52 protein-coding genes (2 of these 52 only partly in view) are annotated in these 57,671 nt (G+C 55.8%); 25 read left to right on the forward strand and 27 right to left on the reverse strand.

What is annotated here, in order from left to right:
• The 5 genes from serS to lrp form a co-directional block, all read right to left on the reverse strand.
• On the reverse strand, nucleotides 1–157 hold the beginning of the coding sequence (gene serS / locus ACMYSN_RS06645; RefSeq protein ID WP_123756159.1) for a serine--tRNA ligase. 1,136 nt of this gene lie to the left of the window's left edge; only the first 157 of its 1,293 coding nucleotides appear in the window; its start codon is at nucleotides 155–157; the stop codon falls past the left edge of the window.
• A 92-nt stretch (nucleotides 158–249) separates the two neighbouring features.
• On the reverse strand, nucleotides 250–1,593 hold the full coding sequence (locus ACMYSN_RS06650; RefSeq protein ID WP_123756158.1) for a replication-associated recombination protein A: 1,344 nt from the start codon (nucleotides 1,591–1,593) through the stop codon (nucleotides 250–252).
• A gap of 8 nt (nucleotides 1,594–1,601) precedes the next feature.
• Nucleotides 1,602–2,213 (reverse strand): LolA-like protein, encoded by a 612-nt coding sequence (gene lolA, locus ACMYSN_RS06655; RefSeq protein WP_462497463.1) that lies wholly within the window; start codon nucleotides 2,211–2,213, stop codon nucleotides 1,602–1,604.
• 122 nt (nucleotides 2,214–2,335) lie between these two features.
• Nucleotides 2,336–6,394: a DNA translocase FtsK gene (gene ftsK, locus ACMYSN_RS06660; protein WP_462497464.1), complete on the reverse strand. Its 4,059-nt coding sequence runs from the start codon at nucleotides 6,392–6,394 to the stop codon at nucleotides 2,336–2,338.
• Between the two features lie 135 nt (nucleotides 6,395–6,529).
• Nucleotides 6,530–7,024 carry a leucine-responsive transcriptional regulator Lrp gene (lrp, locus tag ACMYSN_RS06665; RefSeq protein ID WP_002439523.1) on the reverse strand — a complete coding sequence of 165 codons (495 nt, stop codon included), beginning with the start codon at nucleotides 7,022–7,024 and terminating at the stop codon, nucleotides 6,530–6,532.
• Between the two features lie 531 nt (nucleotides 7,025–7,555).
• Here lrp and trxB point away from each other — a divergent pair.
• The 5 genes from trxB to infA all read left to right on the forward strand — a co-directional run bounded on the left by trxB (nucleotide 7,556) and on the right by infA (nucleotide 13,721).
• Entirely contained in the window at nucleotides 7,556–8,524 is a 969-nt protein-coding gene (trxB, locus tag ACMYSN_RS06670; protein ID WP_123756155.1) for a thioredoxin-disulfide reductase, read from the forward strand.
• Nucleotides 8,525–8,638: 114 nt separating this feature from the next.
• Nucleotides 8,639–10,405: an ABC transporter ATP-binding protein/permease gene (gene cydD / locus ACMYSN_RS06675; protein WP_462497465.1), complete on the forward strand. Its 1,767-nt coding sequence runs from the start codon at nucleotides 8,639–8,641 to the stop codon at nucleotides 10,403–10,405.
• On the forward strand, nucleotides 10,406–12,127 hold the full coding sequence (cydC, locus tag ACMYSN_RS06680; protein ID WP_462497466.1) for a cysteine/glutathione ABC transporter ATP-binding protein/permease CydC: 1,722 nt from the start codon (nucleotides 10,406–10,408) through the stop codon (nucleotides 12,125–12,127).
• 158 nt (nucleotides 12,128–12,285) lie between these two features.
• Complete coding sequence (gene aat, locus ACMYSN_RS06685; RefSeq protein ID WP_462497467.1) at nucleotides 12,286–12,990, forward strand: leucyl/phenylalanyl-tRNA--protein transferase; 705 nt, start codon at nucleotides 12,286–12,288, stop codon at nucleotides 12,988–12,990.
• A 512-nt stretch (nucleotides 12,991–13,502) separates the two neighbouring features.
• Nucleotides 13,503–13,721: a translation initiation factor IF-1 gene (infA, locus tag ACMYSN_RS06690; protein WP_002211347.1), complete on the forward strand. Its 219-nt coding sequence runs from the start codon at nucleotides 13,503–13,505 to the stop codon at nucleotides 13,719–13,721.
• Nucleotides 13,722–13,858: 137 nt separating this feature from the next.
• On the opposite strand, the gene clpA is transcribed toward infA, so the two are convergent.
• Both clpA and clpS read right to left on the reverse strand, forming a co-directional pair.
• Complete coding sequence (clpA, locus tag ACMYSN_RS06695) at nucleotides 13,859–16,138, reverse strand: ATP-dependent Clp protease ATP-binding subunit ClpA (RefSeq protein WP_434585740.1); 2,280 nt, start codon at nucleotides 16,136–16,138, stop codon at nucleotides 13,859–13,861.
• 30 nt (nucleotides 16,139–16,168) lie between these two features.
• Entirely contained in the window at nucleotides 16,169–16,486 is a 318-nt protein-coding gene (gene clpS, locus ACMYSN_RS06700; RefSeq protein ID WP_004860017.1) for an ATP-dependent Clp protease adapter ClpS, read from the reverse strand.
• A gap of 325 nt (nucleotides 16,487–16,811) precedes the next feature.
• Here clpS and cspD point away from each other — a divergent pair, with 325 nt between their 5' ends.
• Nucleotides 16,812–17,033, forward strand: coding sequence for a cold shock-like protein CspD (gene cspD / locus ACMYSN_RS06705; RefSeq protein ID WP_123756144.1), 222 nt, complete (start codon nucleotides 16,812–16,814; stop codon nucleotides 17,031–17,033).
• A gap of 68 nt (nucleotides 17,034–17,101) precedes the next feature.
• Here the strand turns inward: cspD and macB are convergent, their stop codons facing one another.
• From macB to ACMYSN_RS06720, 3 genes are all read right to left on the reverse strand, one after another.
• The gene (macB, locus tag ACMYSN_RS06710) at nucleotides 17,102–19,045 is read right to left on the reverse strand and encodes a macrolide ABC transporter ATP-binding protein/permease (RefSeq protein ID WP_462497468.1); all 1,944 of its coding nucleotides are present in this window, start codon (nucleotides 19,043–19,045) and stop codon (nucleotides 17,102–17,104) included.
• On the reverse strand, nucleotides 19,042–20,157 hold the full coding sequence (gene macA, locus ACMYSN_RS06715; protein WP_462497469.1) for a macrolide transporter subunit MacA: 1,116 nt from the start codon (nucleotides 20,155–20,157) through the stop codon (nucleotides 19,042–19,044). Before macA ends, macB begins: the two co-directional genes overlap by 4 nt.
• A 129-nt stretch (nucleotides 20,158–20,286) precedes the next feature.
• On the reverse strand, nucleotides 20,287–21,945 hold the full coding sequence (locus ACMYSN_RS06720; protein WP_462497470.1) for an ATP-dependent endonuclease: 1,659 nt from the start codon (nucleotides 21,943–21,945) through the stop codon (nucleotides 20,287–20,289).
• Nucleotides 21,946–22,340: 395 nt separating this feature from the next.
• On the opposite strand from ACMYSN_RS06720, the gene aqpZ reads away from it, so the two are divergent.
• From aqpZ to hcr, 4 genes are all read left to right on the forward strand, one after another.
• Nucleotides 22,341–23,036, forward strand: coding sequence for an aquaporin Z (gene aqpZ / locus ACMYSN_RS06725; protein WP_462497471.1), 696 nt, complete (start codon nucleotides 22,341–22,343; stop codon nucleotides 23,034–23,036).
• 129 nt (nucleotides 23,037–23,165) lie between these two features.
• On the forward strand, nucleotides 23,166–24,065 hold the full coding sequence (locus tag ACMYSN_RS06730; RefSeq protein WP_462497472.1) for a LysO family transporter: 900 nt from the start codon (nucleotides 23,166–23,168) through the stop codon (nucleotides 24,063–24,065).
• Nucleotides 24,066–24,274: 209 nt separating this feature from the next.
• Nucleotides 24,275–25,927: a hydroxylamine reductase gene (hcp, locus tag ACMYSN_RS06735; RefSeq protein ID WP_462497473.1), complete on the forward strand. Its 1,653-nt coding sequence runs from the start codon at nucleotides 24,275–24,277 to the stop codon at nucleotides 25,925–25,927.
• 11 nt (nucleotides 25,928–25,938) lie between these two features.
• Entirely contained in the window at nucleotides 25,939–26,907 is a 969-nt protein-coding gene (gene hcr / locus ACMYSN_RS06740; protein WP_462497474.1) for a hybrid-cluster NAD(P)-dependent oxidoreductase, read from the forward strand.
• Between the two features lie 72 nt (nucleotides 26,908–26,979).
• Here the strand turns inward: hcr and ACMYSN_RS06745 are convergent, their stop codons facing one another.
• Complete coding sequence (locus tag ACMYSN_RS06745; protein WP_462497475.1) at nucleotides 26,980–27,414, reverse strand: DoxX family protein; 435 nt, start codon at nucleotides 27,412–27,414, stop codon at nucleotides 26,980–26,982.
• A gap of 152 nt (nucleotides 27,415–27,566) precedes the next feature.
• On the opposite strand from ACMYSN_RS06745, the gene poxB reads away from it, so the two are divergent.
• The 4 genes from poxB to ACMYSN_RS06765 all read left to right on the forward strand — a co-directional run bounded on the left by poxB (nucleotide 27,567) and on the right by ACMYSN_RS06765 (nucleotide 32,987).
• Nucleotides 27,567–29,285, forward strand: coding sequence for a pyruvate oxidase (gene poxB / locus ACMYSN_RS06750; RefSeq protein WP_462497476.1), 1,719 nt, complete (start codon nucleotides 27,567–27,569; stop codon nucleotides 29,283–29,285).
• A 147-nt stretch (nucleotides 29,286–29,432) separates the two neighbouring features.
• On the forward strand, nucleotides 29,433–30,434 hold the full coding sequence (ltaE, locus tag ACMYSN_RS06755) for a low specificity L-threonine aldolase (RefSeq protein ID WP_462497477.1): 1,002 nt from the start codon (nucleotides 29,433–29,435) through the stop codon (nucleotides 30,432–30,434).
• Between the two features lie 9 nt (nucleotides 30,435–30,443).
• Nucleotides 30,444–31,877: an SDR family oxidoreductase gene (locus tag ACMYSN_RS06760; protein WP_462497478.1), complete on the forward strand. Its 1,434-nt coding sequence runs from the start codon at nucleotides 30,444–30,446 to the stop codon at nucleotides 31,875–31,877.
• Between the two features lie 96 nt (nucleotides 31,878–31,973).
• Nucleotides 31,974–32,987, forward strand: a complete 1,014-nt coding sequence (locus ACMYSN_RS06765; protein WP_462497479.1) for an NAD-dependent epimerase/dehydratase family protein — start codon at nucleotides 31,974–31,976, stop codon at nucleotides 32,985–32,987.
• A 7-nt stretch (nucleotides 32,988–32,994) separates the two neighbouring features.
• On the opposite strand, the gene ACMYSN_RS06770 is transcribed toward ACMYSN_RS06765, so the two are convergent.
• A complete protein-coding gene (locus ACMYSN_RS06770) occupies nucleotides 32,995–33,825 on the reverse strand; it encodes an N-acetylmuramoyl-L-alanine amidase (RefSeq protein ID WP_462498214.1) in 831 nt (276 codons plus the stop codon).
• Between the two features lie 415 nt (nucleotides 33,826–34,240).
• Between ACMYSN_RS06770 and yahO the strand changes: the two genes are divergently transcribed.
• Together yahO and ACMYSN_RS06780 are read left to right on the forward strand one after the other, a co-directional pair.
• On the forward strand, nucleotides 34,241–34,513 hold the full coding sequence (gene yahO, locus ACMYSN_RS06775) for a DUF1471 family periplasmic protein YahO (RefSeq protein ID WP_004859987.1): 273 nt from the start codon (nucleotides 34,241–34,243) through the stop codon (nucleotides 34,511–34,513).
• Between the two features lie 304 nt (nucleotides 34,514–34,817).
• Nucleotides 34,818–36,005 (forward strand): OmpP1/FadL family transporter, encoded by a 1,188-nt coding sequence (locus ACMYSN_RS06780; RefSeq protein ID WP_462497480.1) that lies wholly within the window; start codon nucleotides 34,818–34,820, stop codon nucleotides 36,003–36,005.
• Nucleotides 36,006–36,056: 51 nt separating this feature from the next.
• Here ACMYSN_RS06780 and ACMYSN_RS06785 read toward each other — a convergent pair whose 3' ends face one another.
• A complete protein-coding gene (locus tag ACMYSN_RS06785; RefSeq protein WP_462497481.1) occupies nucleotides 36,057–37,091 on the reverse strand; it encodes a hypothetical protein in 1,035 nt (344 codons plus the stop codon).
• A 135-nt stretch (nucleotides 37,092–37,226) separates the two neighbouring features.
• On the opposite strand from ACMYSN_RS06785, the gene ACMYSN_RS06790 reads away from it, so the two are divergent.
• The 6 genes from ACMYSN_RS06790 to artJ all read left to right on the forward strand — a co-directional run bounded on the left by ACMYSN_RS06790 (nucleotide 37,227) and on the right by artJ (nucleotide 41,790).
• Nucleotides 37,227–37,745: a lipoprotein gene (locus ACMYSN_RS06790; RefSeq protein WP_123756130.1), complete on the forward strand. Its 519-nt coding sequence runs from the start codon at nucleotides 37,227–37,229 to the stop codon at nucleotides 37,743–37,745.
• Nucleotides 37,746–37,968: 223 nt separating this feature from the next.
• Nucleotides 37,969–38,697, forward strand: a complete 729-nt coding sequence (gene artP / locus ACMYSN_RS06795; RefSeq protein ID WP_462497482.1) for an arginine ABC transporter ATP-binding protein ArtP — start codon at nucleotides 37,969–37,971, stop codon at nucleotides 38,695–38,697.
• A 20-nt stretch (nucleotides 38,698–38,717) separates the two neighbouring features.
• Nucleotides 38,718–39,449 (forward strand): arginine ABC transporter substrate-binding protein ArtI, encoded by a 732-nt coding sequence (gene artI, locus ACMYSN_RS06800; protein ID WP_462497483.1) that lies wholly within the window; start codon nucleotides 38,718–38,720, stop codon nucleotides 39,447–39,449.
• 6 nt (nucleotides 39,450–39,455) lie between these two features.
• Entirely contained in the window at nucleotides 39,456–40,172 is a 717-nt protein-coding gene (gene artQ, locus ACMYSN_RS06805) for an arginine ABC transporter permease ArtQ (RefSeq protein WP_032688654.1), read from the forward strand.
• The gene (artM, locus tag ACMYSN_RS06810) at nucleotides 40,172–40,840 is read left to right on the forward strand and encodes an arginine ABC transporter permease ArtM (protein ID WP_123756128.1); all 669 of its coding nucleotides are present in this window, start codon (nucleotides 40,172–40,174) and stop codon (nucleotides 40,838–40,840) included. Before artQ ends, artM begins: the two co-directional genes overlap by 1 nt.
• Nucleotides 40,841–41,058: 218 nt before the next feature.
• Nucleotides 41,059–41,790 (forward strand): arginine ABC transporter substrate-binding protein ArtJ, encoded by a 732-nt coding sequence (gene artJ, locus ACMYSN_RS06815; RefSeq protein WP_123756127.1) that lies wholly within the window; start codon nucleotides 41,059–41,061, stop codon nucleotides 41,788–41,790.
• A gap of 60 nt (nucleotides 41,791–41,850) precedes the next feature.
• Here the strand turns inward: artJ and ACMYSN_RS06820 are convergent, their stop codons facing one another.
• The 12 genes from ACMYSN_RS06820 to ACMYSN_RS06875 all read right to left on the reverse strand — a co-directional run bounded on the left by ACMYSN_RS06820 (nucleotide 41,851) and on the right by ACMYSN_RS06875 (nucleotide 53,009).
• Nucleotides 41,851–43,329, reverse strand: a complete 1,479-nt coding sequence (locus ACMYSN_RS06820) for a sensor histidine kinase (RefSeq protein ID WP_462497484.1) — start codon at nucleotides 43,327–43,329, stop codon at nucleotides 41,851–41,853.
• Nucleotides 43,326–44,042, reverse strand: a complete 717-nt coding sequence (locus ACMYSN_RS06825; RefSeq protein WP_462497485.1) for a response regulator transcription factor — start codon at nucleotides 44,040–44,042, stop codon at nucleotides 43,326–43,328. Before ACMYSN_RS06825 ends, ACMYSN_RS06820 begins: the two co-directional genes overlap by 4 nt.
• A gap of 76 nt (nucleotides 44,043–44,118) precedes the next feature.
• A complete protein-coding gene (gene rlmC, locus ACMYSN_RS06830) occupies nucleotides 44,119–45,249 on the reverse strand; it encodes a class I SAM-dependent methyltransferase (protein WP_462497486.1) in 1,131 nt (376 codons plus the stop codon).
• Nucleotides 45,250–45,291: 42 nt separating this feature from the next.
• Nucleotides 45,292–45,765 carry a YbjO family protein gene (locus tag ACMYSN_RS06835; protein WP_123756123.1) on the reverse strand — a complete coding sequence of 158 codons (474 nt, stop codon included), beginning with the start codon at nucleotides 45,763–45,765 and terminating at the stop codon, nucleotides 45,292–45,294.
• Between the two features lie 75 nt (nucleotides 45,766–45,840).
• Nucleotides 45,841–46,686, reverse strand: coding sequence for a putrescine ABC transporter permease PotI (gene potI / locus ACMYSN_RS06840; protein ID WP_123756122.1), 846 nt, complete (start codon nucleotides 46,684–46,686; stop codon nucleotides 45,841–45,843).
• Nucleotides 46,683–47,636 carry a putrescine ABC transporter permease PotH gene (gene potH / locus ACMYSN_RS06845; protein ID WP_462497487.1) on the reverse strand — a complete coding sequence of 318 codons (954 nt, stop codon included), beginning with the start codon at nucleotides 47,634–47,636 and terminating at the stop codon, nucleotides 46,683–46,685. Before potH ends, potI begins: the two co-directional genes overlap by 4 nt.
• A 10-nt stretch (nucleotides 47,637–47,646) precedes the next feature.
• On the reverse strand, nucleotides 47,647–48,780 hold the full coding sequence (gene potG, locus ACMYSN_RS06850; protein WP_462497488.1) for an ABC transporter ATP-binding protein: 1,134 nt from the start codon (nucleotides 48,778–48,780) through the stop codon (nucleotides 47,647–47,649).
• Nucleotides 48,781–48,970: 190 nt separating this feature from the next.
• Complete coding sequence (potF, locus tag ACMYSN_RS06855) at nucleotides 48,971–50,083, reverse strand: spermidine/putrescine ABC transporter substrate-binding protein PotF (protein WP_123756119.1); 1,113 nt, start codon at nucleotides 50,081–50,083, stop codon at nucleotides 48,971–48,973.
• Between the two features lie 349 nt (nucleotides 50,084–50,432).
• The gene (locus tag ACMYSN_RS06860; RefSeq protein ID WP_462497489.1) at nucleotides 50,433–50,912 is read right to left on the reverse strand and encodes a type III secretion system chaperone family protein; all 480 of its coding nucleotides are present in this window, start codon (nucleotides 50,910–50,912) and stop codon (nucleotides 50,433–50,435) included.
• 88 nt (nucleotides 50,913–51,000) lie between these two features.
• Nucleotides 51,001–51,903 (reverse strand): 30S ribosomal protein S6--L-glutamate ligase, encoded by a 903-nt coding sequence (gene rimK, locus ACMYSN_RS06865; RefSeq protein WP_123756118.1) that lies wholly within the window; start codon nucleotides 51,901–51,903, stop codon nucleotides 51,001–51,003.
• A 112-nt stretch (nucleotides 51,904–52,015) separates the two neighbouring features.
• Nucleotides 52,016–52,738, reverse strand: coding sequence for an NADPH-dependent oxidoreductase (nfsA, locus tag ACMYSN_RS06870; protein ID WP_462497490.1), 723 nt, complete (start codon nucleotides 52,736–52,738; stop codon nucleotides 52,016–52,018).
• Nucleotides 52,722–53,009, reverse strand: a complete 288-nt coding sequence (locus tag ACMYSN_RS06875; protein WP_123756116.1) for a YbjC family protein — start codon at nucleotides 53,007–53,009, stop codon at nucleotides 52,722–52,724. The genes nfsA and ACMYSN_RS06875 overlap by 17 nt, the downstream gene beginning before the upstream one ends.
• Nucleotides 53,010–53,208: 199 nt before the next feature.
• Here ACMYSN_RS06875 and ACMYSN_RS06880 point away from each other — a divergent pair, with 199 nt between their 5' ends.
• Complete coding sequence (locus ACMYSN_RS06880) at nucleotides 53,209–53,472, forward strand: GrxA family glutaredoxin (RefSeq protein WP_004859945.1); 264 nt, start codon at nucleotides 53,209–53,211, stop codon at nucleotides 53,470–53,472.
• A 6-nt stretch (nucleotides 53,473–53,478) separates the two neighbouring features.
• On the opposite strand, the gene ACMYSN_RS06885 is transcribed toward ACMYSN_RS06880, so the two are convergent.
• On the reverse strand, nucleotides 53,479–53,862 hold the full coding sequence (locus ACMYSN_RS06885) for an inner membrane protein YbjM (RefSeq protein ID WP_462497491.1): 384 nt from the start codon (nucleotides 53,860–53,862) through the stop codon (nucleotides 53,479–53,481).
• Nucleotides 53,863–54,127: 265 nt separating this feature from the next.
• On the opposite strand from ACMYSN_RS06885, the gene ACMYSN_RS06890 reads away from it, so the two are divergent.
• Nucleotides 54,128–55,813, forward strand: coding sequence for an aspartate:alanine antiporter (locus tag ACMYSN_RS06890; protein WP_123756244.1), 1,686 nt, complete (start codon nucleotides 54,128–54,130; stop codon nucleotides 55,811–55,813).
• Between the two features lie 260 nt (nucleotides 55,814–56,073).
• Here the strand turns inward: ACMYSN_RS06890 and ACMYSN_RS06895 are convergent, their stop codons facing one another.
• Entirely contained in the window at nucleotides 56,074–56,619 is a 546-nt protein-coding gene (locus tag ACMYSN_RS06895; RefSeq protein ID WP_462497492.1) for a TetR/AcrR family transcriptional regulator, read from the reverse strand.
• Between the two features lie 152 nt (nucleotides 56,620–56,771).
• On the opposite strand from ACMYSN_RS06895, the gene ACMYSN_RS06900 reads away from it, so the two are divergent.
• Nucleotides 56,772–57,671 carry the 5' portion of an MFS transporter gene (locus ACMYSN_RS06900; RefSeq protein ID WP_462497493.1) on the forward strand. Its footprint extends 303 nt past the window's final position, so only the first 900 of its 1,203 coding nucleotides appear in the window; it begins with the start codon at nucleotides 56,772–56,774; its stop codon lies beyond the right edge, outside the window.

Consider the following 57,671-nt stretch of genomic DNA (forward strand, 5'->3'; position numbering starts at 1 on the left):
AGTTACGCTCCGCCTGCAGGTTTTCAGTTTCAACCTGCAGAACTTTACGACGCTCTTCCAGAGCGCGCAGTTTATCTACATCCAGCTTAAAGCCCCGGCGTGCCAGTTTTTCAGCGACTGCGTCTGGCTCGGTACGCAGCAGATTGGGATCGAGCATGCTTATCCTGTGCTTATCGAATTAATAAAAGAAAAAGTGGCCGCAGACTACGACCACCGGAATATCTTGATAACCTTACCGCAACGTCTCAGTTAGCGGTAGCGTTTTATGGGGCTATTTTGATCCTGTTCGGTAAGCCAGGCGAGCTTTTCGCCAATTTTACCCTCCAGCCCCCGATTTGTAGGCTGATAATAACGGGTTTGGGCCATTTCCTGCGGGAAATAGGCCTCTCCGGCGGCATAAGCGTTCGGCTCATCATGGGCATAACGATACTCTTGCCCATATCCCATGTCCTTCATCAGGCGGGTTGGCGCGTTGCGCAGATGCACCGGTACATCGTAGTCAGGACGCTCGCGGGCATCGGCCATAGCGGCTTTAAAGGCGGTATAAACTGCGTTGCTTTTCGGGGCACAAGCCAGATAAACAATCGCCTGGGCAATGGCGCGCTCACCTTCTGCCGGCCCCACGCGAGTAAAGCAATCCCAGGCAGCAATCGCCACCTGCATGCCGCGCGGATCGGCATTGCCAACGTCTTCCGATGCAATCGCTAACAGACGACGAGCAACATACAGCGGATCGCCACCGGCGGTGATAATTCGCGCGTACCAGTACAACGCGGCATCCGGTGAACTGCCGCGTACAGACTTATGCAGCGCGGAGATCAAATCGTAGAAACGGTCGCCTTTATTATCAAAGCGAGCGCTGCGCTCACCGGCAATTTCGGTCAGGAGTGCCGCTTGTAGCACCCGGTTACCGGAAGCGTCGGTCTCAGCCATATCGGCCATCATCTCAAGCGTGTTGAGCGCCCGGCGCGCATCACCGTTCACCAGCCCGGCTATCGCCTGGCGGGTCTCGTCCGGCAGAACGATGTTTTGCCCACCGTAACCGCGCTCTTTATCGTTCATCGCCTGGGTTAATACCTGCTCAATATCATCGCTGGTTAGCGATTTCAGCAGATAGACACGCGCCCGGGATAACAGTGCGGAATTGAGTTCAAAAGAGGGGTTTTCCGTCGTCGCACCGATAAAGGTGATGGTGCCGTCTTCAATATGCGGCAGAAACGCATCCTGCTGGCTTTTATTGAAACGATGGACTTCGTCGACAAACAGAATGGTGCGGCGCCCGGCATTGCGGTTTTGCCTGGCACGCTCGATCGCTTCGCGGATCTCTTTCACCCCGGAGGTCACCGCCGACAGACGTTCGACGTCGGCGCTGGCATAGCGAGCAATCACTTCAGCCAGGGTAGTTTTCCCGGTGCCTGGCGGCCCCCACAGAATCATCGAATGCAGATGCCCGGCTTCAATCGCTCGCGGCAAGGGTTTCCCCGGTGCCAGCAGATGCTGCTGGCCGATGTACTGCGCTAAATTTTCTGGCCGCATACGGGCGGCCAGAGGTTGAAACGCATTGTCGGAAAAATCGAGCGACAGATTGCTCACATTCGCCTCTATTTACGTTGATCGTCCACTGTCACCCCGTTCGGCGGTGTAAACGTGAACTTAGATGCATCGATCGCACCATTTTGCTGTGCTTTCAGCTGGTAACTGCTGCGCTGGTCATCCTGCTCTACCGCGCTGAACTGGTGAATGGTACCGTCACGGCCCACATTGATTGTGAACTGCTTCAGGTTGCCGCTACCGCTTTTCGGGGTCAGAACAAAATCATCGCCATTTTGCTTGATATTGTACTGCTGCCAGTCGTTCGCCTGGTTACGGGCAATCAGCATAAACGGCGTGTTGCTGGTGGCGTCTTTCAGCCAGGTCACCGTCGCCTGCTCAACGAACGGGTTATAGAACCACAGCGTTTTGCCGTCGGAAACCAGGATGCTTTCATCTGGCTGAGTCATGTGCCAGTTAAAGAGATTAGGGCGTTTCACCCACAGGTCGCCCTGCCCGTCCTGAACCGCATTACCGCTACCATCCGTCACTTTTTGCGTGAAGCTGGCGTGGAAACTACTCACCTTATCGAGGCGGCCTTTCAAATCGCTGGCGGCATCCGCCCAAACCTGGCTGACCACAAAGCCAGACAGTAATGCACAGGTGATTGCGAGTTTTTTCATTGTTATTCCTTAATGTGCGTCACTCCCGACGCGGGAGCCTCTTCTGTCCCTAATTTAGGACCGCCTGAGGCGGTGGGACAGAAGACAATGCTGATTTTGCGCTTATTTACCCAACTTTGCACTTACTCGAAGGGAGGCGGCGCCAGCACTTCACGGTTGCCGTTATGGCCCTGTTCGCTGACGATACCCTGCGCTTCCATTTGCTCGATGATACGGGCCGCGCGGTTGTAACCGATACGGAACTGACGCTGCACGCCGGAAATCGACGCTTTACGTTTTTCAGTCACGAAGTTCACCGCCTGATCGAACAACGGATCCAGCTCTTCCGATCCGTCAAAGCCACCGCCGCCGCCTTCGCTTTCGCTATCCGACGTGATGCCATCCACATACTGCGGACGTCCACGTGCTTTCCAGTCCTGGACTACCGCGTGAACTTCCTGGTCGCGTACAAACGCGCCATGCACACGAACCGGCATGGTGGAGTTCGGCCCGGAGTAGAGCATATCCCCCATGCCCAGCAGCGATTCGGCCCCACCCTGATCGAGGATGGTACGCGAGTCAATTTTGCTCGACACGGTGAAGGCAATACGCGTCGGGATGTTCGCTTTGATCAGGCCCGTGATCACATCGACGGACGGACGCTGCGTTGCCAGTACCAGGTGAATACCCGCGGCACGCGCTTTCTGCGCCAGACGAGCGATCAGCTCTTCTACCTTCTTGCCTACGGTCATCATCAGGTCGGCGAATTCATCCACCAGAACCACGATATACGGCAGCTTTTCAAGCACCGGATGCACGGCATCCATGCTGTCACCCGGTTTCCAGTACGGATCCGGGATCGGACGGCCCATCCGCGCCGCTTCGGCGATTTTCTCGTTGTAACCCGCGAGGTTACGCACGCCAAGTGCCGACATTAGCTTGTAGCGACGTTCCATCTCGTTCACGCTCCAGCGCAAGGCGTTGGCAGCGTCTTTCATGTCCGTGACCACTTCGGTCAACAAATGCGGGATCCCTTCATAGACCGACAGTTCAAGCATTTTCGGGTCGATCATGATGAAACGCACATCTTCCGGTTGCGCTTTATAGAGCATGCTGAGGATCATGGCGTTCACGCCGACCGATTTACCGGAACCGGTGGTACCGGCAACCAGCAGGTGCGGCATTTTCGCCAGATCGGCCACCACCGGATCGCCGGCGATATCTTTCCCCAATACCACGGTCAGCGGCGATGGGTTATCGCGGAATTTCGTGCAGTCCAGCACTTCACGCAGGTAGACGGTCTGACGCTTTTTATTCGGCAGCTCCAGGCCAACGTACGGTTTGCCCGGAATCACTTCCACGACACGAACCGCGATGGTAGAGAGCGATCGCGCCAGATCCCGCGACAGGTTTGAAATACGCGCGGCCTTCACGCCCGGCGCCAGGTTCAGCTCGAAGCGCGTGATCACCGGGCCCGGAGAGTAGTTCACAACATCGGCCTTGATGCGGAAATCGGCAAGACGGGCTTCCACCAGACGCGCCATTTGCTCAAGCGCAAACGTATCAACTGGTTCGATCTCGGCTGGCGGCGGCGTCAGCAGATCCAGAGAAGGCAGCGGCGTCGTCGGACGCGGCACCGGATGGCTGTTGCCATTACGCATCAGCAACGGGTGAATCAGGCTCTCCTGCGGCGGCTGAGCGGTACTCTGCGAAGGCGCCTGCTGCTGTGGCTGATAGCTTTGGGCTGCAGGATGGGCCTGCGGCGCCATATGCGGATGCTGCACCGGCTGGTGTACCGGCTGTTGATGCATCGGCTGTTGATGAACCGGTTGAGAAACCTGAGGCTGCATCGCTGGCGGCGGCGTCACCGGCTGCTGGTAGTGCTGCTGATTGTGCTGCTGTACCGGCGGCTGCGCTTCTGGCGTCGGGGTAAACAGCGGCGCTTTCGGCGTGTCGTCAACCAGCGCTTTCATCGGTGAAAAATCATAATCTGCCGGGGTGAACGGCGTCGCCCCCTGCGGCTGTTCGCTGCTATAGCGCTGCTGCTGAGAAGCCGCAAACTGGCGGGCCAGCTCGGCTTCGGCAGCACCGTCATCGTCGTCTTCATCCGATGCGTAGACTTCCCCGTAGCGCTGCTGCTGGGTGGCGGCAAACTGGCGAGCCAGCTCGCCCTGCGCCAGCGCATCGACTTCTTCGTCCGTTAACGGTTCATCGTCATAATTCTGGTCGAGCTCGGCTTTACGGGCCTGTTCTTCAGCCATGCGTTGCGACGGGAGCTTAATGCCGTAGGATGCCAGCTCACGGCGTGTCGGAACGCGGACATGGTTAGGACGTGGCAGTTTTGGACCAATCCCTTCTTTCACCTGCACGCGCGGCCCACCGGATGCCGGACTGAACAGCGGTGCGCCAGAAGATGCCACAGAAGCAGCGGCTGCCATTGCCGCCGTAGCTGCTGGGCCGGTAGCCTGATGCACGCCGGCAGCAAGTGCGCTGACAGCTGCAGCCTCAGTTGCCGGGGCAGGCGCTGGCGTTATCGGCCGAGTGGCGACCGGGCTGGCCGGTTCAGGAATCGGCTGATACCAGGCAGCCAGCTGTTCGCGCTCACGCGCACGCTTCTCTTCGACTTCTTCGAAATAGTACATCGGCGGACGCTGCGGCTTCACATCCTCCTGCGGCGCTTCAGGCTCAACCACAGGTGCAGAAGAAACCGGCGGCTCCGGTTGATATACCTGCTGCTGTACCGGCGCCTGCTCAGGCTGGTAGGCCTGATGCTGCGGGTAAGTCGGCTCTGGCTGATACGCCGGCTGTTGCACCGGTGCCTGTTCAGGCTGATAGGCCTGATGTGGCGGATAAGTAGGCTCCGGTTGATATACCTGCTGCTGTACCGGCGCCTGCTCAGGCTGATAGGCCTGATGCTGCGGATAAGTAGGCTCTGGCTGATACACCGGCTGTTGCACCGGAGCCTGTTCAGGCTGATAGGCCTGATGTTGCGGATAAGTCGGCTCTGGCTGATACACCGGCTGCTGCACAGGTGTCTGTTCAGGCTGATAGGCCTGATGAGGCGGATAAGTCGGCTCCGGCGGATAAACCGGCTGCTGTACCGCTTCCGGTTGATACGCCGTTTGTGGCGCAAGACCGGCCTCTGACTCGGCCCACGCCTGCGGTGCCGCGGTCGCGGCGGCTGCAGAGGTCAGCGGGTCGGCAATATTGTGGCCATTCAGCAACGGGTCGTATGGGTCAAAATCACCCGGGCGCATTGCGCTGGCGCCAGAGAACAGGACATCGTCAGCATCTGCCGGACGTGCTGCGCTGGAACCGGAGAAGAGTACATCATCAGCCGCAACGGGAGCGCCCTTCGCGCTGAACTGCACCTCTTCTTCGGCATCGTCCATGCGCTTGCCGGAGAACAGCGCAGCATCGGTCTTGCGCCCCATCGGGTTAGAGAATTTTTCTGCCAGACGCTGCCGGCGCGCTAAGGCGCTGCGTAAAATACGTGCGCGGCGCGACCCTTGCGGTCTCGCGTCGTCATCGACGTCATCTTCATCATCTTCGTATTCGTCCTCATCCACCCAGGTGTCGTCCCGACGGGTACGGTTGCTGGCGAAGGTGAGAACAGAAAGGATAGCGCCGCCAAGTTTTTCCGCGATGCTCACCCATGACCAGCCGGTAAACAGCGTTAAACCCGCCGCCCAGATACACAGCAGAGCGATCGTACCGCCGCTGCTGTGCAGCAACGGTTGTAGGGTGGTGCTCAGTAAGCTGCCGATAACGCCACCGGACGCGAAATACCAGATATCATCGGCATTGATTGACGCCAGACCGCAGGAGGTGAGGATCAGCGCCAGCGCGCCAATCAGCCGTAGCGAGACGGCGAAATAGTCGATGTACTCGTCGTTCGTCTGGTTACGCCAGGCAAACCAGCATCCGCCGATGATGATCACCGGAATGGTGTAAGCCATCACGCCAAAGATGAAAAATAGCGTATCGGCAAGCCAGGCGCCGGGTATACCGCCTATGTTGTGAATAGGTTCGTGCCAGGCCGTTTGTGACCAGCTAGGATCCGAGGGATTAAAGCTCAGTAATGCTGCCATCAGCCAGATGGCAAACAGAGAGCAAAGGATGAGTAACGCCTCAAGGAGTCGGCGCCCGCTGCTTAACTTTGTCAGTTTGACTTCTTTGTCTTCGGTGTATTCCTGGCTCAAAAAAGGCTCTCCAGGTATCAGGCTGTTTCCTGCCTGCTGCTAAAACGGACAACAGTGCCGGGTCTCCCCGGCACTGTTGCTGTATGGATTAACAGGAGTGTAATCAAACTGCGACGAGTTTGCACCTGTTCCGTGTTAGCGCGTCTTAATAACCAGACGATTGCTTTGCTTGACTTCTTCCATTACCACATAGGTACGGGTGTCGTTTACACCCGGCAGGCGCAGCAGGGTTTCGCCCAGTAATTTGCGATACGCTGACATATCCGGTACACGGGTTTTCAACAGATAGTCGAAATCACCGGAAACCAGATGACACTCTTGAATTTCTTCAAGTTTTTGCACAGCGGAGTTAAATTGCTCAAACACATCCGGCGCGCCACGATTCAGAGTAATCTCAACAAATACCAGAAGTGATGCATCCAGATAATGCGGGTTGAGCAGCGCCGTATAGCCCTGAATAAAACCCTGTCTTTCCAGTCGACGCACGCGCTCAAGGCAAGGCGTCGGTGAAAGTCCCACCCGTTTAGAAAGCTCGACGTTTGAAATACGCCCGTCTTTTTGCAGCTCATTCAAAATATTACGATCGATGCGGTCGAGATCTTTGCCAGGGCGCTTCTTGCTATCTACCATTATTATTGTCTCTCTGTATTCCTTCCCTACTCCTGTTCCGACTCAGAGCCTTCACTGCCCGAGTCCATCCTGTTATTACCCTTTACGACATTGAGTAACCCAGGGGTACGTGAGAAGCCCGTTGCCTGACGGCAGTCACCAACATCACGCATGGCGTCTGTCCACACCATGCGTAGATTTCGCTAACCCGGATAAAAATGGCATTTGCGTGCATGAAAATTCGCCACACGCGAAACACTTTTTTTTCTTCCATGAATGTTTTCGCAAAAGCACAGGGGATTGTCAAAGCAAAACATCGATTTTTAGTACAAGATGCCAGATATTCATTATACCCCCCCGCTGATTCTCATGTTTTCATCTTATAATTGTCCCGCTGACAGTAGAATTAGTTATATTCCTCGTTCGTAAAATCACCAATTCATCGGCTACTTCTATTGCACACATCGTTAACAAAATCGCTGTGCTCTTTTTTTACGACAACAAATTCCCTACAATCCAGCCCAATGTATGCCAATAAATTATGGGGATCTCATGGGCACGACCAAACACAGTAAACTGCTTATTCTTGGTTCTGGACCTGCGGGATATACCGCTGCCGTCTACGCAGCGCGCGCAAACCTGCAGCCAGTGCTGATTACCGGCATGGAAAAAGGCGGTCAGTTGACCACCACGACGGAAGTGGAAAACTGGCCAGGCGATCCGAACGATCTGACCGGTCCGCTGCTGATGGAACGCATGCATGAGCATGCAACAAAGTTTGATACCGAAATTATTTTCGACCATATCAACAGCGTCGATCTGCAGAACCGTCCTTTCCGTCTGGTGGGTGACAGCGGTGAATACACCTGTGACGCCTTAATTATCGCCACCGGCGCGTCTGCACGTTATCTGGGGCTGCCATCGGAAGAAGCCTTCAAAGGCCGTGGCGTATCCGCCTGTGCAACCTGTGACGGTTTCTTCTACCGTAACCAGAAAGTTGCCGTGATCGGCGGCGGCAACACCGCGGTTGAAGAAGCGCTGTATCTATCTAACATCGCCTCCGAAGTCCATCTGATTCACCGTCGCGATTCATTCCGCGCCGAAAAAATCCTCATCAACCGCCTGATGGATAAAGTGGCAAACGGCAACATCGTGCTGCACACCCACCGCACCCTGGAAGAGGTTACCGGCGATCAGATGGGCGTGAGCGGTCTGCGCCTGCGCGACACGCAAAATAGCGACAATATCGAGTCTCTGGACGTTGCCGGTCTGTTTGTTGCTATCGGCCACAGCCCTAACACCGCCATCTTTGAAGGCCAGTTGGCGCTGGAAAACGGCTATATCAAAGTACAGTCTGGGATCCACGGCAACGCCACCCAGACCAGCGTTCCGGGCGTCTTCGCCGCAGGCGATGTGATGGACCACATCTATCGTCAGGCGATCACCTCTGCCGGTACCGGCTGCATGGCGGCACTGGATGCCGAGCGTTATCTTGATGGTTTAGCCGACGCTTGCAAATAATCTTTACAAGTCAGTAACAAAGGTAAAGAAGGCGACGAAAAGTCGCCTTTATTTTTTCCTCGTTGTAACATTGCCCAGCCTAAAAACCTCATAACTACACCTGCAAAGTGCGCAATGAATAAAACCCGTCAGCAAGAGTTAACACGTTGGTTAAAAAATCAAAGCATTCTCTCCCGTCGCTGGTTGATGATTTCCCGCGCCCTGGGGGTCATTAGCGGTCTGCTGATCGTCGGCCAGGCCTGGCTGCTGGCGCGGATCCTTCATCGCATGATCATGGAGAATATTCCGGCAACGGCGCTGGTGCTGCCGTTTATTGTGCTGGCATTAATTTTTATTCTCCGTGCCTGGGTGGTCTGGTTCCGTGAACGAGTGGGGTTCATGGCCGGACAGCATATTCGTTGCGAAATCCGCCGCCAGGTGCTCGATCGCTTACAGCAGGCGGGCCCGGCATGGATTCAGGGCAAACCAGCAGGAAGCTGGGCGACGCTCATTCTTGAGCAAATTGATGATATGCACGACTACTACGCGCGCTATTTGCCGCAGATGACGCTAGCGGCCTGCGTACCGCTGCTGATTGTCCTGACTATTTTCCCGATTAACTGGGCAGCCGCACTGATTCTGCTCGGTACCGCACCGCTGATCCCGCTGTTTATGGCGATGGTCGGCATGGGCGCGGCTGATGCCAACCGGCGTAACTTTCTGGCGCTGGCCCGGTTAAGCGGCCATTTCCTCGACCGCCTGCGCGGCATGGAGACGCTGCGGCTGTTTCATCGCGGTGAAGCAGAAACCGACAATATTCGTGAAGCATCCCAGGATTTCCGCCAGCGGACGATGGAAGTGTTACGCCTCGCCTTTCTCTCGTCGGGCGTGCTGGAGTTTTTCACCTCCCTCTCTATTGCGCTGGTGGCGGTCTATTTCGGCTTCTCCTATCTCGGCGAGCTGAATTTCGGCCATTATGGCGTCGGGGTGACCTTGATGTCGGGTTTCCTGACCCTGATCCTGGCGCCGGAGTTTTTCCAGCCGCTGCGTGATTTGGGCACCTTCTACCACGCCAAAGCGCAGGCCATTGGCGCCGCAGACAGCCTGAAGACGTTTATGGAAACACCGCTGGCACAGGATAAAAAAGGTGAAAAAGTGCTCAGTGACAATGAGCTGATTCGCCTTGAAGCGCATGATTTGTTGATTAAGTCCCCGGAAGGAAAAACGTTGGCGGGTCCGCTCAACTTTACGCTTCCAGCCGGCAAGCGCGTGGTACTGGTGGGCCAAAGTGGTTCGGGGAAAAGCTCACTCCTCAGCACATTAACCGGTTTTCTTCCTTACGAAGGTTCGCTGCTGGTCAACGGTATTGAACTGCGCGACCTCGACGCCAACCGCTGGCATCGCCTGCTCAGTTGGGTGGGACAGAACCCTCAACTCCCGGCGGCAACCTTGCGTGAAAACGTGCTGTTGGCCTGGCCGGAAGCCACCGACGCACAGCTCCAGCTGGCGCTGGATAAAGCCTGGGTGAGCGAATTTGTCTCTCAGCTGCCGCAAGGCATTCACACGCCGGTCGGCGATCAGGCCGGTCGCCTGTCCGTCGGCCAGGCACAGCGCATTGCCGTGGCACGCGCGCTGCTGGTGCCCTGCCGTCTGCTGTTATTAGATGAACCTGCGGCCAGCCTCGATGCCCACAGCGAGCAGCGGGTGATGCAGGCGTTGTTTAACGCCTCGTCGCAACAAACCACGCTGATGGTCACCCACCAGTTGGAAGGTATCGCCGATTGGGATGCGATCTGGGTGATGCGGGACGGTCAGATTGTCGAACAGGGTCCCTATGCTCAGTTGGCCGCTGCCGAGGGTCATTTTGCGACCCTGTTAGCCCACCGTCAGGAGGAGATTTAAATGCGCGCATTATTGCCTTATCTGGCGTTGTACAAGCGGCATATCTGGCTGCTGACGATCGGCGTAGTCCTGGCGATTATCACTCTGCTGGCCAGCATTGGCCTGCTGACGCTTTCGGGCTGGTTCTTATCCGCCAGTGCCGTAGTGGGTGTCGCCGGGATCTACAGCTTCAACTATATGCTCCCGGCCGCGGGCGTGCGTGGTGCGGCAATTCTGCGTACTGCTGGTCGCTATTTTGAGCGTCTCGTCAGCCATGACGCCACCTTCCGCGTGCTGCAACATCTGCGGGTATTCACCTTCAGCAAACTGCTGCCGCTCTCCCCTGCCGGGCTGGCGCGTTTTCGTCAGGGTGAGCTCCTTAACCGGGTGGTTGCCGACGTCGATACGCTGGACCACCTCTATCTGCGGGTGATCTCCCCGCTGGTTGGCGCGCTGGTTGTCATTCTGGTGGTTACCGCTGGCCTGAGCATTCTCGACGTTACGCTGGCGCTGACTCTGGGCGGGATCATGCTGTTAACGCTGGTTATTTTGCCGCCGCTGTTTTATCGCGCCGGAAAACCGACGGGTGAACATATCACCCGGCAGCGCGGACAATATCGCCAGCAGTTGACCTCCTGGTTACAAGGGCAGGCAGAGCTGATGCTGTTCAGCGCCAGTGACCGCTACCGGGCGCAGATGGAAAAGACCGAACAGCGCTGGCAGGAAGCACAACGTCGCCAGGCAGATCTCACTGCCCTGTCGCAGGCGCTGATGCTGCTGATTGGCGGTATCGCGGTGATTGCCATGCTGTGGCTGGCTTCTGCCGGGGTGGGCGGAAACAGCCAGCCTGGTGCGCTGATCGCCCTGTTTGTTTTTTGCGCCCTGGCCGCATTTGAAGCGCTGGCCCCGGTCACCGGTGCGTTTCAGCATCTTGGTCAGGTGATTGCTTCCGCTCGTCGGATTACGCAAATTACCGAACAACAGCCAGAAGTCACTTTCGTGTCTGGTGCGGAACAAGCGCCTGAGCGCGTTGCACTGACCCTGGATAAGGTCACCTTTAGCTATCCGCAGCAGCCGGCTCCGGCGCTGGATACCGTCTCGTTGCAGGTCAAGGCAGGCGAGCATATCGCGATTCTGGGGCGTACCGGATGCGGCAAATCGACACTGTTGCAGCTTCTGACTCGCGCCTGGGATCCGGCGCAGGGTGAGATCCTGCTTAACGGTCAACCGTTGACGCACATCAATGAAGCTTCCCTGCGTCGGACAATGAGCGTTGTTCCTCAGCGGGTGCATCTGTTCAGCGCCACGCTGCGCGACAACCTGCTGCTGGCCGCCCCAGGCGCCAGTGATGCTCAGCTCACCAGCACCCTGGAACGCGTGGGTCTGGAGAAACTGCTGGAAGACAGCGGCCTCAATGCCTGGTTGGGCGAAGGCGGTCGTCAACTTTCCGGCGGCGAGCTACGCCGACTGGCCATCGCCCGTGCCCTGCTGCATGATGCGCCGCTGATGCTGCTTGATGAGCCCACCGAAGGGCTTGATGCGACAACAGAAAGCCAAATCCTTGATTTACTGAGTGATGTGATGCGTGAAAAAACCGTCCTGATGGTTACCCACCGTCTGCGCGGACTGGCACGTTTTAATCAGATAATTATCATGGACAACGGGAAGATTATTGAGCAAGGTAATCACGCAGAACTGCTGGCGAAACAAGGGCGTTATTACCAGTTTAAACAGCGTCTGTAGACGGGATATTTCCCCTCGTTTTGCGTATATACTTTAGGCGTTTCAGGGCACCAACATGGTGCCCTTGTGCCAGCCGTTAGCCTGAAACGACAACGGTAGTGGCCAGTTGAAACGCCGCGAGTCTATTGGACAATTGCCTGGTGCGTATTGAGGTTAAAATGCGTCTGGTTCAGCTCTCCCGTCAGTCCATTGCCTTCCCTTCCCCGGAAGGCGCCCTGCGCGAACCGAACGGCCTGCTGGCGCTCGGCGGCGATCTCAGCCCGTCACGCCTGTTGATGGCCTATCAGCACGGCATTTTCCCCTGGTTTTCTCCGGGCGATCCTATTTTATGGTGGTCTCCCGACCCCCGCGCGGTCCTGTGGCCAGAACAGTTTCACCTCAGCCGCAGCATGAAGCGTTTTCACCAACGCTCGCCCTATCGCGTCACGCTCAACCATGCGTTTGGTCAGGTCATTGAAGGTTGCGCCGAGAACCGTGACGAAGGCACGTGGATCACCCCCGGCATCGTTAAGGCCTATCACCAGCTCCATGAGCTGGGCCATGCGCACTCGATTGAAGTCTGGCAAGACGACACCCTGGTGGGCGGCATGTATGGCGTGGCTCAGGGGGCATTGTTTTGTGGTGAGTCGATGTTCAGCCATGCAGAAAATGCCTCAAAAACGGCATTACTGATTTTCAGCCAGGTATTTGCCCACGATGGCGGTAAATTGATTGACTGCCAGGTGCTGAATAATCATACGGCATCGCTTGGCGCCGTCGAAATCCCTCGCCGTGATTATCTTGACCATCTGGCTGAATTACGTACCTGCCATCTTCCTGCACGGTTTTGGGTACCGAGGGTGCTATTTGCCGGTCATGCGTAAATGTTTTCAGCACATTTTTCACCATGATGGTATAATTGCGCAGTAGAGTAGCTTCTGCCTGTTGCCCCGCCGCCGTTTGGGAATAATAAGAGTCAGATAACGCCCATCGTTCTGTCACTCCCCCTTTACGTTTGCGCCTGTCATACGGCTTTTCCGTGTGGATTACGGGCAATGCGCCAAAACTACTTCAGAAATTTATATCCTGAATAATTTAGGATGCGTCGGGTTGGCAACGATAAGCCCCTGGCACATCAATAACTATGTGACCGCGTAAGCGAAGACAGCCAGAAAGATAAAAGCGCCTATACCCTAAATAATTCGAGTGGCAGGCAGGCGGCGACGCAGTGAATCCCCAGGAGCTTACTGAAGTAAGCGACTGAGGTGAACGATGACAGCCAACGCCCACGCAATTTGAAGTATGCCGGGGATAACGTAAAGACTTTACTTACTCGCTGAACTTCGGCATTATCTTGCCGGTTCAAAACTACGGTAGTGATACCCCAGAGGACTAGATGGCCAAAGAAGACAATATTGAAATGCAGGGCACCGTACTTGACACGTTGCCTAACACAATGTTCCGCGTAGAACTGGAAAACGGTCACGTGGTAACTGCGCATATTTCCGGTAAAATGCGTAAGAACTACATCCGCATTCTGACGGGCGACAAAGTGACTGTTGAGCTGACCCCGTACGACCTGAGCAAAGGCCGCATTGTCTTCCGTAGTCGCTGATAGTTTTCCGCCCTCGTGGCGTCAGATGCTGAAGGCCGGGATAATTTCCGGCCTTTTCATTTCTGCAGCCGGCTAAAATAGCGGCATAAAAAAACCGGCCAACAGGCCGGTTTTTTGCGATAACCGCACGGTAGAACTTAGTGCGCCGTTTCCGGTTTATGTTTCTGTGCACTCTGGAAGTTATAGGTCAACGCACCTTTCTCTTTATCCAGTGCGACGGTCACCTGCCCACCATCAACCAGCGAACCAAACAGCAGCTCGTTAGCCAGCGGTTTTTTCAGGTTATCCTGAATAACACGCGCCATTGGACGTGCGCCCATTGCCCGGTCGTAGCCTTTTTCTGCCAGCCAGTCTCGTGCTTCCTGACTCACTTCCAGCGAGACGCCTTTCTGATCCAGCTGAACCTGCAGCTCGACGATAAACTTATCCACCACCTGATGGATCACCGTTGTAGAGAGATGATCGAACCAGATAATGTTGTCGAGACGGTTACGGAATTCCGGCGTAAAGATCTTTTTGATCTCATCCATCGCATCCGGGCTGTTATCCTGCTGGATAAGGCCGATTGATTTACGCTCGGTCTCACGCACCCCGGCGTTGGTGGTCATCACCAGCACCACGTTACGGAAGTCCGCCTTGCGGCCGTTATTGTCGGTCAGCGTGCCGTTATCCATCACCTGCAGCAGCAGGTTAAAGACGTCCGGGTGCGCTTTTTCGATCTCATCCAGCAGCAGCACCGCATGCGGATGCTTAATCACCGCATCGGTCAGCAACCCGCCCTGATCGAAACCGACGTAACCCGGAGGCGCGCCAATCAGACGGCTGACGGTATGACGTTCCATATATTCGGACATATCAAAACGCAGCAGCTCAATACCCAGCGCTTTCGCCAGCTGCACGGTCACCTCGGTTTTCCCGACCCCGGTCGGCCCGGCGAAGAGGAATGAACCAACAGGTTTGTGCTCGTGGCCCAGGCCCGCACGCGCCATCTTGATGGCCTCAGTCAAAGCTTCAATCGCTTTACCCTGACCAAAGACCAGCATTTTCAGACGGTCGCCGAGATTTTTCAGCGTATCGCGATCGCTCTGCGAGACGCTCTTCTCAGGAATACGGGCAATCCGCGCCACCACCGACTCGATATCCGCCACGTTGACGGTTTTCTTACGCTTGCTGGCTGGCATTAAACGCGCCCGTGCCCCGGCCTCGTCGATCACGTCGATAGCCTTGTCCGGCAGATGGCGGTCGTTAATGTATTTCACCGCCAGCTCGACCGCCGCACGTACCGCTTTCGCGGTGTAACGCACATCGTGGTGCGCTTCGTACTTCGGTTTCAGGCCGTTGATGATCTGCACCGTCTCTTCCACAGAAGGTTCGGTAATATCAATCTTCTGGAAGCGACGCGCCAGAGCACGGTCTTTTTCGAAGATGTTGCTGAACTCCTGGTAAGTGGTTGAGCCCATCACCCGAATTTTGCCGCTGGAGAGCAGCGGTTTAATCAGGTTGGCCGCATCGACCTGGCCACCAGAAGCCGCACCTGCACCGATAATGGTGTGGATTTCGTCAATAAACAGAATGCTGTTGGTATCCTGTTCAAGCTGCTTAAGCAGCGCTTTGAAACGTTTTTCAAAATCACCGCGGTATTTTGTCCCCGCCAGCAGAGAGCCAATATCCAGCGAGTAGATGGTGCAATCGGCCATAATCTCTGGCACGTCGCCTTGCACAATACGCCAGGCAAGCCCTTCGGCAATGGCGGTTTTACCGACCCCAGATTCGCCCACCAGCAGCGGGTTATTTTTCCGGCGACGGCACAGAACCTGAATCGCACGCTCCAGCTCTTTTTCGCGGCCGATCAACGGATCGATTCCGCCGACGCGAGCAAGCTGATTGAGATTGGTGGTGAAGTTTTCCATACGATCCTCCCCGCCTGCTTGCTCTTCATTGCTGGGCTGGCTTCCGCTGTTATCGGAAGGCTGGCTCGGCTCGTCTTTGCGTGTACCGTGAGAAATGAAGTTAACGATGTCGAGACGGCTGACTTCGTGTTTACGCAGCAGATAGGCCGCCTGCGATTCCTGTTCGCTGAAAATCGCGACCAGAACGTTGGCGCCGGTGACTTCACTGCGGCCAGAGGATTGGACGTGGAAGACCGCGCGTTGCAGCACACGCTGGAAACTCAGCGTCGGCTGAGTGTCGCGCTCTTCTTCCGTGGCGGGCAGTACGGGTGTGGTCTGTTCGATGAAGGCTTCGAGTTCCTGACGCAGCGCCACCAGGTCCACGGAGCAGGCTTCTAACGCCTCGCGGGCCGAAGGGTTGCTGAGCAGCGCCAGCAACAAGTGCTCGACGGTCATGAACTCATGACGGTGCTCGCGCGCTCTGGCGAAAGCCATATTTAAACTGAGTTCCAGTTCTTGATTGAGCATAGGCACCTCCCCCAATTTTCATGCCTGTCTTCAGGCTTTCTCTAGCGTACACAGCAATGGATGCTCGTTCTCCTTCGCGTATTCGTTCACCATCGCGACTTTGGTTTCCGCAACTTCTGCAGTAAATACACCACAAATCGCTTTACCTTGATAGTGAACCGTCAGCATCAGTTGCGTTGCACGTTCTACATCATAAGAAAAGAATTTTTGTAACACGTCAATAACAAACTCCATTGGAGTGTAGTCATCATTGAGCAATATCACTTTATACATAGATGGTGGTTTAAGTTCATTACGAACTTCGTCTTCTACCAGCTGATCGAAATCCAGCCAATCTCTCTTACTCATCGTCAATGTTCATCAATGGTTGCTGTTGCCAACAGGCGGCGGCCTGTTGATGACCAGTGGCTATGCACATCACAAATCTACAATAGATCATAGATAACTATCATCTATTACTTCCATCCGCGATGTCTGTCACATTCCCCGGCAATAGCGTTAACTGCTTCAAATTTTGACGCATTTTTCGCCTTCCATTACCGTCAATCGCTTGACGCATTTCCGTATTTCTCTAAATTGTACTGGCGAGAGTTGGCGAGCATTTGAACAACTCGTCACTCCACTGCCGGTTCATTCCATCTTACTTATAAAGAATTACGAAGGATGTCGAAGTATGGAAATGGGTACTGTTAAGTGGTTCAACAATGCCAAAGGGTTCGGTTTTATCTGCCCTGAGGGCGGCGGCGAAGACATTTTCGCCCATTACTCCACCATCCAGATGGATGGTTACAGAACGCTAAAAGCCGGACAAGCCGTTCGGTTTGATGTTCACCAGGGGCCGAAAGGCAATCACGCCAGCGTGATTGTTCCTGTGGAAGCCGAAGTGGCTGCATAACGCTTTCGCTTCATTGTGTACATCCCGCCAGTAAAATGCCAGTCCTTCTGACTGGCATTTTTTTGTTTCTACTCGCGGGCCAGCGCGTCCACCGGATCAAGTCGCGCGGCATTGCGAGCCGGAAGCCAGCCAAACAGCACGCCGGTCAACGTCGAACATAAAAAGGCGGTGACCAGCGCCAGCGGCGAAAAACCGATCTCCCAGCCGGGCAAAAACAGCTGCAGAACGAAGGCGATCATCAACGATAACGTCACACCCAGCGCGCCGCCGACCAGGCAGACTAACACCGCTTCGATCAAAAACTGCTGCAGCACATCGCTGGCCCGCGCCCCGACAGCCATCCGAATACCAATTTCACGGGTCCGCTCGGTCACCGATACCAACATGATATTCATCACTCCGATACCGCCCACCACCAGTGCAATCACCGCCACCAGGGTCAGAAACAGCTGTAATGTATGTGTGGTCCGTTCCGCCGTTTTCAAGATGCTGTCCATATTCCAGGTAAAAACATCTTTTTTGCCGTGACGGAGCTCCAGCAGACGCAGCAGCTGCTGTTCAGCGGTCGCACTGTCATAACCTTCACGTACGCGCACGGTAATGGAGTTCAACCACGATTGTCCCATCACTCTGCCGGCCATGGTGGAGTACGGCAGCCACACCCGCAGAATTTTACTGCTGCCAAACATCGACTGCTTCTCATCCGCCACGCCAACGATGGTGGCTGGCATATTGCCCACCAGAATGATTTCACCGACGACACGCGTTTTATGCGGGAACAGCTGACGACGGGTGTTGCTATCCAGCACCACCACCTGCGCCCGGCTGTTAAGCTGCAGCTCGTTGAAGGTGTTGCCTTCGCTGAAGGTCATCCCGTAAACGTTAAAATATTGCGCCCCTACCCCTTCCGCGCTGGCGGCAACGTCAACGTTGTCTGCACGCAGGCGCAGGCTTTTTGACACCGCAGGCGTCGCAGAGCTCACCCAGGGCTGCTTTTGAATTGCCAGCAGGTCGTCATACTTCAGCGCCTGCTGGTAGCGAGGGTCGTCATCGCCGAAATCTTTGCCGGGATAGACATCAATGGTGTTGGTACCAATAGCGCGAATATCCGCCAGCACCATCTGTTTCGCCGCATCCCCGACCACCACAATCGACACCACTGACGCGATACCGATGATAATGCCGAGCATAGTCAGCAACGTGCGCATTTTGTTCGCCGCCATCGCCCGCCAGGCCATCACCAGCGCCTCACGAAATCCGCTGGTGAACTGGCGCCACGGAGAAGGCTCCGCCCGCTTCGCCTGACGCGGCACGCCGCCGGTTGTTTCCTTCGCAGGCGGGTTACGCACAATTTCGCCATCGTGGATCTCGATGATCCGTTCAGCCTGCGCCGCTACTAACGGATCGTGGGTGACGATGATCACCGTATGTCCCTGGGATTTCAGCTGATGGAGGATCGCCATCACCTCTTCCCCCGAGCGGCTATCCAGCGCGCCGGTGGGTTCATCGGCCAGAATCACCTCGCCGCCGTTCATGAGCGCCCGGGCAATACTGACGCGCTGCTGCTGGCCGCCGGAGAGCTGCGAAGGCTGATACTCCGCCCGATCGCCAAGGCCCAGCCGCACCAGCAGCTCGCGTGCCCGCTCCAGACGCGCCCGCCGTTCCGTACCGGCGTAAACCGCCGGAACTTCAACGTTCTGTGCCGCCGTCAGGTGCGACAGCAGATGGTAACGCTGGAAGATAAAACCAAAATGCTCCCGACGCAGCCGGGCCAGTTCGTCACCGCTCAGCTGCGCAACGTCCGTCCCGGCCACGCGATAGGTGCCGCTGGTCGGTTTATCGAGGCAACCGAGGATATTCATTAAGGTCGATTTACCCGAGCCGGAGGCCCCGACGATGGCAACCATTTCACCGGCAGCAATGTTCAGCGTGACCCCTTTCAACACATCCACGCTGCCGTCACCGGAGAGGTAGCTGCGGCGGATATCACACAGTTCCAGCAATGCGGTCATTTTGCGGTCCCGGCATGGCTTTCGCCGGTGATCACTTCATCACCCTCATCCAGCCCTTTCACCACCGCAACATCGGTATCGTTGCGTGCGCCAATCGTCACTTCACGCTCTTTGACCTCGCCGGTACGCAGCAGACGCACGTTGTACCGGTTATCGCCGACAGCATCGCCCAGCGCGCTAAGCGGGATGGTGATGACATTTTTCACTTCCGCCATCTGGATATGCACCTGAGCCGTCATCTCCAGGCGCAGAATGCCCTGCGGGTTCGGCACTTCAAAGCGGGCATAGTAGAAAATGGCGTCATTGACCTTTTCCGGGGTCGGCAGGATATCTTTCAGGCGTCCTTCATAACGGGTCAGCGGATCGCCGAGCACCGTAAACCACGCTTTCTGCCCGGGACGAAGGTGAATCACATCGGCTTCAGAGACCTGGGCTTTCACCAGCATGGTACTGAGGTCAGCCAGCGTCAGGATGTTCGGCGCCTGCTGCGCAGCGATCACCGTTTGCCCTTGCAGGGTGGTAATTTGCGTCACTTCACCGGACATCGGCGCCAGGATGCGCGTGTAGTCGAGGTTGGTTTTTGCGGTATCTAAGGTTGCCTGATTACGCTTAATCTGCGCCTCAATGGTGCCGATTTGCGCCTCTTTCACTGCCAAATCCGTGGCTGCGGTATCGAGCTCCTGGCGTGATACCAGCTGACGCTGGGCCAGCTGCTGCTGACGCGCTAAGGTGACCGCCGCCAGCTTGCGCTCTGCACGCGCCTGATTGAGCTGGGCGCGAAGCTCCATCAGCGTGGCGTCGACTTCTTTAATTTGGTTTTCTGCCTGCTCGGGGTCGATCACCCCCAGCAGCTGATCTTTCTGGACTTTGTCGCCGATATTCACCCGCAGCGTTTTCAACTGCCCGCTTACCTGTGCCCCGACATCGACCTTACGCAGGGCATCCAGCTTACCGGTCGCCAGCACACTCTGCTGTAAATCCCCCTGGCGCACCACCAGCGTCTGATACTGCGGTAACGGCGCATTCAATATCCGCCATCCCCAAACGGCCATGGCCAGTACGATGACGGCCAGCAGCCACCAGAATTTCCTGCGCTTTCCATTAAGCTTCATAACTATTCCTGATGTATTCACCCGCAGAGCAAGATGCCAATTCTATCCGCAGCGCGCGCAAACATAACGCGGAATTTGGCTAAAGCCGATAATTCCGTGCGTTAGCGCCAGCCTTAATGGGCCAGGCGCTTAATCGGCGCGACCCCGCGCCAGCCACAGCACACGGGAAAACATTTTTTTCAACAGCGTTGGCACCGACTCGATGCCGCGACGCCCGGCTTCCATTGCCACTTCGATCGCCAGATCCGGTTTCGACGAACGATGAATCGCTTTGGTGATCACCCGGCGCATGTTCATCGGCACGTTCGGCGGCAGCTGCGCCACCCGATGATAAACATCGTTAAAGCCCTGGCGGTACATAAAGTGTTCCATATCCAGCGCCGGCAGCACGGTCAGATGGTCGCGCTCCAGATCGCGATCGTCGTTGAGCAGGCTGCGCACCGTGGCGGCATATTTTTTCCCGGCTTCGTCGCCATCGACCAGCACGTGCCACTGAATGCCCATCCGGCGGGCAAACTTAATCAGCGGCTTGAGGCCCGACTGGGCAAACTCAATGACCTTGACCCCTTCGGCGTCGAAATGGTGCCCGCACTGCCGGGCCAGTTCGTTGATCACCCAGGTCTCGGTCTCCCCTTCCACCAGCAGCCAGCAGCGGGCAAACAGCGATGAGGCGCGATTAAAGCGGATATGAAACGCAATACGTCGGCTGTCTTCGGCGTTCATGCCACCCGGTCCAAGCCGCCAGGCCGAGACGCGCGAGGACTCGCGCACCAGTCGACAAACGTGCTCCACCGGCGTCAGCGACAGCAGTTCACCAGAGTTGGTGGTGGTGACCTGCTGCAACGGCAGCAAATTCAGGAGATGCCACGCCACCGACAGCATGATCGGGTGCAGCCGGGTTTCCGGGTCTTCGATCAGCAATAAAGGGCGCGCATCGCGGTCAAGCCGTACCGTCCCTTTGGCCTGTAACAAGGTTGAAAACAGCCCCAACAGAATCACCCGATGGCTGCGGCCGCCGGGTTTATCAATCATCCGGTTGATAATGTCCAGATAACGCCAGCTGCGTTGTTCATCATGGGAGTGCCGGCGCATCAGCCGGTGGCGGGACTGGGCGCTGCTCTGCTCGGCAAAGTAGTGTTCCAGCAACTGCACCATGGCCGACAACCCCTGGCGAATCTGGCTGTCGGTTAAGTTTTGTGGGTGATTCACCAGCTCACGGGAGAGAAAGTCCAGCTGCCGGGCGGTGATCTCAACTTGCGGCGAATGCGGCACGGTGTCGTTATGAATGCGGCGCATAAAACGCGCATCGCGCAGGCGCAACACCGGCATCAGCCGCACCAGATGCCGCACCATCTCATCGATATCGTCCAGCTCCAGCGCTTCGCCTTTGCCGTTGATAAAGCTGCGCAGCGTCATCACGCTACCATCTTCCGTCAGCTCACCTTCCAGGCGATAAAAAATACGCTGGTAGCCATCTTCGCAGGGCACCCAGCAGTCGTTAAGCGGGCGGAAACGGCGCACCCGGTGGTGGCCCGGTTCGTTCTCACGGAAGGTTAAAATAATATGCAGATGGTGCTCGCGTCCCTGTACATCACCCGGCGGGAACCAAAAATCATCGCGCACAAAATGGTACAGCTCGAATTCTGGCGACAACAGTAGCGTCAGCGCATCCAGCAGGCTGGATTTACCCCAGGCATTTTCGCCGATCAGAACGTTATTTTGCTCCAGCATCAACGATAAACGATTGATACCGCGAAAACCGACGATCTCTACCCGCTCAAGATGCATATCCCCTCCGCTCAGTAACCACTTTCTCCTTCAGTTATCAGCAGTATAGCGACACATGCCTGAACATGACACTGTTCGCCAGCATCGCGGTGCGACGTAAAGTCCATAATAGGACCGGGATATGATTATTCACCATGCTATTCGCTTTAAAAATAATTCATGCTGTAAAGTGGTTATCTTTATTATTTTTGTTCTACACTTTTCTTGAATGACCACTGGCAAAAGGATTACGATCACATTGCCCTAAATCAAATTATATTTAGTTATTTGGCTAGCCGCAGGATGATGATTGTTCATAGAATAGCGTCGTTTTATTTTTATCTTCATCCTTTGCGTCGATAAATAAAGATAGGCACGAAAATTCGTGCTCGTTTACATTATTTTTTGAGGTGGTTATGTTTAGAAAATTAGCAGCGGAATGCTTTGGGACATTCTGGCTTGTGTTTGGCGGTTGCGGTAGCGCCGTTCTCGCAGCAGCCTTCCCGGAACTGGGAATTGGTTTTGCCGGTGTCGCACTGGCCTTCGGTTTAACTGTATTAACCATGGCGTATGCTGTTGGTCATATTTCCGGCGGCCACTTCAACCCGGCGGTCACCTTAGGTCTGTGGGCCGGCGGTCGTTTCCCGGCGAAAGACGTGATTGGTTATATTATCGCTCAGGTGGTTGGCGGTATCATTGCAGCAGCCATCCTGTATGTCGTTGCCAGCGGTAAAGCCGGCTTTGATGTTGCTGCCAGCGGTTTCGCTTCGAACGGGTTCGGCGAGCACTCACCGGGCGGTTACTCCATGCTTTCCGCGATTGTTATCGAAATCGTCCTGACCTGTGGCTTCCTGCTGGTGATTCATGGCGCAACGGATAAAAACGCACCGGCCGGCTTCGCACCTATCGCGATTGGTCTGGCACTGACCTTAATCCACCTGATCAGCATCCCGGTCACCAACACCTCCGTTAACCCGGCACGTAGCACCGCGGTCGCTATTTTCCAGGGCGGTTGGGCGCTGCAGCAGCTGTGGCTGTTCTGGGTGATGCCAATCATCGGCGGTATTCTGGGTGGCGTACTGTATCGTACTCTGCTGGAAAAACGCGATTAATCACCAGTTTGATTTCGTGAAAGGCCCGGCAATGCCGGGCTTTTCTTTTTTTTGACGCATCTTTACTCGGTTCGGTGATTTGGGTAGTGTCAGGGGCGCTATTCTCACTCTGCAAGGACCAGACCGTTCATGTTTTCGGGATTATTAATCATTCTTCTGCCGCTGGTTATCGGCTACCTTATTCCTCTGCGTCACCCCTCGGCACTGAAACTGATTACACGGTTGTTGAGCTGGATTGTTTACGTCATCCTCTTTTTCATGGGGATTAGCCTCGCCTTCCTCGACAATTTATCCAGCAACCTGCTGTCGATACTCCATTATGCTGCGGTCAGCGTCGTGGTGATCCTGCTGTGCAATATTGCGGCACTGCTGTGGCTGGAACAGAAAATGCCGTGGCGCCACCCGCACCGCCAGGAGAAATTACCGTCCCGGGTCGCAATGGCAATGGAATCCCTGCAACTGTGCGGCGTGGTGTTTATTGGTTTCCTCATTGGTCTGAGCGGTTTGTCATTTTTACAGCACGCTATCGAGGCCAGCGAATATACGCTGATCTTCCTGCTGTTCCTGATTGGTATTCAGCTGCGAAATAATGGAATGACCCTGCGCCAGATAGTGCTTAACCGGCGCGGAATGATTGTGGCGGTGGTGGTGGCGGCCAGTTCAATGATCGCAGGGGTTATTAATGCCTTTATTCTCGACCTGCCGCTGAAGACCGGCCTGGCAATGGCCTCCGGCTTCGGCTGGTATTCGCTCTCCGGGATCCTGTTAACCGAATCCTACGGCCCGGTGATCGGCAGCGCGGCTTTCTTTAACGACCTCGCCCGCGAACTGCTGGCTATTATGCTGATCCCGGGCCTGGTGCGTCGCAGTCGCTCAACGGCATTAGGGCTGTGCGGTGCCACCTCAATGGACTTCACCCTGCCGGTACTGCAACGTTCCGCGGGCGTCGATATCGTCCCTGCCGCCATCGTTCACGGGTTTGTATTAAGCCTGCTGGTGCCGGTGCTGATCGCCCTTTTCTCCGCCTGATCTCGTTTTGCTCGCGGCTGACCACGCCTGTTATCCCCTGGATACACGGCGTGGTTTTCAGACCACCGCGGTGACTTTCCGCCGCCGGACCCCGGCAAATTTGCGTTAAATCAATCTCCCTTTAAATTGTATTAGAAATACCTTTTATCCCTTCGGTGACAGGCATAACCTTAAACATGTATCTAAAATATAACTTTAAAGGTGTGACCATGTTTTGTGTGCAATGTGAACAAACCATCCGTACTCCGGCAGGGAACGGCTGCTCTTACGCGCAGGGTATGTGCGGTAAAACAGCAGAAACCTCCGATCTCCAGGATCTGCTGATTGCCTCTTTACAAGGCCTGTCCGCATGGGCGTTGAAGGCGCGTGAATATGGCATCATCGATCATGATATTGATAACTTTGCCCCACGGGCATTTTTCTCCACCCTGACCAACGTCAACTTCGATTCCCCGCGAATCATTGGCTATGCGCGCGAAGCTATCGCCATGCGTGAAGCGCTCAAGGCACAGTGCCAGCAGATTGAGCACGGTGCCAGCGTCGACAACCCGATGGCCGATCTGCAGTTGGTCAGCGACGACCTCGGCGACCTGCAGCGTCAGGCGGCGGAATTTACCCCGAACAAAGACAAAGCGGCGATTGGCGAGAACATTCTCGGCCTGCGCCTGCTGTGCCTGTACGGTCTGAAAGGCGCGGCAGCCTATATGGAACACGCCCACGTGCTCGGCCAGTACGACAACGACATCTACGCCCAGTACCACAAAATCATGGCATGGCTCGGCACCTGGCCTGCCGATCTGGAAGCGCTGCTGGCCTGTTCGATGGAAATCGGCCAGATGAACTTCAAAGTGATGAGCATTCTGGACGCCGGTGAAACCACCAAATATGGCCACCCGACGCCTACTCAGGTCAACGTGAAAGCGACGGAAGGTAAGTGCATCCTGATCTCCGGCCATGACCTGAAAGATCTGTACAACTTACTGGAGCAAACCGAAGGCACCGGCGTTAACGTCTACACCCACGGCGAAATGCTGCCGGCTCACGGTTACCCGGAACTGCGCAAATTCAAACATCTGATCGGTAACTACGGCAGCGGCTGGCAGAACCAGCAGGTGGAGTTCGCCCGCTTCCCTGGACCTATCGTGATGACCTCTAACTGCATCATCGACCCTACCGTAGGGGCATACGATGACCGTATCTGGACCCGCAGCATCGTCGGCTGGCCGGGCGTGAGCCACCTTGAAGGTGACAACTTCACACCGGTTATCACCCAGGCACAGCAGATGGCAGGCTTCCCGTACAGCGAAATTCCGCACCTGATTACCGTCGGCTTTGGCCGTCAGACGCTGCTCGGTGCGGCAGACACGCTGATTGACCTGGTGAGCCGCGAAAAACTGCGCCACATCTTCCTGGTCGGCGGATGCGACGGCGCGCGCGGCGAACGTAACTACTTTACCGATTTCGCCACCAGCGTCCCGGACGACTGCCTGATCCTGACCCTGGCCTGCGGTAAATACCGCTTCAATAAACTGGATTTCGGCGATATCGAAGGGCTGCCGCGTCTGGTGGATGCCGGTCAGTGCAACGACGCCTATTCGGCGATTATTCTGGCGGTCACTCTGGCCGATAAACTGGGCTGCGGCGTCAACGATCTGCCGCTGTCGCTGGTGCTCTCCTGGTTTGAGCAGAAAGCCATTGTCATCCTGCTGACTCTGCTGTCGCTGGGCGTGAAGAATATCGTCACCGGGCCTACCGCGCCGGGCTTCTTCACCCCTGACCTGCTGGCCATTCTCAATGAGAAATTCGGTCTGCGTTCGGTCACCACCGTCGAACAAGATATGCAGCAGTTGCTGAGCGCGTAAGGAGTTAAGCCATGACCATGCCAACCCATCAGTGCCCGTGGCGGATGCAGATTCATCACATCCAGCAGGAGACGCCGGATGTGTGGACCATCTCGCTACTGTGCCACGACTACTATCCGTATCGTGCCGGGCAGTACGCCCTGGTCAGCGTGCGCCAGTCGGCGGATACCCTGCGCGCCTACACCCTCTCTTCAACGCCGGGGGTGAGCGAATACATTACGCTGACCGTTCGCCGAATTGACGATGGTACCGGCTCACAGTGGCTGACCCGCGACCTGAAACGCGGCGACTACCTCTGGCTGTCCGATGCGATGGGTGATTTTACCTGTGACGATAAAGCGGATGACAAGTTCCTGATGCTGGCTGCCGGCTGTGGCGTAACGCCGATCATGTCAATGCGTCGCTGGCTGGCAACCTATCGCCCGCAGGCCGATGTACAGGTGATTTACAATGTCCGCTCGCCGCAGGATGTGATTTTTGCCGACGAATGGCGTCAGTATCCGCTGACGCTGGTGGCGGAAAACAACGCCCCCCACGGTTTTGTCGCCGGTCGCCTGACGACAGAGTTACTGCAAAGCGTGCCGGACCTCGCTTCACGCACCGTAATGACCTGCGGACCGGCGCCTTACATGGAGTGGGTTGAGCGGGAAGTGAAAGCGCTGGGCGTAACGCGGTTTTATAAAGAGAAGTTCTTTACGCCGGTGGCGGAAGCTGCCAGCGAAGGGCTGACGTTTACGAAGCTCCAGCCGGCGATGTCGTTTTATGCGCCGGTTGGCACCACATTGCTGGAAGCAATGGAAAGCAACCGCGTCCCGGTTGTCGCCGCCTGCCGCGCGGGCGTTTGCGGCTGCTGCAAAACCAAAGTGGTCTCCGGGGATTACACGGTCAACAGCACCATGACGCTGAGCGACGCGGAAATCGCCGAGGGCTACGTGCTGGCGTGCTCCTGCCACCCGCAGGGTGACCTGGTCCTGGCGTAATTCTGTGTTCTTATCCGGCCTGTGCCAACCGCGGCAGGCCGGATATTTTGTTTACAACACATCCGGTGATTTCTAGCGCCAGACCGAATTTCCCGCCAGCGAATAGCGCCCCGCCCCAAGACAGGCAATCGCCAGTGCACCAATAAAGAAATAGACCAGGCTCTCAATCGCCCAGGCCCCTACCGCATCCAGCATAAAGGTTTTGCCGGTTCCCACCATCAGCCATGCCACCACCATGGTAAACGCCAGCACCAGCGCCGCCGGACGCGTCAGGATCCCGAGGATCAGCAGGCACGGCACCACCACTTCTCCCACCAGCACGCCATACGCAATAAATCCCGGTAATCCTTTGGCGACCAGCATCGCGCTGATCCCGCCCACGCCATCAAACAGCTTATGCAACCCGTGAAAAAGCATCAGTCCGCCGACGGCAAGTCGTAACAAGAGTTTGCCGGCATCCTCATGTGATAGCATTTTATTAACAGCACTTAACAATGATTTAACCATTTGAAATGATTCCTGTTTACCCTTTTGCGTGTTCACAGAGTATGTGGAATTTGTGCGAAATAACACCAGCGGAAAATGAGGGGGATCAGGGCGCAGAACGGTCAGTTTCATCTAAGCTTGTAAGCGTTATCACAAAAAGGAGATGGAGAACCATGAAACAGACCGTGGCGGCATACATAGCAAAAACGCTGGAACAGGCAGGCGTCAAACGTATTTGGGGCGTCACCGGCGACTCCCTCAACGGGCTGAGCGACAGTCTCAACCGAATGGGCACCATCGCCTGGATGCCTACCCGTCATGAAGAAGTTGCCGCTTTTGCCGCGGGTGCGGAAGCGCAGCTCACCGGCGAACTGGCGGTGTGCGCTGGCTCCTGCGGTCCTGGCAACCTCCATCTGATTAACGGCCTCTTTGACTGCCATCGCAACCACGTCCCGGTGCTGGCGATCGCCGCCCATATTCCCTCCAGTGAAATCGGCAGCGGCTATTTTCAGGAAACCCATCCGCAGGAGCTGTTTCGCGAATGCAGCCATTATTGCGAGCTGGTCTCGACGCCGGAGCAGATCCCGCAGGTGCTGGCCATCGCCATGCGCAAAGCGGTGATCAATCGCGGCGTTTCGGTGGTGGTGTTACCCGGCGATGTTGCTCTGAAAGCGGCGCCGGAAAGCGCCAGCACCCACTGGTACCCGGCACCGCTTCCGCGGGTGGTCCCTGCGGAAGAGGAGATCAAAAAGCTGGCCCAGGTGCTGCGCTACTCCAGTAACATTGCGCTGATGTGCGGCAGCGGCTGCGCCGGGGCCCACGCCGAACTGCTGGCGCTGGCGGAAAAATTAAAAGCCCCGATTGTCCACGCCCTGCGCGGCAAAGAACACGTTGAGTACGATAACCCCTATGATGTCGGGATGACCGGGCTGATTGGTTTCTCCTCCGGCTTCCATACCATGATGAACGCCGATACCCTGCTGCTGCTCGGTACACAGTTCCCTTATCGCCCCTTCTACCCCACCGATGCCAAAATTATCCAGATCGATATCAACCCCGGCAGCATCGGCGCCCACAGTAAGATCGATATGGCGCTGGTCGGCGATATTAAATCTACCCTCAGCGCGCTGCTGCCGCACCTGGAGGAGAAAACCGACCGTCAGTTCCTCAATACCGCCCTCGAGCACTATCGCGACGCGCGTAAAGGCCTCGACGATCTGGCGAAGCCGAGTGAAAAAGCGATCCATCCGCAGTACCTGGCGCAGCAGATCAGCCATTTCGCCGCCGACGACGCCATTTTCACCTGCGATGTCGGGACGCCCACCGTCTGGGCCGCGCGCTATCTGAAAATGAACGGCAAGCGCCGGCTGATCGGTTCATTTACCCACGGCTCGATGGCCAACGCGATGCCGCAGGCGATTGGGGCCAAAGCCACGGCACCGGAACGGCAGGTGGTGGCCATGTGCGGCGATGGCGGTTTCAGCATGTTGATGGGCGACTTCCTCTCGCTGGCGCAAATGAAGCTGCCGGTAAAAATTGTCATCTTCAACAACAGCGTGCTGGGCTTCGTGGCGATGGAAATGAAGGCCGGGGGCTACCTGACCGACGGCACCGAGCTGCACGATACCAACTTCGCGCGGATTGCCGAGGCCTGCGGGATCACCGGGATCCGCGTCGAGAAAGCCAGCGAGGTCAATGCGGCCTTGCAGACCGCCTTCAGTACCGATGGCCCGGTGCTGGTCGATGTCGTCGTCGCCAAAGAAGAGCTGGCGATCCCACCGCAGATCAAACTGGAACAGGCCAAAGGTTTTAGCCTGTATATGCTGCGTGCCATCATCAGCGGACGCGGTGATGAAGTGATCGAACTGGCGAAAACCAACTGGCTCAGGTAAAACAGTCTTTTGGTTTATCCCCACCATCATGCCTGACATCGCATGTGGTCAGCCTGATAACGCCGACGACAGCCGCAAGGGTGTCGTCGGCGTCAATTGAGGCGCCCGCAGCGAATCCTTGCAGGATGACCCCCAGAAGGAAATGCCGTGATAGATTTACGCAGTGATACCGTAACCCGCCCAGGACTCGCCATGCGAGAAGCGATGATGGCCGCACCGGTCGGAGACGATGTTTATGGCGACGACCCGACCGTAAATGAACTCCAGCGTTATACCGCCGAACTTGCCGGCAAAGAAGCCGCGCTGTTCCTGCCGACCGGCACTCAGGCCAACCTCGTCGGCCTGCTCAGCCACTGTCAACGTGGCGAGGAGTATATCGTCGGCCAGGGCGCGCATAACTACCTGTATGAAGCAGGCGGCGCGGCGGTCCTCGGCAGCATTCAGCCGCAGCCCATTGACGCCGCGGCCGACGGCTCATTACCGCTGGATAAAGTCGCAGCAAAAATTAAGCCTGACGATATCCACTTTGCCCCAACCCGTCTGCTCAGCCTGGAAAACACCCATAACGGGAAAGTGCTGCCGCGCGACTACCTTAAATCCGCCTGGGAGTTCACCCGCGAACACAATCTGGCGCTGCACGTCGACGGCGCGCGAATCTTCAACGCGGTGGTTGAATACGGCTGTGAACTGCGCGACATCACGCAATATTGTGACTCCTTTACCATCTGCCTCTCCAAAGGGCTGGGCACGCCGGTCGGTTCACTGCTGGTAGGGAGCCATGACTATATTCATCGTGCCACCCGCTGGCGGAAAATGGTCGGCGGCGGTATGCGTCAGGCCGGTATTCTGGCGGCGGCGGGCCTGTATGCCCTGCAAAACAACGTGCAACGGCTCAAAGAGGATCATGACAATGCGGCGTGGATGGCCGGGCAGCTCAGCGCCATTGGTGCCGACGTCACTCGCCATGACACCAACATGCTGTTTGTCCGCGTGGGCGAAGAGCATGCGCAGGCGTTAGGGGCGTTTATGCAGGAACGTGGTGTCCTGATTAACGCCTCCCCGGTAGTGCGCCTGGTGATGCATCTCGACGTTAATCGCCAGCAGCTCACGGATGTCGTCAGCCACTGGCAGGCATTTTTACAACGCTAAGGAGCCGGCGTGTCGCAACGAATTCTGGTGCTCGGCGCCAGCGGTTATATCGGCCAGCATCTGGTAGAGGCGCTCAGTCAGCAAGGTTACCCGGTCCTGGCAGCGGCACGCCATATCGACAGGTTACAGAGACTAAACCTGCCTGGCGTCAGCTGCTTTTCGCTCGACCTGAATCAGCCGCAGGGGCTCGCTGCCCTGCTGGCACAGGCGGACACCGTTTACTATCTGGTGCACGGGATGGGCGAAGGCGGCGATTTTATTGCCCATGAGCGCCGGGTGGCGCTGAATGTTCGCGATGCCCTGCGCGCCGTGCCGGTTCGCCAGCTGATTTTTCTCAGCTCTCTGCAGGCGCCGGAAGCCGAACAGTCGGATCATCTGCGCGCCCGGCAAATCACCGCCGATATTCTGCGCGAGTCCGGGGTGCCGATCACCGAACTACGCGCCGGTATTATTATCGGTGCCGGCTCCGCCGCGTTCGAAGTGATGCGCGATATGGTTTATAACCTGCCGATCCTGACGCCACCGCGCTGGGTCCGCTCGCGCACGACGCCGATCGCGCTGGAAAATCTACTCTACTATCTGGTACAGCTGCTCCACCATCCGGCCAGCGAACATCGCGTGCTGGAGGCCGCTGGCCCGGAAATCTTAAGCTACCAACAGCAGTTCCGCCATTTTATGGCGGTGAGCGGCAAGCACCGTCTGCTCATCCCGATCCCCTTCCCGACCCGCTGGATTTCAGTGTGGTTTCTCAACGTGATCACCTCCGTTCCGCCCACCATCGCCAGGGCCTTAATTCAGGGGCTGAAACACGATTTGCTCGCCGACGATCGCGCCCTGCGCACGCTGATCCCGCAGCCCTTGATCGCTTTCGATGAGGCCGTGCGCCAGACCCTGAAAGAGGAACAGCAGCTCGCGAACTCCAGCGACTGGGGCTATGACGCCCAGGCCTTTGCCCGCTGGCGGCCGGAATATGGCTACTACCCGAAACAGGCGGGCTGTACCGTCCGTACCCACGCCAGCCCGGCAGCCATCTGGCAGGTCGTTAACCAAATCGGCGGCAAAGAGGGCTACTTCTTTGGCAATATCCTGTGGAAGATCCGCGGCGCCATGGACCTGCTGGTGGGCCATCGGCTGGCGAAAGGTCGCCCGGATCGTGCCGAGTTGCGCACCGGCGATAGCGTTGACAGCTGGAAGGTGATTATCGTCGAACCGGAAAAGCAGCTAACCTTATTATTTGGCATGAAAGCGCCGGGGCTGGGCCGTCTGAGCTTTACCCTCAGCGATCAAGGCGATCACCGTACCCTGGATGTGCGGGCATGGTGGCATCCGCATGGGATGCCTGGGCTGTTCTACTGGCTGCTGATGATCCCTGCCCATCTGTTTATCTTTCGCGGCATGGCACGGCGCATTGCCCGGCTGGCAGAACAAATCACAGACAAATAGGCAGTATGTATTGGATTCTTTCATCATTCTCATTGCATCATGAGGAGAATCACGGAAAAATGCGCACGAAATTCTTTTCTGGGACAGTAGGTTGATATGAAGGTACTGGTTACCGGTGCGACCAGCGGATTAGGCCGCAACGCGGTGGAATATCTGCGTAACAAAGGCATCAACGTCAGAGCGACCGGGCGTAACGAAGCGATGGGTCGTCTGCTGAGCAAAATGGGCGCCGAGTTTGTACCGGCAGATTTAACCGAGCTGGTCTCTTCTCAGGCCAAAGTGATGCTCGCCGGTATCGACACCCTGTGGCACTGCTCAAGCTTTACCTCGCCCTGGGGTACCCAGCAAGCCTTCGACCTCGCGAATGTTCGGGCCACCCGCCGCCTTGGAGAATGGGCCGTCGCCTGGGGAGTACGCAATTTCGTGCATATCTCCTCGCCGTCGCTGTACTTCGACTATCACCATCACCGCGCCGTACAAGAAGACTTTCGTCCCCAGCGTTTTGCCAACGAGTTTGCCCGCAGCAAAGCCGCCAGTGAAGAGGTGATCAACCTGCTGGCGCAGGCCAACCCCAACACCCGGTTTACGATTTTGCGCCCGCAAAGCCTGTTTGGCGCCCATGATAAAGTGTTTATTCCGCGCCTGGCGCAGATGATGCAGCACTATGGCAGCGTGCTGCTGCCACGGGGCGGCAATGCGCTGGTGGATATGACCTATTACGAAAACGCCGTGCATGCCATGTGGCTTGCCAGCCAACCGCACTGCGATCATCTGCCTTCCGCCCGGGCGTGGAACATCACCAACGGCGAGCCGCGTCCACTACATACCATCGTGCAAAAGCTGATTGATGAACTGGGGATCAAATGCCGGATCCGCTCGGTGCCCTACCCGATGCTGGATATCATCGCCCGCAGCATGGAGCATTTTGGCAATAAGTCCGCCAAAGAGCCGGCCTTTACCCACTACGGCGTCTCGAAGCTGAACTTTGATTTTACCCTGGATATCACCCGCGCTCAGGAAGAGCTAGGCTATCAGCCGGTGGTAACGCTGGATGACGGGATTGTCCGTACCGCAGCCTGGCTCAAAGACCACGGCAAATTACACCGCTGACCGCGCCCTATCCCTGACCGTATTTCTCCAGCAGCGCTTCGGCGATAGCCTGGGTTTCGGCGTCGGCGACGCCGTCCCAGCGGGCCGGGCGGAAATGCATCTGGAAGACCATAATCACCCGTTGCTGCTGCGCCGGTGTCATCTCCGGCGTCACCTGGTATCCGTAACGGGCCAGTAAATCCAGCAGTGCGGCGCTATCGACAGGTTCATTTGACGGACGGCCGTGCAGGTAGAAGTTCACCCGGTCGGCATCTGGCCAGGCACCGATCCCCTGCTGCGCCAGCTGCCGCCACGGGAACAGCGGCCCGGGATCGTCTTTGCGTTGCGGGGCAATATCGGCATGGGCAACCACATTCTGGGGGCTGATGTGATAGCGAGAAATAATGTCTTTCGCGAGTGGAACGAGCGCATTAATTTGCGCCGGATTAAACGGCGTAAAGCTTTTCACCCCGGCGACCTGTTGCCAGCCACGGTTTTCCAGCTCAATGCCAATAGAAGTATCGTTAATCCGCGTGCTGCCACGCCAGAAACTCACTCCCGCATGCCAGGCTAAATCTTCTTCAGGTACCAGCTGCCAGATGCGCGGCTTACCTTGATACAGCGGTGGCTGTTGGGGGATTAAATAATGAGAGCTGACTTGCTCGTCGGTTAAGGTCGCCAGCGAAACGTCAAAATCATCCGCGGTATAATGGATGACCAGCACCTTCACTCGCGGATAAGCGGCCTGTGCCGGGTGGCGCGTATCCAGCTGATAACCATCGCGGTCGATAATCCCTTTCTCAGTGCTGCAACCGGCGAGCAGCAACAGCAGGAGCGCGATAAGCCCGGAACGTTTCATCAAGAGGCGAACGCCCCGCTTACAGTAGATAAAGCCATCAATCAGATCCTTCATGTCAACAAGCGACCGCCCGATTCAGATTCAGTATGCGGCTTACCGCATAATAGACCATCCCCCCGGCGATGTCTTCCGACACCTTTTTTTGGGTTTTACATACGGCAATTTATATAAGATAAATTTATACTATCTTTCGTTAAAAACGAGCATAAGTAGAGTCTCAACACTTTTCAGCATAATTGGCAACGTAAATCAATGCCCTGAACTCATCTTTTCCTTATGAGCTCACAAGTTAGAGGTCATATTTTTGTAGTATTTAGCTTGAAAAAAAAATTCACTTGATTCAATCTGGTGGCGCTCATTGGTTAGTTAAAACAAGAGCATGATGATAGCAAGTTAAACAATGGAGATAAAAAATATGAAATATGCAGCTTTAGTGGCAGGTGCAGCATTGTTTTTAACCGCAAACGCATTCTCTGCAGAAATCTTATCTAAAGAAGATTTCGCGAAAGTGCAAACCCAGTATCAGAAAGTGGGTACCATTTCCTCTACAGGCCAGACCGCTCCGAGCGATGCGCGTGCAGAGCTGCTGAAGAAAGCTGAAGAAAAAGGCGCGGATGTTGTGGTTCTGTCTTCTGGCAACACCGACAAGAAACTTCACGTTTCTGCCAATATTTATAAGAAAAAATAATTAGTTTTGATCTCTGAAGGAACATTATCATCGACCGGTGATAATGTTCCACCTACTGTTCTGACAAGATTTATTTTTAGATAGCATTTAAATTTACAATCCCTTCATTTTATTATTAAATAACCGCCTCCGCACAATAAACACTCGCATACCCAGGTCATTACTTCTAATCATTTACGAAATTATTCTTATATCGCTGAAGGCAATATTGTTTTGCAAAAGAATTTCTTCCGCAGAAAGAGGTGTTGACTATACTTAGCGGGTATAAAAACGAGACATAAACTAACAACATTGCAGGTGGCAAATGAAAAAAGTCGCATTACTTATCTCTGGATTACTCTGTTCCAGTTTTTCGCACGCCAGTGCGCTCTATTTTTATGAAATAGGCACCGAAGATGTCGGTCTTGCAGGCGCAGGACAGGCCGCACGGGCGCAGGATGCCTCCACTATCGTCACCAACCCTGCCGGGATGACCCGTCTGCCGGACCATATGTTCACCGGGGGCATGCAGGTGATGGGCGGCGATATTTCCTATCAGCTAAAAGATGAAGATGGCAGAAGCAGTCCGGGAAATGTGATGAACCTGTTTCCTAATGCCAGTGGTTTCTATTCGCAAAAAATTAATGATGATTTATATGCCGGCATCGGTTTATACGGCAACTACGGCTTAGGTATCGATTTTGGCGACTGGGCCGGCGACCGCCTGATTAAAAAGAGCACCATGGTGGCGATGACCCTGAGTCCGTCGCTGGCCTATAAGCTCAACGACCATCTGTCTATCGGCGCCTCCGCCAACCTGAACTACGGCTATCTCTCCCTGACCCGTAACGTTGATGGCAGCGATCAGAAAGACAAAGATTACGACTGGGCCATGAGCTATCGCCTCGGTCTGTTGATGCAGTTAACCGATCAAACCCGCGCCGGGATCACCTGGACCAGCAAGACCGACTACGACTTTGATATTGACGGGAAAGCCCGCTTCCCTAACCTACCGAATACCTCGTACGACCTGCCAATATCGGCCCAGGTCCGCGCTCCGCAGCAAATTATGTTAAGCCTGGTGCATGACATCAATAATCAGTGGTCGGTGATGGGTGATTTAGGCTGGCAGGACTGGAGCCAGTTCGGTAGCCCGCAAATTACCGTCGCCGGACAGCAGAGCGACAAGCAAAACCGCCTGAAAGATTCCTGGCACACCGCGCTCGGGGTTCAATATCGCCCTACGCCGCTCTGGCGTCTGAATGCGGGCGTCGGCTTCGACAGTACGGTCTACAACTCGCAAAGTGATGTGGCGCTGTCATTACCGACGGGTGATGAGTGGCGTTTTGCCACCGGGGCGCAGTACCAGATTACCCCATCAAGCAACATTGGCGTGGCGGTATCTTACCTGCATATGCAGTCGGGACATGTGAAAACACCAGAGATTGTTGCCGGTGATTATGACCATCCGTACCTGTGGTTTGCGAGCATGAACTACAGCTATCAGTTTTAATTCACTACGGAGCCTGGGGCGATCATCGCACCAGGCTCTGCGTTATTCCTGCTAGATCAATTTAAATAAAAAGCGCACCGGCTTAATCTGCAAAATATCCTGCCAGATTTTATGTAAATCAATCACCCCAGCCAGGCCGAGTAATGCCAGGGTAATAAAAACGGTGGCGACGGTGATGACCAGCATCAGACGGATCATATTGCGCTGCATTTTGTCCTGCTGCTGCGAACGGCGCTCATCTTTTTCAAATTCAACCAGGGTGGTGATGGCGTTGCCCTGAACGGTATAGCGCTGGTTTTCAACCGCCAGATCCCCTGACAGCACCAGGGATTCAATCAGCAGCGTGACTTTATATCTGAACTGCTCATTGCGGATATGCTTGTACCACAGCTTGCCATACAGAAGCTCAATCACTTCATCAATGGTAAGACCGGCGACAGGCCTCGACGGGCGGCGCTTCACAAACTCGTTGACGATCAGGCCGAGTAAAAAAACGCGTTCCCGACTTTTTAATTCACGTTCTCTGAAGAAGGTGGAGACCAGCGCGCCTTTCCCGCGCAGGAGAAACGTTTTGATATCGATGAGGTGTAAATAGTGATTAATGGCATAAACAAATATAGAGTTAAGCGTTATTTTGCTATATTTTTTATAGCTGACGATTTCACTTTCCATCTCCAGCAATTGCGACAGCGAAAATTTATTTCGTAGTTCGCAGCCATCTGGCTGGGGATCTAAATATTCGAGGGTAACATGACGGCCATTAAACCTGACCAGGCGGTAGCGGCATCGATTAACGTCAGCAAAGTAGACGGCGTAGTAATCATACGGATCGCCGGCATTATCATCGTTTTTAATGAAATACGGTAAAAACTTCACCCAGAGTTTAGCCTTAGCATTCGCTAGTATATTTTTAATCATTATCAACCCAACATAAATATGTGTATTGCTATAAACATAGAAAACTTCAACATACATTATTGAGCATTTAACCCGTGCGTACAGTTTACTTTTATGCAAAAAAAAATATTCTGCGATGTTCTGTAAACATGCCGACCATTGCACATCGCGGAGATAAATATCCGTCAATGTTAATGCGCTGGCCGTGGTTTACCTTTTCCCGCAAAGGCATAATCTGAGCTCTTAGAGTCAAGCACATCCTGGAAACAGTAAGCTATGCTTGAACAGAAACTAATAACGTAGTGAGCTTATAAGGAAATCATCATGCGCTACAAACTCGTTGCATTTATTCTCCCTTGCGCGCTCGCGCTGAGTGCCTGTACCACCGTGACACCAGCCTATAAAGATAACGGCACCCGTAGCGGCGCCTGCATTGAGGGTGGGCCAGACGCCGTGGCACAGAAATTTTACGATTATCAGATCCAGCACCGTAATAACGATCTGACGGCGTTGCGTCCTTATCTGAGCGACGATCTGGCGAAGCTGCTGGACAGCGCCCGTCAGGACCCGGCGCGCAGTTCCCTGCTCCAGTCTAATCCCTTCTCAAGTTCCGCCACGCCGGCAGATAGCGCTACGGTAGCCAGTGCTTCGACTATTCCTAACCGCGACGCCCGCAATATCCCGCTGCGCGTCGATTTAAAACAGGGTAGCCAAAGCTGGCAGGATGAAGTGCTGATGATTCAGGAAGGACAGTGCTGGGCCGTCGATGACGTGCGCTATCTCGGCATAAACTCGCATGCTCCGGCCGGATCGCTGCAACAGAGTCTGGAAAAACGCGGATAAGGGGGTGGAAGCCACGCCGCTGAAACGATAACCCCGGTAAAATGTCGGTATTTCTCCAGGTTATGCCGACATTTGTTCCTCCCCACCCCACTAACCCCTATTTTGTGCTAAGTTTAGAGGTAAATGTGGTTTACATTTAACTTTTAACGCATAAATATTGCATAACTATTCTGTCAAAGGTAGTATTTGCGGCCTCAATAGCTATTTGTATCAGACAGCCCAGATGAGTATTAAACTAAACGCCATTAACTGCTTCTACGGCGCGCATCAGGCGCTGTTCGACATCACGCTGGATTGCCCGCAGGGGGAAACGCTGGTGCTGCTCGGCCCCAGTGGCGCCGGGAAAAGCTCGCTGCTTCGCGTACTCAACCTGCTGGAAATGCCGCGTTCCGGTACATTACATATCGCCGGAAACCACTTTGACTTTACTAAAGCGCCTTCTGACAAAGCCATCCGTGAGCTGCGCCAGAACGTCGGTATGGTCTTCCAACAGTACAATCTGTGGCCGCACCTGACCGTGCAGCAAAATCTGATCGAAGCCCCCTGCCGCGTGCTGGGCTTAAGCAAAGATCAGGCTCTGGCTCGCGCCGAGAAGCTGCTGGAACGTCTTCGCCTCAAACCTTACAGCGATCGCTACCCGCTGCATCTCTCCGGTGGGCAGCAGCAGCGCGTCGCCATTGCGCGAGCGCTGATGATGGAACCTCAGGTTCTGCTGTTTGACGAACCAACGGCGGCACTCGATCCGGAAATCACCGCCCAGATCGTCAGCATTATTCGTGAGCTGGCCGGCACCGGCATTACCCAGGTTATCGTCACCCACGAAGTGGAAGTGGCGCGTAAGACCGCGAGCCGGGTGGTGTACATGGAAAATGGCCATATCGTTGAACAAGGGGATGCCAGCTGCTTTACGCATCCGCAGACCGACGCGTTTAAAAACTATCTTTCACATTGATGTTTTTCGGGGAAATGACGATGAAAAAAGTACTGATTGCCGCGATCCTGGCAAGCATGAGCCTTTCAGCTACTGCCGCCCAGACCATTCGTTTCGCCACCGAGGCGTCCTACCCTCCGTTTGAAGCGATCGATGCCAACAATAAAATTGTCGGCTTTGACGTCGATCTGGCAAACGCGCTGTGTAAAGAAATTGACGCCACCTGTACCTTTACCAACCAGGCGTTCGACAGCCTGATCCCAAGCCTTAAGTTCCGTCGTTTCGACGCGGTTATGGCCGGGATGGATATCACGCCTGAGCGTGAAAAACAGGTGCTGTTCACCACCCCTTACTATGAAAACTCTGCGCTGTTCGTCGGCCAGCAGGGTAAATTTACCAGCATCGACCAGCTGAAAGGCAAGAAAGTCGGCGTGCAGAACGGCACCACCCACCAGAAATTCATTAACGACAAACACCCGGAAATCACCACCGTGCCGTACGACAGCTACCAGAATGCCAAGCTGGATCTGCAAAATGGCCGTATTGACGCAGTGTTTGGCGACAACGCCGTCGTCACCGAGTGGCTGAAGAGCAATCCGAAGCTGGCCGCGGTGGGTGATAAGGTCACCGATAAAGACTACTTCGGTACCGGCCTCGGCATCGCGCTTCGCCAGGGCAATACCGAGCTGCAGCAGAAATTTAACGCTGCGCTGGAAAAAGTGAAAAAAGATGGGACTTACCAGACCATCTATAGCAAATGGTTTCAGAAGTAACGCTAAATGAATGAAATTTTTCCATTAGCAAGTGCCGCCGGGATGACCGTCGGCCTTGCCGTCTGCGCGCTCATCATCGGCCTCGTGCTGGCGATGCTGTTTGCCGTGCTGGAGTCAGTGAAATGGCGCCCGCTGGCATGGCTCGCAACCGGCGTGGTCACCGTCCTGCGCGGACTACCGGAAATTCTGGTGGTCCTGTTCATCTATTTCGGTTCTTCGCAGCTGCTGCTCACCCTGTCTGACGGCTTTACGATCAATCTCGGGTTCGTGCAGATCCCGGTGCAGATGCAGATTGAGAACTTCGACGTCAGTCCGTTCCTCTGCGGTGCCATTGCCCTCTCCTTGCTGTACGCGGCTTACGCTTCGCAAACCCTGCGCGGCGCGCTGAAAGCGGTCCCTCAGGGACAATGGGAGTCTGGCCAGGCGCTGGGGTTGTCCAAAGGGGCAATCTTCTTCCGTCTGGTGATGCCGCAGATGTGGCGCCATGCGCTGCCGGGTCTGGGCAACCAGTGGCTGGTGCTGCTGAAAGATACCGCGCTGGTGAGCTTAATCAGCGTGAACGATCTGATGCTGCAAACCAAAAGTATTGCCACCCGCACCCAGGAGCCTTTCAACTGGTATATCATCGCGGCGGCCATCTATCTGGTTATCACCCTGCTCAGTCAGTACATTCTCAAACGTATTGACCAACGTGCGACGCGTTTCGAACGGAGACCAGGCTGATGCTTGATTATTTACCCGAACTGCTGAAAGGGCTGCATACCAGCCTGACGCTGACGGTGGCCTCCATCGTCGTGGCGCTGATCCTGTCGCTGATCTTCACCATCGTGCTGACGCTGAAAACGCCGGTGCTGGTGTGGATCGTCCGCGCTTACATCACGTTGTTTACCGGTACGCCGCTGCTGGTGCAGATCTTCCTGATTTACTACGGCCCAGGGCAGTTCCCGTCATTGCAGAACTACCCGGTACTGTGGCATCTGATTTCTGAACCGTGGCTATGCGCGCTGATTGCTCTGTCCCTCAACAGCGCGGCTTATACCACCCAGCTGTTTTATGGCGCGATTCGCGCGATTCCTGACGGCCAGTGGCAATCCTGCAGCGCGTTGGGCATGAGCAAGAAAGACACCCTGGCGATCCTGCTGCCATACGCGTTTAAACGCGCGCTGTCCTCGTATTCCAACGAAGTCGTGCTGGTTTTCAAAAGCACCTCGCTGGCGTACACCATTACCTTAATGGAAGTGATGGGCCACGGTCAGCTGCTGTACGGACGGACCTACGATGTGATGGTGTTCGGCGCGGCCGGTATTGTCTATCTCGTCGTCAACGGTCTGCTGACCCTGATGATGCGACTGCTGGAACGCAAAGCGCTGGCCTTTGAACGGCGTAATTAATGCCCGGCGCTAAGGGCATCCGAACGGCGGGTTCACCGCCGTTCATCAATGCATAATTAATATACTTAAAAACGGGTCAGTCTCATCACTGCCCGTTTTTTATATCTCATAAAAAATAATTATACATAATTATTGAATATAAATTCATTTAATGGCATTGTGAAAATCAGCCGCAGACACGGCACAACATCATAAGATTGACCGACGGGAGTTCCACGATGAAAAAGTTAGTTTTGGCTGCACTGCTTTCCTCTTTCGCCTTTGGCGCCGCTGCCGCGGAAAAAATCAGCTTTGGCGTATCCGCCACCTATCCGCCGTTTGAATCCATGGATGCCAATAATCAGATCGTCGGTTTCGATCTCGACCTGGCGAAAGCGCTGTGCAAGCAGATGCAGGCCGACTGCACCTTTACCAACCATGCGTTCGATAGCCTGATCCCGGCGCTGAAATTTAAAAAATATGACGCGGTGATTTCCGGCATGGACATTACCCCGGAGCGTAGCAAGCAGGTGGCATTTACCGAGCCGTACTACGCCAACTCGGCGCTGGTTATCGCCAAAAAAGATGCCTACCACTCCTTTGCTGACCTGAAAGGCAAACGTATTGGTATGGAGAACGGCACCACGCACCAGAAATACCTGCAGGACAAACATCCGGAAGTCAAAACCGTCGCCTATGACAGCTATCAGAATGCGATTATCGACCTGAAAAATGGCCGTATCGATGGGGTGTTCGGTGACACTGCGGTGGTTAATGAGTGGCTGAAGACCAACCCGCAGCTGGGCGTGGCAACGCCAAAAGTGACCGACCCGCAATACTTCGGCACCGGTCTCGGCATTGCGGTACGCCCGGATAACAAGGCCCTGCTGGAGAAACTGAACAGCGCGCTGAAAGCGATTAAAGCCGACGGTACCTATCAGAAAATCAGCAACCAGTGGTTCCCGGAATAATCTGCCGTCGGACGGGCTACTGCTGTAGCCCGTTACGTCGCGCGCGGGGAAATCTCCCTGCTACTGACGCAGCGGCAGGGTGAAGCGGAAGCTGGCCCCTGTCGTGACCTCCAACAGATGAATATCGCCGCCGTGCAGTTGCAGCATGCGCCGGACAATCATCAGCCCTAACCCGCCTCGCGTTCCGCGACTCTGCCCGGGTTCCAGCACCGAAGGCCGTTCAAACAATGTGGCCCGTAGCTCACCGGCAACGCCCGGCCCGCTGTCCGTCACTTCCACCACCATTTCCGTACCCTGCTGGCGCGCCGTCAGGCTAATGCTGCCCCCGTCCGGGGTGTGGCGAATAGCGTTATCCAGCAGGTTGGTCAACACCCGTTCCATCATCGACAAATCCGCGACCACCGGCGGCAAACCGCTGGCCAGCCCCAGCTGCAGACGAATATTGCGGGTAGCAATCGACAGATCGAACTTCTGCGCCACGTCCTGGACCAGCTCTGCCAGGTAAAATTTCTCCGGCTGCGGTTTGATGCCGCCGTGTTCCAGCCGCGCCAGCTCAAACAGCTGTGACGAGAGATAGCGGACTTTATTTCCCTGGCGCAGCGCGATATCGAGGTAACGCCGACGCTCTTCCGCGCTGAGCCGGTCGGCTTTCAGCGTCAGGGTCTCAAGGTATCCCAGCAGCGACGTCAGCGGCGTCCGCAGGTCGTGGGAGATATTAGCCACAAACTCACGACGCTGGCGATCGCTGTCGGCCAGACGATCCCACTGCCCGGCGATCTGTCGGGCAAGGTCGATAAAGCGGTTATGCAAAATCGCCACTTCATTTCCCGGATGCGGATCGGGGGTTTGCGCCGCCAGCAATTTGATCGCCCCGATGCTGTCTTCTTCAGGGATGACCACCTGGGCGGTGAGCTGACGCACCGGACGCGTGACCCAGTACCAGGCAAGGCCGCCGGCCAGCAGGCCAAACAGCGCCACCAGCAGCAAGGTCCAGATCAGCAGGCTGCCCAGCGTCTTCTGCCAGGCGTTGGCTGCCAGTTCGTTAAAGGTTTCCCCTTGCAGAATGATATAGAGATAGCCGCGAAGCTGACCGTCAACGTTCAGCGGCGCAACGCTGAAGACTTTCTGCTGATCCGGGCTGCGCGGGTCGTCGCCGTACACCGGCCAGGTACCGCCGGACAGAAACGCCTGTATCGGTTCGATCGCCACTCGCTGGCGTTTGATATGGCCGGGAGGCGCGGCATCGGCCAGCAGTTCACCGTCGGCAGAAATCAGGTACAGCTCTACGCTGGGGTTAAAAACCATCAGCCGGTCAAAAAGCGGCTTCAGCGCCTGACGGTTGACCTGCCCCTGCGCATCGAGAAGTGGTTCGCGGGCCACGATTTGCTGGGCCAGTCCTGCGGAAAGCCGCTGCACCATCGCATTACCGTATTGCGCACTGCTGTACAACTGCACCACGCAGACCGCCGCGGCACACAGCAACAGCAGCGAGGTAAAAACCAGTGCCAGGCGCTGACTCAGGCTCAGTCGACGCATCATTGCCCCGCTCCTTGACGAGCCGGCGCAAATTTATAGCCCTTGCCCCAAACCGTCAGAATAATTTCCGGCTCGGCCGGATCGTGTTCGATTTTGCTGCGCAGGCGGTTGATGTGGGTATTGACCGTATGCTCATAGCCTTCGTGCTGATAACCCCATACGTGATCGAGCAGGGCCAGACGGGAAAAAACCTCGCCGGGGTGGCGGGCGAAGTAGTACAGCAGGTCGAATTCGCGCGGGGTTAAGTCTACCGGTTCTCCACGTAGCCTGACCTCCCGCGCCAGCGGATCGATGCTCAGGCCGTGGCACTCAATGCGCCCGGCGTCCATCAGCAGATTCTGTCCCATCGCCTCCTGACGGCGAAACAGTGCCTTAACTCGCGCCACCAGTTCGATGATTGAAAACGGCTTGGCCAGGTAGTCGTCCGCCCCCATCTCCAGCCCCAGCACGCGGTGGGTCTCACTGGCGCGGGCGCTGATGATAATCACCGGCAGGTAGCGGGTCATCTGGCGAATGCGGCGGCAGATCTCCAGACCGTCGACATGGGGCAGCATCAGGTCAAGGATCACTGCATCCCAGCTGCCTTTTTCGAGCTGCACCAGCGCCTGAGCGCCATCGGCCTCGTGGACAATCTGAAACCCTTCATCCTGCAAATTCAGGCGCAGCAAAGTGGCGATATCGTCGTCATCTTCGACCAACAGAATTTTCTTTGCCATCGTCTCGCTCCGCTCATCTCACTCGTTATTCGCCAAGCTTACTCGATTTACGCCTGCAGGAGAGTTCACATTTTGTTTAAACTTCGCGGATCAGTAGCGTCAGCACTTCATAGTGTGCGGTGTGGGGGAACATATCGAACAGCTGCACCCGCTCAACCCGATAACCGGGCAGCAGCGCGAAGTCTTTCGCCATCGTCCGGGCGTTGCAGCTGGAGTAGATAATATACGGAGGCGCCATCCGGCCTAAATAGTCGCACAGCTCGCTGCCGATACCGCGACGTGGCGGGTTCACCAGCACCAGATCCGGAATATCGCCCTCGGCGGTGGCAAACTGCGTCGAGTCCAGCGCCTGAAAATGGAGGTTAGTCAGCCCCAGTTCAGCGGCAGATTGCTGCGCGCTGGCAATGGCCTCCGGCGCAATTTCAATGCCCGTCAGCCGCATTTGCGCCGTAGCACAGTGCAGGCCAAAGCCGCCCACGCCGCAGAACAGATCCCACATATGCTTCACCGGCAGCTGGCGCACCCAGTCACGGGCGGTGGCATACAGCTGGCTGGCAACGGCCGGATTGGTTTGAAAGAAGCTCTGCGGGCGGATCCACAGCGGAACGCCGTTAAAGTTTTCCGCCAGTGCGGGCTGCTCGCCGAGCAGAATTTCCTGCTCGCCTTCCATAATGGCCATATGCACCGGCTGAATATTGGCGGTAATCACCTTCAGCTGCGGCAGCTGCGCCTGCAGCCAGGGTAGCGCGGCGCGAAGCTGCTCCAGTTTTGCCGTCGAACGCAGGACAAAACGCAGCATCATTCCGCCATCCAGCTGGCTTTCGGTCAGCAGCAGATACTTCAGCTCGCCACGCTTGCGGGCGACGTTGTAGGGCGTTAACCCGGCCCGGGCAATAAACGGCTTTAATACACTAAACACCGGCGCAAAATGGGGCGGATAGAGCGGGCAGTCGGTCAGGTCTTCGGGCGTGCCGTCGCGGTGCAACATGCCCAGCAGCGGGCGTTCAACGCTGCCGCTGACCACCATTTTGGCTTTGTTGCGAAAACCGGCCTCCGGGCCGGAAACCGGCATATCCCATTGCGCCACCGGGAAGTCCGCTAACAACGTCCTGAGGTCGGCCATTTTACTGGCGAGTTGTTGTGTTAACGGCAGTTCCAGCCACTGACAGGAGCGACAGCGGCCCGCGTCATAGAGTGCGCAGTGCATAAAAAGACCTTCAAAAAAACAGGGGCGGGGATTGTATCATCGTTATTGTAGTCGGAAAAACCGTCGGCACGAAGTCGGGACAAACAGCAGCAGCAATACCAGGTAATCAGGCAGTTTCTGCATCACCAGAGAACGGAATATTTCCCGCTTTGACTCGCCGGCAATACTGAACAGCTCCGGATAGCCATACCCCAGCGAAGCCGCCCACAGGTAGCCGGTGACAATGATTTGCGTCAGCAGGAAGATCCAGCGCGCCAGATTGCGCCCCTTCACCAGCGAGAAGGCGCACCATATCTCAATGAACACCAGCAGCAGGCTGGAGAGAAACACCAGCGTCAGGTTCCAGGTCTGGACGCTGCGGCGAATAAACTCTTCGATGCCGCTGACCCCCAGTTGGTTGAAGATCATCAGCAGGTCAACGCCACGAATCAAAATAATGGCGAACGCCGCCACCTGCACCAGGGCAGGAACGTTCAGGCGTGCATGAGAGGAACGTGCTTTAGTAAACAATCCCAACGGAAACGTCTTCCATGAAAACGGCGTCGCACTATCACGACGCCGATACCAGTTTTACCGTAGATTTTAGGGGGTTCAGCTGCGTCTTGCACGCTGGATATCGCGTACTCGCTGCTTTTCTGCGCGGGCCATCAAATACCAGGCGATAAAACCAACAACCCCAACCACCGCGAGGATTAACGTCGCCAGGGCGTTGATTTCCGGGTTCACCCCCATCCGCACGCTGGAGAAGACCAGCATTGGTAAGGTGGTGGCTCCCGGACCGGAGACGAAGCTGGCAATAACCAGATCGTCCAGCGACAAGGTAAAGGCCAGCAACCAGCCGGAGATCACCGCCGGCATAATCATCGGCAGCGTGATGATGAAAAAGACCTTCAGCGGCGGCGCGCCCAAATCCATCGCCGCTTCTTCGATAGAGTGGTCCAGTTCACGCAGCCGTGACGAAATGACCACCGCCACGTAGGCGGTACAGAAGGTCACGTGCGCCAGCCAGATGGTCAGCATCCCGCGATCCGAAGGCCAGCCGATAGCGTGCCCCAGCGCCACAAACAGCAGCAGCAGCGACAGTCCGGTGATCACATCCGGCATAACCAGCGGTGCGGTAATCATAAACGCAAAGCCGGTTGATCCACGGAAGCGGCCAAAACGCACCATCACCACGGCCGCAATGGTGCCCAGCACCACCGCCGCCGTTGCCGCACAGGTGGCGATGGTCAGACTCAGCCCGACGGCGCTCATCATCGCATCATCATGGAACAGCTCGCTGTACCAGCGCGTTGACCACCCGGCCCACACCGTCACCAGCTTCGAACTGTTGAATGAGTAGATAACCAGCATCAACATCGGGGCATACAAAAACGTAAAGCCGATCACGAGGATTAAAATTCGCCATGGCGAACGTACTACCGGCAAATCATTCATCCGTGTTCCCCTATCTGTTTTTGCTGATGCTTGTGGAACCACATGATCGGCACGATCAACAGCAGCAACATCACAATCGCCACCGCCGAGGCCACCGGCCAGTCGCGGTTATTAAAGAACTCCTGCCACAGGACGCGCCCGATCATAATACTGTCCGGCCCGCCTAACAGTTCCGGGATCACAAACTCTCCTACCGCCGGGATAAACACCAGCATCGACCCGGCGATAATTCCACCTTTGGTCAGCGGGACGATCACCTGGAAGAAAGTTTTCAGCGGTCGCGCCCCCAGATCCAGCGAAGCCTCCACCAGCGAGTAGTCGATACGCGTCAACGCGGTATAAATAGGCAGCACCATAAACGGCAGATAGGCGTAAACAATGCCGATGTACACCGCGAGGTTGGTATGCAGGATCTCCAGAGGCTGATCGATAACCCCAAGCCACAGCAGAAAATTATTCAGCACGCCGTTGCTTTTCAACAGCCCCATCCACGCATACACGCGGATCAGGAATGAGGTCCACGACGGCAGGATCACCAGCAGCAGCAGAATATTTCGCGTGGACGGTTTGCTGTGCGCCACCGCCCATGCCAGCGGATAGCCCAGTAACAGACAGCAGAACGTCGAGATGCCCGCCACCTGCAGCGACTGCAAATAGGCTTCGAAATAGAGCGGATCGTCAGTCAGTTGCAGGAAGTTGCCGAGGTTCAGCGTTAACGTCAGCTGGCCTTCCGCCCACTCCCACAGATCGGTGTAGGGCGGGATCGCCCGCGCCATCTCCGCGAGGCTGATTTTAAATACGATCAGGAACGGCAGCAGAAACAGCAGGATCAGCCACAGATACGGCAGCGCGATCACCAGCTTGCGGCCATGGGCCATCTGCAGACGCGCGAGCCAGAGCGCAAAACCGCCCGGTTTTTTCTCCCCGGCCGGTGGTTCTAATGTACTCATCGCCCTCTCCTTACACCGTCAGAACAACGCAGCTGTCGGCATCCCAGCACAAACGAACTTCATCACCCCAGGTCGGCGACCCTTTACGATGACGGTGTTCATTCTGCAACTGCGCGCTGATCATCTGCCCGCTTTTCAGGCGTACGTGGTAGATAGAGAGATCGCCGAGGTAGGCAATATAAATCACCTCCCCCACTGCGAAGTTATAGCCATCCGCCGGCGGCTCATCGCAGAGCATGATTTTTTCCGGACGCAGGGCCACCCACACCGGAACATTATCAATAACCGACGCATCAGGATCGACCTTCAGCGGATGAGTCAGCCCCGGCGAGTTCAACACCAGGCCATCTTCCAGCCGCTCTTTCACCAGTCCTTCAAACACGTTGACCGAACCGATAAACTCCGCGCTATAGCGGGTTGTCGGATGTTCATAGATCTCTTCCGGCTCGCCGATTTGCACGAACTTACCGCGGTTCATAATAGCGATACGCCCGGCCATGGTCATCGCCTCTTCCTGATCGTGAGTCACCATCACGCAGGTCGCGCCGACACGCTCGAGAATATCCACCACTTCCAGCTGCATGCGGTCACGCAGTTTTTTATCCAGCGCGCCCATCGGTTCGTCGAGCAGCAGCAGTTTTGGCCGCTTCGCCAGGCTGCGCGCCAGAGCAACACGCTGGCGCTGCCCGCCGGACAGCTGGTGCGGTTTACGTTTGGCAAACTCCTGCATATGCACCAGCGCGAGCATCTCCTGCACTCTGCTGGTGATTTCGGTTTTCGGCAGTTTGTCCTGCTTCAGGCCAAACGCAATGTTCTGCTCCACCGTCATATGGGGGAACAGGGCGTAGGACTGAAACATCATATTGATCGGCCGCTGATAAGGCGGTACGCGAGACAGGTCGACGCCATCAAGCATAATTTGGCCGGCCGTCGGTTCTTCAAAGCCTGCCAGCATGCGCAGCAGCGTTGATTTACCGCAGCCAGATGCCCCCAGCAGTGCGAAAATTTCGCCTTTATAAATGGTGAGATTGACGTCATCGACGGCATGTTGGCCATCAAAGGATTTCGTCAGATTACGGATTTCCAGCAGCGGGGTCAGCGCTTTGGGGGTTTTCGCCTGTGGGCGGGAAATTGCGTCATTCACTCGGGTGCTCTCCGGCAAAAAAGCTAACCACCGTATGGCCCGGTTGCCATACATTCTACTTTACAGTGCAGGCGCACCATCCTGGTGCATACATTCGCTGCACGTTGCATCAGCGTTTACACCGACCGGGTAGTGCAATCTCCCGGCCAGGTAAGATCTGTTCAGGCCCGGCGAACCGGGCCATCAGGTTTTATTTGCCGCTTTTCACTTTCGTCCACGCACGGGTACGCACGCGGTCGATTTTCGGGTCCTGAACTTTCAGGGTGAACAGCTTGGCAAACACATCCGCCGGCGGGTAGATAGCCGGGTTATTACGGATCGTTTCGCTCACCAGCGGAGTCGACGCTTTGTTACCGTTCGCGTAGTACACCTGGTCGCTGATTTTGGCGATAACTTCCGGACGCATCAGATAGTTAAGGAACTGATAAGCTTCATCTTTATTCTTGGCGTCCGCAGGCATTGCAAAGACGTCAAAGAAGGCCAGCGCCCCTTCTTTCGGGATAAAGTAGGAGACGTTCACGCCATTCTTCGCCTCTTTCGCCCGGTTTGCCGCCTGCCAGACGTCACCCGCCCAGCCGATAGCGACGCAGATATCGCCGTTAGCCAGGTCGTTGATGTATTGCGAGGAGTGGAAGTAGCGAATATTCGGCCGCAGCTTGAGCAGCAGATCGGTTGCCGGCCCGGTGTAGTCATTGGCTTTTGTGCTGTTAGGATCTTTGCCCAGATAGTTCAGGACCGTCGCAAAAATCTCTTCCGGTGCATCGAGGAAGGAGACGCCGCAGCTTTTCAGTTTTTCGAGGTTCTCAGGCTTGAGGACCAGATCCCAGCTATCCAGCGGGGCATCTTTACCCAACACGGCTTTCACTTTATCGACGTTGTAGCCGATCCCGGTTGTCGCCCACAGATACGGCATCGCGTATTTATTTTCCGGGTCATGCTTAGCCACCAGCTTCAGCACTTCCGGGTCGAGATTTTTCCAGTTCGGCAGTTTACTCTTGTCCAGCGGCTGGAAAACGCCGGCAGCCAGCTGCCGCTCAAGGAAACTCGCCGACGGTACGACCAGGTCAAAACCGGTGCTGCCTGCCATCAGCTTGCCTTCCAACACTTCGTTGGAATCAAAAACGTCATACACCACTTTAATACCGGTCTCTTTTTCGAAATCGGCTACCGTGTCCGGCGCGATATAATCAGACCAGTTATAAACATGTAGGGTTTTCTGTTCCGCTGCGAGTGAACCGGCAGAGACGGCCATCAACGCACCCGTAACCAGACCTGTTAACCATTTTTTACCAAAGGCGGTCATATCTCTTATTCCTTCTCAAATGCCCGTTAACAAGCGGGCTTAATATACGCACTTGTCTGCATGCAATAATCGTGCATGTTTTTTCATTGCCTAAGAAAAGGAGAGAGGACCTCTCCCGGAATGGTTGCCCGCAACTGGAAGCATCGCCAGAATAACTGTAGCCAGAATAAGAGGCTATAGCCCAGGTAAAATAACGCCTTTTATCAATTTTTTATGCAATAACGGTCTACGTGATAAGCCAAAAGCGGCAGAATGGCGGTGAAAAATTCTTTAAGGAAAGGTTAACAGCAGAATAAAAGCGCGTAATACACAGCCACTGTGGCAGTGGCTGCGCTATTCATCGACAGGTTTAGTGAAGAAAATGGTGCTGAACTTCTTCAGCGGGGTACTCTTCTTCTTCGGCTTTAAAGAGCACCTGGTTGGCGGCCGCTTCGAGGATCACCATTGAAATTTGCTCTTCGCTCTGGCGGAAGAACCAGCCAAATTGCTCAAGGGTAATGCCAACGCCGACGGATAACGCCTGGCACACCACCAGCTTAGGCAGGTTGTCATCCTGGATATCCAGGAATGCTTTGACGGTCAACGAACTGGCGTTGATCGCCGACAGATCGGCAGACAGCGGCAGCAGCGCCGACGGCTTCACTTCCGCGAGGGCCGAAAAGAGCACCACGTTGTCTACCAGATCGATTTTGGCATCGAAAATGCCTTCGAAATTCTGCATATGCGGCAGGTGCAAAGCCTGGCAGGAATCACACTCAAAAAAGCTAATGCCTAGCTCATCGAGCCAATGACGTAGCGTATCCAGACCCGGAACGACCAGTGAATCCATATGACCTGTGACCTCTTGCTGTGTAAAAACGACGCCATAGCTTACGCAAAAAATACGCTGCATACCACGAAAGTGTCAGCGCGGACGATTATCCGCCCATTTTCAGACAAAATTCAGGTGTGGCCTGGCGCTCGATCCAGGCGATCATCCGCCCGGCGATATCGATGCCGGTGGTCGTTTCAACCCCTTCCAGACCCGGTGAGGCGTTGACCTCCATCACCAGCGGCCCGCGGGTTGCGCGTAAGATATCGACCCCGGCAACGTCCAGACCGAGGGTCTGCGCCGCTTTGATGGCCATCGCCCGCTCCTGCTCGCTGATAATGGCGACCGTTGCCACCCCACCACGGTGCAGGTTAGAGCGGAAATCGCCCTCTTTAGCCCGTCTCTCAATCGCCGCCACCACTTCATTGCCCACCACCAGACAGCGAATATCCCGCCCTTTTGCCTCGGCAATATACTCCTGAACCAGAATATGCGCGTTCAGACCCCGGAAGGCATCAATCACGCTTTCGGCCGCCTGGCGCGTTTCTGCCAGCACCACGCCGATCCCCTGCGTGCCTTCCACCAGTTTGACGACCAGGGGCGCCCCGCCCACCATGGCGATCAGGTCACTGGTATCATCCGGGGAGTGGGCGATCCCGGTCAGGGGAAGATCGATCCCCTGGCGTGCCAGCAGCTGCAACGAGCGCAGTTTGTCGCGGGCGCGGGTAATCGCCACCGACTCATTGAGCGGGTAGCTGCCTAACAGTTCAAACTGGCGCAGTGCCGCGGTACCGTAATAGGTAATGGCGGAACCAATCCGTGGGATCACGGCATCGAAATGCGGGAGCTGGCGGCCTTTATAGTGAATCGATGAGGCCACCGGACTGACGTTCATATAACAAGAAAGCGGATCGAGGATTTCCACCTGGTGACCGCGCTTCTGCGCGGCTTCACGTAGGCGACGACATGAATAGAGCGTTCCATCCCGGGATAATATGGCAATTTTCACCCTGCACCTCTGCAAAAAGACCCGCTCCGGCGGGCCTTCACTGTATTAATTACGCCACCACCGCCCGGCCTCTGACTCTTGAGGCGCTAAGCAGGCAGCAGTGTATACGCAATCAGCGCGTTGCCCACCCCTGCTTATGCAGGTAATCCAGAATAAACGGGCGACTTTCTTTAATGATAGTGCGGCGAATATGGTCGCTCCAGGTATCGCGACGCGTATTGCTGCCGCGTGACAGATAATACTGTGCCATCTGCTCATCATATTCTGCCAGCACGGTTTCATCCAATGGCTGCCAGCTATTTTCATGCACCAGCATCGCCGCCGGCATACGCGGCTTCACATCCGGGTTATCGGCAGGCCAGCCGAGGCACAGGCCAAACAGCGGCAGCACGTGCTGCGGCAGGTTCAACAGTTCGGTCACCGCGTCAATACTGTTACGGAGCCCGCCAATGTAGACACCACCCAGCCCTAACGACTCAGCGGCAACCAGCGCGTTTTGCGCCAGCATCGCGGTATCTACCGCCCCCAGCAGCAGTTGCTCCGCCAGACCTAACTGGGCATCCGGGCAGATCTCCAGGTGACGGCTAAAATCGGCACAAAATACCCAGAACTCCGCTGCACGGGCCACATGCTGCTGGCCGCCGCTTAGGGTCACCAGCTGCTCGCGAAGCTGCGAGTCGGTCACGCGAATAATAGAGCTGCATTGTAAAAAGCTGGAGCTGGATGCCCCTTGTGCGCTGGCGATGATGGCGGCACGCTGTTCGTCGCTGATGGGCGCATCGGTAAAGTGGCGAATGGAGCGGTGGCTCCGCAGCAGATCAATGGTCGGCGTCATCTCGTTTTTCTCTGTCGGGTGAAGAAGGTGGTTTTTGAGTTTGCGTCAGCTGTGGTGCCACGATCCTTGCCATACGCCACATCAGCGCAATGGCCGCAGGCAGCATCAGCAGGATCCCGGCAAAAATCATCAGCAGGGCTGCCGTGGGACTGGAAAACGGCGCCGGCAGTTGCAGATACTGGTTGAGCGAAAGCCAGGCCAGGGTCAACAGCACAATACCGATAATCTCTATCACCAGGACGCTTTTTGGCAAGGCGGCGGGCGATCGCATAACTCTCCTCCGGTCAATGTAGGCTCTGCGGCGTCTGAAGCCGCACAGCGGGGACAGTATAGTCATTTAACAGAACCGACATTTATCAAACATAGCCTTAAACCATCGGAGAAAAAGGCAGAACCTTCTTTTACTCACCGCCGGAACAGGTCATCATAGTCAGTATTCGCCATCCGGCAGAGAGTTAAGGAGAAAAAGCATGTTTACGGTTATTTTTGGTCGTCCCGGTTGCCCTTATTGCGTTCGTGCCAAAGAGCTGGCTGAAAAACTGACCAATGAACGCGATGATTTTAACTATCGCTACGTTGATATTCACGCTGAAGGCATCAGTAAGAGCGATCTGGAAAAGACCGTGGGTAAACCCGTTGAGACCGTTCCGCAGATTTTTGTCGATCAGAAACACATCGGCGGCTGCACTGATTTTGAAGCCTGGGCAAAAGAGAATCTCGGCCTGTTTGCCTGAGCCGACTCATTCTCTTGACGAGTGCTTGCGCCTGGAATCTAGCCAGGCGCAGATAAACATAAAGCACAGCGCGCCCAGCGCACACCAGAACACCGCACTAAACAACCACGCCAGCTGTTGCCAGAATGTCCGTTGTGCCACAAAAAAAAGCCGTATTGCCAGCAGACAGACCGGAGCCGCCAGAATAGCGCCTACCACCGGTAGGATCACCCGTCGTCCTGGAGAAAGGCTACTGGCCGCCGCACCGGGCAGCAAAAAGAACAGCAGTCCGACGTCAGAATTGCCGGCAGCACGAAAGACTCCGTTCATATGCAGTAACAGAAATAAACAGACCACGATAAACAGAAAGAACCCGCAAGTAATACCGATCCAGGCGCGCTCAGATTTCACACCATCCTCCTGATTCTGCCTCTAACCCACTTCATTACATCCAGTCAGATAAAGCATTCTGGCAATCCATGCCATTTTTGCACCCACTCACCTAAAAACGATTGTGACTAGCCGCAGCATCCAGGAAGGATTAAACTAGCGACTCATTTTTAGTGGTTATACCGGGATGCCGGAACAAGGTTCGGAACGTCACGAACACTGGCCAACCTTAGACTAAATAACCATTTCCTTCAACAACTTACTAGTAAATGAGAAGTTGGCTTTCGTGAATATAAACGTCGCAGATTTGTTAAACGGGAATTACATCCTGTTATTATTCGTTGTACTTGCGCTGGGGCTTTGCCTCGGAAAACTGCGCCTGGGTTCAGTACAACTTGGTAATTCTATTGGCGTTTTAGTGGTTTCATTATTATTAGGCCAGCAGCATTTCAGTATTAACACTGATGCGCTGAATCTGGGCTTTATGCTGTTTATTTTTTGCGTTGGCGTGGAAGCAGGCCCCAACTTTTTTTCTATCTTTTTCCGCGACGGGAAAAACTATCTGATGCTCGCCCTGGTGATGGTCGGCAGCGCGATGCTGCTGGCGATGGGGCTGGGGAAACTGTTTGGCTGGGACATCGGCCTGACGGCGGGGATGCTGGCAGGCGCCATGACCTCAACCCCGGTGCTGGTAGGCGCCGGCGATACCCTGCGCCACTTAGGGATGCCCAGCGATCGGCTGGCGCTCTCCCTCGACCATTTGAGCCTCGGCTATGCGCTGACCTACCTGATTGGTCTCGTCAGCCTGATCGTCGGCGCCCGTTATATGCCAAAGCTGCAGCATCAGGATTTGCAGACCAGCGCCCAGCAGATTGCCCGTGAGCGTGGGCTGGATACCGACTCCAAACGTAAAGTCTATCTGCCGGTGATCCGCGCCTACCGCGTCGGCCCGGAACTGGTGGCCTGGGCCGATGGTAAAAATCTGCGTGAGCTGGGGATCTACCGCCAAACGGGCTGCTATATCGAGCGGATTCGTCGCAACGGTATTCTGGCTAACCCGGACGGCGATGCGGTCCTGCAAATGGGCGATGATATCGCGCTGGTGGGCTACCCGGACGCTCACGCGCGCCTGGATCCGAGCTTCCGTAACGGTAAAGAGGTTTTCGACCGTGACCTGCTGGATATGCGCATTGTTACCGAAGAGATCGTGGTTAAAAATCACAATGCCGTAGGCCGCCGTCTGGCGCAGTTGAAGCTGACCGACCACGGCTGTTTCTTAAACCGCGTTATCCGTAGCCAGATTGAAATGCCAATCGACGACAACGTGGTGCTTAACAAGGGCGACGTTTTACAGGTCAGCGGCGATGCGCGACGCGTCAAAACCGTGGCCGATCGTATCGGCTTTATCTCTATTCACAGCCAGGTGACCGACCTGCTGGCATTCTGCGCCTTCTTTATCGTCGGCCTGATGATCGGGATGATTACCTTCCAGTTCAGCTCCTTCAGCTTCGGGATTGGTAATGCGGCGGGGCTACTGTTTGCCGGGATTATGCTCGGTTTCCTGCGGGCCAACCATCCAACTTTCGGCTATATCCCGCAGGGCGCGCTGAATATGGTGAAGGAGTTCGGCCTGATGGTCTTTATGGCCGGAGTCGGCCTGAGCGCCGGCGCCGGGATTGGCCACGGCCTGGGCGCCGTTGGCGGCCAAATGCTGGCGGCGGGCCTGATCGTCAGCCTGGTACCGGTGGTGATTTGTTTCCTCTTCGGCGCCTATGTGCTGCGTATGAACCGCGCGATGCTGTTTGGTGCCATGATGGGGGCCCGTACCTGCGCCCCGGCAATGGAGATTATCAGCGACACCGCGCGCAGCAACATTCCGGCGCTGGGCTACGCGGGGACCTACGCCATCGCCAACGTGCTGTTAACCCTGGCAGGGACGCTGATCGTCATCATCTGGCCAGGGCTTCAGTAAATATTTAAGAAAAAAATGGATAGAGGCAGAACTTTTCTCTCGGGCGTCAGTCATAAGTAGTGCCACTGCTTTTCTTTGATGTCCCCATTTTGTGGAGCCCATCAACCCCGCCACTTCGGTTCAAGGTTGATGGGTTTTTTGTTGCCTGAATTTTGTGACCGCCTGCTATTACGCCGGTTTTAACGAGACAAACGGTGAGTGAGAAGAAGACAGGGCTGTGGGGTTCTTCGGTGGGAACAACATCTGTGTTAACGCCGCCCTCACCCCTCTCCGGCGATTCGTCCGACCATCAGGCGGATCGCCGGTTTAGAAAGCGGCGCACTATCGGTGACGAAATGCAGGGTCATGCCCTCAATAAACGCATCCAGTCCGCGGGCGGTGGGCGGATCAAACCACTGCTCCAGAGTTTGCTGGCTGCGCTGCATCCAGTGCTGCATCACCGCTTGTAACGCCGGCTGACTGCTGCAGAACGCATATAGCTGATACATCAGTTCCATGTTCCGCGCGGTGGTGACCTGGGCGCTGAAAATCAGCTCGGCGATGGCATCGCAGGCCTCTTCGCGATTGCTGACCGAGGCAAAAAATTGCTGATACTGCTCCGACATATCGCGAGTAAAAATGCGAAATGCCTCTTCAATCAGCGCTTCGATACCGCTGAAATAGTAGGTCAGCGAGCCTAACGGGACCTCCGCGCAGCTGGCGATTTTACGGTGCGTGACCGCATGGATCCCGTGAATAGCGATAGTCTCCAGCGTCGCCTGCAAAATACGCTCCCGGCGCTGCGGATCGTTCGGTCGACGGGCCATAGTTTTCCTCATTCATCGCGTTTATACATAAGCAGCTATTCCGTTCTCCGAATGCCGGGCGTTGTCCTGAAACAGACACTCTGAAGAATATGTACAAATGTACACAACCTTGTTACTGTTGTCTTCATCTTCTCATTCACTGGCATGGACGAATGACCGCGCAAACCTCCCGCAGAGCCTTACAGCTTCGGCTGTGGGCACTCTTTATGTTCTTTTTTATTCCCGGATTACTGATGGCGTCATGGGCCACCCGTACGCCGGCGATCCGCGACCTGCTCACGCTGTCGACGGCGGAAATGGGCATCGTGTTATTTGGCCTCTCCATTGGTTCGATGAGCGGCATTCTGTGCTCGGCGTGGCTGGTTAAGCGCTTCGGAACCCGCAAAGTCATTCGGACCACCATGTCCTGTGCGGTCGTGGGCATGATGGTCCTCAGCCTGGCCCTGTGGCTGACCTCGGCCACCCTGTTTGCCATCGGGCTGGCCATTTTTGGCGCCAGCTTCGGTTCTGCGGAAGTGGCGATTAACGTCGAAGGCGCCGCCGTCGAACGGGAAATGAATAAAACCGTCCTGCCGATGATGCACGGCTTTTACAGCTTCGGTACGCTGTTTGGCGCCGGCGTGGGGATGGCGGTGACCGGTTTTGGCCTGCCTGCTGCACCGCATATTCTGCTGGCAGCGCTGGTGGCTATCGTCCCTATCGCTATCGCGATCCGCGCCATTCCTGACGGCACCGGGCAGAATGCCGCCGAAAGCGCCCATCATGAAGAAAAAGGGTTGCCGGTATGGCGTGACGTGCAGCTGCTGTTGATTGGCGTGGTGGTGCTGGCGATGGCCTTTGCAGAAGGTTCCGCCAACGACTGGCTGCCGCTGCTGATGGTCGATGGTCACGGCTTCAGCCCGACCTCTGGCTCCTTGATTTACGCCGGCTTTACCCTCGGCATGACCATCGGTCGCTTCACCGGCGGCTGGTTCATCGACCGCTACAGCCGGGTCACGGTAGTACGTGCCAGCGCGGTGATGGGTGCCCTGGGTATCGGCCTGATTATTTTC

Origin of the sequence: Klebsiella sp. R445, assembly GCF_051131755.1 — a bacterium.
GTDB lineage: Bacteria > Pseudomonadota > Gammaproteobacteria > Enterobacterales > Enterobacteriaceae > Klebsiella > Klebsiella lignicola.

What these genes read in the sequence shown, in the direction of transcription:
- lolA (WP_462497463.1), bottom strand. Translation starts at nt 2,213, where the DNA reads ATGAAAAAACTCGCAATCACCTGTGCATTACTGTCTGGCTTTGTGGTC.
- lrp (WP_002439523.1), bottom strand. Translation starts at nt 7,024, where the DNA reads ATGGTAGATAGCAAGAAGCGCCCTGGCAAAGATCTCGACCGCATCGAT.
- trxB (WP_123756155.1), top strand. Translation starts at nt 7,556, where the DNA reads ATGGGCACGACCAAACACAGTAAACTGCTTATTCTTGGTTCTGGACCT.
- cydD (WP_462497465.1), top strand. Translation starts at nt 8,639, where the DNA reads ATGAATAAAACCCGTCAGCAAGAGTTAACACGTTGGTTAAAAAATCAA.
- cydC (WP_462497466.1), top strand. Translation starts at nt 10,406, where the DNA reads ATGCGCGCATTATTGCCTTATCTGGCGTTGTACAAGCGGCATATCTGG.
- aat (WP_462497467.1), top strand. Translation starts at nt 12,286, where the DNA reads ATGCGTCTGGTTCAGCTCTCCCGTCAGTCCATTGCCTTCCCTTCCCCG.
- infA (WP_002211347.1), top strand. Translation starts at nt 13,503, where the DNA reads ATGGCCAAAGAAGACAATATTGAAATGCAGGGCACCGTACTTGACACG.
- clpA (WP_434585740.1), bottom strand. Translation starts at nt 16,138, where the DNA reads ATGCTCAATCAAGAACTGGAACTCAGTTTAAATATGGCTTTCGCCAGA.
- clpS (WP_004860017.1), bottom strand. Translation starts at nt 16,486, where the DNA reads ATGAGTAAGAGAGATTGGCTGGATTTCGATCAGCTGGTAGAAGACGAA.
- cspD (WP_123756144.1), top strand. Translation starts at nt 16,812, where the DNA reads ATGGAAATGGGTACTGTTAAGTGGTTCAACAATGCCAAAGGGTTCGGT.
- macB (WP_462497468.1), bottom strand. Translation starts at nt 19,045, where the DNA reads ATGACCGCATTGCTGGAACTGTGTGATATCCGCCGCAGCTACCTCTCC.
- macA (WP_462497469.1), bottom strand. Translation starts at nt 20,157, where the DNA reads ATGAAGCTTAATGGAAAGCGCAGGAAATTCTGGTGGCTGCTGGCCGTC.
- ACMYSN_RS06720 (WP_462497470.1), bottom strand. Translation starts at nt 21,945, where the DNA reads ATGCATCTTGAGCGGGTAGAGATCGTCGGTTTTCGCGGTATCAATCGT.
- aqpZ (WP_462497471.1), top strand. Translation starts at nt 22,341, where the DNA reads ATGTTTAGAAAATTAGCAGCGGAATGCTTTGGGACATTCTGGCTTGTG.
- ACMYSN_RS06730 (WP_462497472.1), top strand. Translation starts at nt 23,166, where the DNA reads ATGTTTTCGGGATTATTAATCATTCTTCTGCCGCTGGTTATCGGCTAC.
- hcp (WP_462497473.1), top strand. Translation starts at nt 24,275, where the DNA reads ATGTTTTGTGTGCAATGTGAACAAACCATCCGTACTCCGGCAGGGAAC.
- hcr (WP_462497474.1), top strand. Translation starts at nt 25,939, where the DNA reads ATGACCATGCCAACCCATCAGTGCCCGTGGCGGATGCAGATTCATCAC.
- ACMYSN_RS06745 (WP_462497475.1), bottom strand. Translation starts at nt 27,414, where the DNA reads ATGGTTAAATCATTGTTAAGTGCTGTTAATAAAATGCTATCACATGAG.
- poxB (WP_462497476.1), top strand. Translation starts at nt 27,567, where the DNA reads ATGAAACAGACCGTGGCGGCATACATAGCAAAAACGCTGGAACAGGCA.
- ACMYSN_RS06765 (WP_462497479.1), top strand. Translation starts at nt 31,974, where the DNA reads ATGAAGGTACTGGTTACCGGTGCGACCAGCGGATTAGGCCGCAACGCG.
- ACMYSN_RS06770 (WP_462498214.1), bottom strand. Translation starts at nt 33,825, where the DNA reads ATGAAACGTTCCGGGCTTATCGCGCTCCTGCTGTTGCTGCTCGCCGGT.
- yahO (WP_004859987.1), top strand. Translation starts at nt 34,241, where the DNA reads ATGAAATATGCAGCTTTAGTGGCAGGTGCAGCATTGTTTTTAACCGCA.
- ACMYSN_RS06780 (WP_462497480.1), top strand. Translation starts at nt 34,818, where the DNA reads ATGAAAAAAGTCGCATTACTTATCTCTGGATTACTCTGTTCCAGTTTT.
- ACMYSN_RS06790 (WP_123756130.1), top strand. Translation starts at nt 37,227, where the DNA reads ATGCGCTACAAACTCGTTGCATTTATTCTCCCTTGCGCGCTCGCGCTG.
- artP (WP_462497482.1), top strand. Translation starts at nt 37,969, where the DNA reads ATGAGTATTAAACTAAACGCCATTAACTGCTTCTACGGCGCGCATCAG.
- artI (WP_462497483.1), top strand. Translation starts at nt 38,718, where the DNA reads ATGAAAAAAGTACTGATTGCCGCGATCCTGGCAAGCATGAGCCTTTCA.
- artQ (WP_032688654.1), top strand. Translation starts at nt 39,456, where the DNA reads ATGAATGAAATTTTTCCATTAGCAAGTGCCGCCGGGATGACCGTCGGC.
- artM (WP_123756128.1), top strand. Translation starts at nt 40,172, where the DNA reads ATGCTTGATTATTTACCCGAACTGCTGAAAGGGCTGCATACCAGCCTG.
- artJ (WP_123756127.1), top strand. Translation starts at nt 41,059, where the DNA reads ATGAAAAAGTTAGTTTTGGCTGCACTGCTTTCCTCTTTCGCCTTTGGC.
- ACMYSN_RS06820 (WP_462497484.1), bottom strand. Translation starts at nt 43,329, where the DNA reads ATGATGCGTCGACTGAGCCTGAGTCAGCGCCTGGCACTGGTTTTTACC.
- ACMYSN_RS06825 (WP_462497485.1), bottom strand. Translation starts at nt 44,042, where the DNA reads ATGGCAAAGAAAATTCTGTTGGTCGAAGATGACGACGATATCGCCACT.
- rlmC (WP_462497486.1), bottom strand. Translation starts at nt 45,249, where the DNA reads ATGCACTGCGCACTCTATGACGCGGGCCGCTGTCGCTCCTGTCAGTGG.
- potI (WP_123756122.1), bottom strand. Translation starts at nt 46,686, where the DNA reads ATGAATGATTTGCCGGTAGTACGTTCGCCATGGCGAATTTTAATCCTC.
- potH (WP_462497487.1), bottom strand. Translation starts at nt 47,636, where the DNA reads ATGAGTACATTAGAACCACCGGCCGGGGAGAAAAAACCGGGCGGTTTT.
- potF (WP_123756119.1), bottom strand. Translation starts at nt 50,083, where the DNA reads ATGACCGCCTTTGGTAAAAAATGGTTAACAGGTCTGGTTACGGGTGCG.
- ACMYSN_RS06860 (WP_462497489.1), bottom strand. Translation starts at nt 50,912, where the DNA reads ATGGATTCACTGGTCGTTCCGGGTCTGGATACGCTACGTCATTGGCTC.
- nfsA (WP_462497490.1), bottom strand. Translation starts at nt 52,738, where the DNA reads ATGACGCCGACCATTGATCTGCTGCGGAGCCACCGCTCCATTCGCCAC.
- ACMYSN_RS06875 (WP_123756116.1), bottom strand. Translation starts at nt 53,009, where the DNA reads ATGCGATCGCCCGCCGCCTTGCCAAAAAGCGTCCTGGTGATAGAGATT.
- ACMYSN_RS06880 (WP_004859945.1), top strand. Translation starts at nt 53,209, where the DNA reads ATGTTTACGGTTATTTTTGGTCGTCCCGGTTGCCCTTATTGCGTTCGT.
- ACMYSN_RS06895 (WP_462497492.1), bottom strand. Translation starts at nt 56,619, where the DNA reads ATGGCCCGTCGACCGAACGATCCGCAGCGCCGGGAGCGTATTTTGCAG.